The following is a 53361-nucleotide window of genomic DNA, read 5'->3' as shown; positions in this document are numbered from 1 at the left end:
TCCTTGATGGACGCAGCTTGACTCCACGTTCAATTTGTTCTTTAATTTCTGCATTAACAGAAATAAGTGAAGAAAATGAACCTGAGTCCGACCGCGCAGAAGTTCGTCCTGCACTGGGGCGAGATGGGCACGCGCTGGGGCGTGAACCGCACGGTGGCGCAGATCCACGCCCTGCTCTACCTCGCCGAGCGCCCGCTGAGCGCCGACGACATCGTCGAGACCCTGGGCGTGGCGCGCTCCAACGTCAGCAACAGCCTGAAGGAGCTGCAGAGCTGGAAGCTGGTGCGCGTGAGCCATGTGATGGGCGACCGGCGCGATCACTTCACGGCCCTGCAGGACGTCTGGGAAATCTTCCGCGTCATCCTCGAGGAGCGCAAGCGGCGCGAGATCGACCCGACCCTGAGCCTGCTGCGCGAATGCGCGATCGAAGGCTCGCAGGACAAGGAGCTCGAAGACGACACCCTGGCGCGCATGCAGGCGGTGCTCGACTTCCTCGAGCTGTTCAGCGCCACCTTCGAGGACTACCAGCGCCTGCCGCCGCAGACCCTGCAGAAGATGCTCAAGATGGGCGGCAAGGTGGCGCGCTTCCTGCCCGGCGCCAAGGAACGCCCATGAGCGCCGAACTCACCCTCTACTACGACGGCCGCTGCCCGTTCTGCGCCACCGAGATGGCGCGCCTGCAGTCCTGGAACGGCGCCGGACGCCTGGCCTTCGCCGACATCGCCGCCCCCGGCTTCGACCCCGCGCCGCTCGGCGTCGACATGGCGGCCCTGAACCGCGAATCGCACGCCCGCACGCGTGACGGCCGCCTGCTGGTGGGCATCGACAGCATCCTGGCCGCCTACACGCTGGTCGGCCGCGGGTGGCTGGTATGGCCGCTGCGCCTGCGCTGGCTGCGGCCGATCCTGTCCTGGGCCTACCGCGCCTTCGCCCGTCACCGCTACACGATGTCGCGCTGGCTCGGCTATCGCCTGCCGCCGCGCTGCGAAGACGGCGTTTGCCAATTGAAGCATCGCATTGAGGACACACCATGGAAAACGCCATGAATCAAGGCCCAATAAGAACCTGGGCGATCCGCTGGCTGCTCGCCGTCGCGGCGTTCCACGTGCTGGTCGGCGGCCTGCTGCCGTGGGTGGCGTCGAGCGCGCTGTTCGACCTCTATCACGCCGGCGTCACAAGCGCCTTCTGGCCAGTCGATCCTCCTGACCAGGCGCGCGGCATGCAGGCCTGGTGGCTGTCGCTGTTCGGGCCGACCGTGCTGTTGATGGCCTTGTGGATGATCGGCCTGATCCGCCTGGCCGACCGCCTGCGCCAGGCGCGCATCTGGCTGTGGCTGGCCGGCGGCCTGCTGCTGTGGGCGCCGCAGGACATGCTGGTGTCGCTGCGCGCCGGCTACTGGCCGCACGTCTGGATCGACCTGCTGGCGCTGGCCGCCATGCTGCCGCCCTTGTTCTGGCTCTGGCGCTACGACCGCGCCGTCGCCCTTGTCGGCGGGGAGCGCGCATGAACACCCACCTGCTGGCGCTGCAGCTGATGGCCGTGCAGGGCTGCCTCGGCGCCTTCGACACGCTGTATCACCATGAATTCGCCGAAGCCCTGCCCCAGCGCCCCGGCGCCCGGCGCGAGCTGGGCATCCATGCGCTGCGCGCCGCCATCTACGGCCTGCTGTTCGTCGGCCTGGCCGGCTGGGAGTGGCATGGCCTGTGGGCCGGGGTGCTGGCGGCGGCTTTCGCGCTCGAGATCGGGCTGACGCTGTGGGACTTCGTGGTGGAAGACCGCAGCCGCCTGCTGCCGGCCAGCGAGCGGGTCACCCACACCGTCCTGGCGATCAACGGCGGCGCCTTCATCGCCCTGCTGGCGCTGCAGCTGCCGGCATGGGCGGCCCAGCCGAGCGGATTCGCGTGGCAGCCGCAGGGCTGGCTGAGCGTGTTCCTGGCGCTGTGCGGAGCGGGCGTCGTCCTGTCCGGGCTGCGCGACCTGCTGGCCATGCGCCGCCTCGGCCGGCTCGGCGCACCTGCGCCGGCGGAGGCGGTCCGCTTCGATACCACACCGCGCACCGTGCTGGTGACCGGCGCCACCGGCTTCGTCGGCCAGCACCTGGTGCGCGCGCTACTGGCCGACGGCCATGCGGTGATCGCCCTGAGCCGCCAGCCCAGGCAGGCCGCCTGGCTGTTCGAGGGCCGGGTGCGCTGCATCGCGGCGCTCGACGAACTGGGGCCCGGCACGCCGGTCGACGTGGTGGTGAACCTGGCCGGCGCCCGCATCCTCGGCCCGCGCTGGAGCGCGCGGCGCCAGGCAGTGCTGCGCCGCAGCCGGGTCGCCCTGACCCAGGCGCTGGCCGACTGGATCGGCACGCTGGAGAGTAAACCCTTCCTGCTGCTGTCGGCGTCCGCCATCGGCTACTACGGCATCCAGCGCATCGGCGACGACACTCCCCTCGACGAAGCCGCCCCACCGCAGCCGGTGTTCATGTCGGCCCTGTGCCGCGAATGGGAAGACGCCGCCGGCGCCGCGGCGCGCCAGGGCACGCGGGTCGAGACCATGCGCTTCGGCCTGGTGCTGGGGATGGGCGGCGCGCTGCCGATGATGCTGCTGCCGGTGCTGCTGGGCCTGGGCGGTCCGCTCGGCGGCGGCCGCCAGTGGCTGTCCTGGATCCACGTGGACGACGTGGTGCGCGCCATGGCCCACCGCTGGCGGCGCGCGGCGGCCCGGCGCGATCCGCCGGTAGGCGCCAGCAACTTCACCGCGCCGGAGGCCGTCACGCAGAAGCAGTTCAGCCGCACCGCCGCGCGCGTCTGGCGCCGGCCGAGCTTCGTGCCGACGCCGGGGTGGCCGATGCGTCTCGCGATGGGAGAACAGGCCGACCTGCTGCTGGAAGGCCAGCGCGTGGCGCCCACGCGGCTGGAGCGGGAAGGCTTCGTGTTCCGCTATCCCCGCCTGGAAGCGGCGCTGCGCAGCCTGAAGTAAGCGGCTTACCGGCCCAGGATCTTGTCCAGCGCCTTGCCCCTGGCCAGTTCGTCGACCAACTTGTCGCGGTAGCGGATCTTGCGCATCAGCGGATCCTCGACCTCTTCGACCCGCACGCCGCACACCAGGCCAGTGATCAGCGCGGTATTCGGATGCATGGCCGGTGCCCCGTCGAAGAAGGCGCGGAAATCGGCCCCGGTGTCGAGCCGCGCTTGCAGGCCCGCCGCGTCCTGGCCGGTCAGCCACAGGATGATGCGGTCGACCTCATCGCGCGTCCGGCCCTTCCCCGGCGGAGCCGCGGTGAGCCGAACATCAGACCATGTCGGCGAAGCCCACGCGGTCGGTGGTGGCATGGCGGGCGTCCTCGACCCGCACCTTGTGCGAGGCGAGCAGGCCTTCCAGCGCGGCGTTCATGGTGTGGCAGCCGGGGTCGCGGCCCAGGTTCATGTGGGCGCGGATGGCGCCCACGTCGCCGCTCTCGATCATGCGCATCACGGCGCTGCTCGGGACCAGGCACTCGGTGGCCAGGTGGTAGCGGTTGCCCTCGCTCGAGGGCAGCAGGGCCTGGCACAGCACGCCGCGCAGCGCGTGCGCCAGCGCCTGGGCCTGGGCTTCGGAGTTGCCCAGCAGGCGCAGCATCTTCTGCAACCCCAGCTCGGTCGAGCGCGCGTGCAGGGTCGCGAACACCAGCGGCCCGGATTCGGCCAGGGCCAGCGCTTCCTGCGCCGTCTCGGCGTCGCGGATCTCGCCGATCACGATCACGTCCGGGCGCTCGCGCAGCGCGTCCAGGGCGCCCAGGTAGTAGCTCTCCACGTCCGCATCCTCGCCCACCTCGCGCTGGGTGATGATGCACTTGCGCTGCGGGATCAGGGTCTCGACCGGGTCTTCGATGGTGATGATGTGGCCCGAGCGCTGCTTGTTGATCTCGTCGATCATCGAGGCGATCGTGGTCGACTTGCCCTGGCAGGTGTCGCCGATGATCAGGACCAGGCCGCTGGAGAGGCGCGCGAATTCCTGCTCGTCCGGCCACAGGCCGAGCTCGGACAGCGCGATCGGCTCCTTCGGGAAGCGCCGGATCACGCAGCCCAGGCGCTTCTTGCCCTGGAAGCTGAAGCAGTTGGCGCGGATGCGCGCCGTGTGCAGGTCGATCGAACGGTCGAAGGCGCGCACCGCGATGCGCTCGTTCCAGTTCGGTTCGATCACGTCGAAGAATTCTTCCAGCTCTTCGCGCGTGATCGGCGAATCCGTCACCGCCACCAGGCCCTTGGGCTGGCGCAGCATCAGCGGGCTGTTCTGGTGAATGATGATGTCCGAGAACACCAGACGCGAATTCAGCAGGTGCAGGATCTGTTCGACCAGGGTCCCGAACACCGGATGGTCTTCGTTCTCGATATACGACAGGGTGGGAATCTGCGAGGACTGGTGGTATTCCATCTGGCCGGCACATGAATAATGATTAATCAGTGCCGGTCATTATAGAACCATGCCTACCCGAAAGATTGCAAAAGTGAAAGAAAATTGTTTAGCGTGTAAATGCCGCAACGATGCGCTCGCCGAACAATGTGATCGCGACGCCGATCGCCACCACGAAAGCCCCTGCCACCCGCACACCGGACACTTTTCTTACCGCCATATTGATCAGCCCAAAGTGGTCGATCGCCATCGAGGTGAGCAGCTGGCCGGCGATCACCAGCACGATCAGGCTTAAGAGGCCAATGCGCGGCGCCAGGAACACGGTGCCGAAGACGAAGGCGGCGCCGAGGAAGCCGCCGGCGAACTTCCAGAGCGGCTGGTTGGCCAGCGCCGCGAAGGTGGGGCCGAGGCCGCCGCGCGAGAGCGCCACGCCGCCCAGCACGATGGTGCCGCAGGCAAACGAGACAAAGGCGGCGACCACGGAATTGGCGCCGATCGAGGACGCCAGCTGGGTATTCACGGCCGCCTGGACCGACATGGCCATGCCGACGCAAAAGGCCATCAAGAGGAAAATCAGGTTCATGCGTGCTCCACCCGGCACCATGCCGGGTCAAAAAGCGCACGATTCTAGTGCAAATGGCGCGTTCGGGATAGGGACGCACGCCCGCTTGTCCGGTTGACGCGCATTCCAGGGCGCGCTGTGCGCAATCCGTCGCATCGGGCCGGCGGTTTGCGCGGCGTTCATCTAGGATGAGCCAATCGACAATCACCACACCTTCCGGAGACCGCCATGACGACACCTTCCCGCCTTAACCTGCGCACCCTGATGCTCCCGGCCGCGCTGGCCGCCGCCCTCGCCTGCGCCGCAGCGCCCAGCGTGGCCGGCAACTGGTCCTGGGGCGGCGAGCGGGTCGAGGGCAGCGGCGTGATCAAGCGCCAGGCGCGCCAGGTCGGGCGCTTCGACGGCCTGGCGCTGGAATTGCCGGGCAAGCTCGAACTGCGCATGGGCGACAGCGAAGGCGTCACCATCGAGACCGACGACAATGTGCTGCCGCTGGTCGAGACTGTGGTTGAGAACGGCATGCTGAAGATCCGCCCGTCCAAACGCAACCTGAACCTGCGCACCAGGAACCTGCGGATCGTCGTCAATGCGCGCAACATTGAACGCTTGGCGCTGGGCGGATCGGGCTCGATCGTGGCCGACGCGCTACGCGCGCCGCGCCTGGACATCGACCTGGGCGGCTCCGGCGACATCGATGTGCGCGCAATCGAGAGCGGCGCGCTGACGGTGAGCCTGGGCGGCAGCGGCAACTTCAAGGCCGGCGGCGGCAAGACCCGCAAGCTGTCGGTCGCGATCGGCGGCTCGGGCACCGTCGACATGGGCAACCTGCAGTCGGACAGCGCCAGCATCAGCGTCGCGGGCTCGGGCGACGCCACCGTGTGGGCAAGGGATGCATTGAGCGTGACGATCGCCGGCTCGGGCGACGTCAAGTATTACGGTGACCCGCGCGTGAGCAAGTCGACGGTGGGCTCGGGCGAGGCGCGCCGGATCGCGGCGGCGCCGCGTTGATCAATGGCCGGAATGGGCGCTGTAGGACAGCGGCCGCACCGGCGCCGCCACCTTCACATCCTGCTTCTTGCCCGCCGCATCCTGCACGGTGAGGGTGATGGCGACATTCTCGCCTTCCTTCACCTGGCGCTTCAGGTCGAACAGCATCACGTGGTAGCCGCCGCTGGCCAGGTTCACCGGCTTGCCCGCTGGCAGGTCGATGCCGTCGACCCGGCGCATGCGCATGGTCTGGCCATCCATCGCCATCTCGTGCAGCTCGGCGCGGCCGGCCACGTCGGCCTGCACGCCGACCAGGCGCGCGGGCGCCGCCGACTGCACGCGCATGAAGGCGCCGGTCGCCTTCTGGGCCGGCACGGTGGCGCGCACCCAGGGGTCGGACACGCTCACCTGGGCGGACACGGAGGCGGACAGCAGGCTGGCGAAGGCAAAGGTGAAGGCGAAAAACTGACGTTTCATGGCGCGTGTCAAGAATGAAGTGAACGGAAAATTATAGCCTCAAGGCCCGCCGCGCAGGTATTCGCGCTCGACCAGCACGGTGTCGACGCCGTCGGTCAGCCACACCTGCCCGTCCTGGATCGTGCACTGCAGCTGCATATTGCGCTTGGCCATGCGCTCGAGCTGGACGCTGGCCTCGTTCGGGATGTTCACCACCGAGACATTCTTCGCCCGGTCGATGCCCTTGGCCAGGCCCTTGAACCAGATGTCGCTGGTGGCGCTGTAGCTGTACACGATCACCTGTTCCGAGCGGCCGGCGGCTTTCAACAGGCGCTTCTCGTCGGGCTGGCCGACCTCGATCCAGAGCTGGATCGCGCCGGTCAGGTCCTTCAGCCACATGGCCGGCTCCTCGACGTCGAACAGGTCCTTGGTGAAAGACAGCGCCTCGTGGGCGTGCAGGGCGAAGGCCAGCACGCGGATCATCACGCGCTCGTCGGTCTCGGACGGGTGGCGCGCGATGGTGAGGCTGTGGTCGCCGTAGTAGTTGCGGTCCATGTCGGCGATCGACAGGTCGGCTTTGTAGATGGTTGCTTTGAGCGCCATGGTGCGAAATCGGTGGAAGGAATAGCCCGCTATTGTCGCACGCGCCGCGCCGGCTTGTTGCGGAAACGGTATAGTCACGTTGCCAACACCATTCCGGAGACCCAGCCATGACCAATGCATTCCCGCCCAACCAGCAATTCCGCCTCGCCGCCCGCCCCACCGGCATGCCGCGCCGGGAAGACTGGGATTTCCACGAAGAGGCGGTCGGCGAAGCCCCGGAAGGCGGGATCGTCGTCAAGGTGCTCTACCTGTCGCTCGATCCGGCCATGCGCGGCTGGATGAACGAAGGCAAATCCTACATCCGCCCGGTGGCGATCGGCGAAGTCATGCGCGCCGGCGGCCTGGGTGTCGTGGTGGCCTCGAAGTCGCCGCGCTTCGCCGTGGGCGACCACGTGGCCGGCGGCACCGGCGTGCAGCGCTACTGGGCCGGCCAGGCCGACGACAAGACCGCCGCCTTCGTGAAGATCGACCCGCAGGCCGCGCCCCTGACGGCCTGGCTGAACACCCTCGGCATGCCCGGCATGACCGCCTTTTTCGGGCTGCGCGAAGTCGGCCAGCCGAAGGCCGGCGAGACCGTGGTGGTCTCGGGCGCGGCCGGCGCGGTCGGCATGACGGTGGGCCAGGTGGCGAAGAAGATGGGTTGCCGGGTGGTCGGGATCGCGGGCGGCGCGGACAAATGCCGCTTCGTGGTCGAGGAACTCGGCTTCGACGCCTGCATCGACTACAAGGCCGGTTCCGTGCATGCGGGCTTGAAGGAACATTGCCCGCAGGGCGTGGACGTCTACTTCGACAACGTCGGCGGCGAGATCCTCGACGCGGTCCTCACCCGCATCAACATGAAGGCGCGCATCGTGATCTGCGGCGCGATCTCGCAGTACAACGCCACCGACAAGGTGAAGGGCCCGGCCAACTACCTGGCGCTGCTGGTGAACCGTGCGCGCATGGAAGGCATGGTCGTGTTCGACTACGCGCCGCGCTATGCCGAGGGCGTGGCGCAGCTGGCGCAGTGGATGCGCGAAGGCAGCGTCAGGAGCGTCGAATACGTGACCGAGGGCTTCGAGCGCTTCCCGGACGCGCTGCTGATGCTCTTCGAGGGCAAGAACCTCGGCAAACTGGTGCTGAAGGTGGCCGAGGCCTGATCCGCGCTGACAAGGTGGCGCGCATGTGATGTGCGCCACCTCCCCTTCTTCTTGCGGGAACTTCCTCTCGTGCCAAGGGTCTACGGGGTTTCGGCGCATGCGCGCGCCGCTCCCGACGCTTCACGAGGTGACCATGGCTTTTCCTTCGTCCTCCAGCAATCCTGCCGCCGCGTGCCGGCGCTAGCGGGAGGCGCCATGCACCGCTTCCACGATGCCGGCATGCCGCTGCCGGCCGAGGTCCCGGGCGGCATCCTGGCCCTGCTGCGCGCCGAACACGCGCACGTGCGCGCCCTGTTCCACAGCTTCGCCATGCTCGACCCGGAAGAAGAGGCCGAGCGCGAGCGCCTGGTCGACGAGCTGTGCCAGGAACTGCTGCTGCACGCCACGCTCGAGGAAGAACTGTTCTATCCGGCGCTGCGCGAATCGGCCGGCGACGCCCTGCTCGACGACGCTGCCCTCGAACACGACAGCGCGCGCGAACTCATCCTCCAGCTCGAGTCCCTGTTCCCGGGCGACGATTATTTCGACGCCACGGTCGCGGTGCTGGCCGAGGAAGTGGCGCACCACGTGGCGCGCGAAGAGACCCTGCTGTTTCCGCTGCTGGTGCGCGCCGGCGCCGACCAAGCCCTGCTCGGCGAACGCCTGCGCGCGCGCCGCCTGCAGCTGGAAGCCGACCTGGCGGCGCCGCCGGCCGGCATCGACGGTCTGGAGCCGCGCGGCCTGCTGCGCGACGCGGTACGCGGCCTGCGCGAACGGCGTACGCGCCCACGCTAGGTTCCGAACCATGCGAACGGAACTAACCTTCCTTGCCTGCCTCTAAACGGCACGAGCGCATCCATAGGGCGCTCGCGGGTTCCCACATCGATCAGGGCAGACAAGGAGAACGACATGGCGACAAGCAAAGAGAGCGGCAAGGGCGCGGGCAGCCAGGCGGGCAACGGGTCCGGCAGCGCGCAGAAGAGCGGCGGCCAGGCGCCGGCCAAGCGCGGTTTCGCGGCGATGGACCAGAACCAGCAGCGCGAGATCGCCAGCAAGGGCGGCCAGGCGGCGCACCAGAAGGGCACGGCGCACGAATTCGATTCCGAGGAAGCGCGCCGCGCCGGCCAGAAAGGCGGCGAGGCCGTGAGCCGCAACCGCGCCCACATGGCCGACATCGGGCGCAAGGGCGGCGAGAGCCGGCAATCGGCGCAGCGCGCCGCCGCGGCGGCGAAGAATGCCGGTAACCGGCAGGGAGAAAAGGAGAGCTGACACGCGCTCCAAATGGCGCGTTCTTCGTAGGGTGAGCGGTCCTCCGCCCATCCTATAACTGCCGTTCACTTTACTCATGGGGCCGTGCTACAGTATCGGCCCCATGCACAAACTCCCCTACCTCAGCGGCTACCCCGACACCCTGCGCACCCAGGTCATGCAACTGGTCGACGCCGGCCGCCTCGGCGAGGTGCTGCTGCAGCGCTATCCCGACGCCCACGGCATCCGCACCGACCGCGCCCTGTACGACTATGTGCAGGACCTCAAGGGCGACTACCTGCGCCAGGCCGCGCCGGTGTCGAAGGTCGCCTACGACAGCAAGATCCACGTGGTGCAGCACGCCCTCGGCCTGCACACGGCGATATCGCGGGTCCAGGGCAGCAAGCTCAAGGCCAAGCACGAGATCCGCGTCGCCAGCGTGTTCCGCGACGGCCCCCTGCCCTTCCTGCGCATGATTGCCGTGCACGAGCTGGCCCACCTCAAGGAAAAAGAGCACGACAAGGCCTTCTACAAGCTGTGCTGCTGGATGGAGCCGGAGTACCACCAGCTCGAGTTCGACCTGCGCCTCTACCTCACCTGGCTCGACCTGGGCGGACGGCGGCTGTGGGCGGGCGACGAGAGCGCGGCGGGTCGCGTTGCCATCTCACAACAATGATTGTCAGATCGATATCCGAGGCATTCAAAATCTCGACTTTGTTAATTGCCTTAGGTAAAGTTTGAAACAGTGCGCCACGACGCACATCCAGACTCCTTCGGCCGCCAGGCCATGATTTCGACGATGACGTACCCGACCTCCCGTTCCGGCAGCGCGCTGCCGGCCTCCCTGATTTGCGCTGTCCTTGCCGGCCTGCTCGCCGCGACCAACGCGTGCGCGGCCGACACGGCCGATGCCGCGGGCCCGAGCTGGAAATTCTCCGGCTTCGGCACCCTCGGCGCCGTGCACGCCGACACCCGCGAGGCCGACTACACCTCGACCGTGATGCACGCCACCGGCGCCGGGCGCAGCGCGCCCTGGAGCGTGGAAGTCGACAGCCGCCTCGGGGCCCAGCTCGACGTCGCGCGCGGTCCCTGGTCGGCCGTGCTGCAAGTGGTCAGCGAACAGGACCTGGAAGGCGGCTACGCGCCGCGCGTCGAATGGGCCAACGTCAAGTACCAGGCCACGCCGGACCTGGTGATCCGCCTCGGCCGCATCGCGCTGCCGGTGTTCCTGGCGGCCGACTACCGCAAGGTCGGCTACACCCTGCCCTGGGTGCGCACGCCGGTCGAGGTCTACGGCAGCCTGCCGATCTCCAGCAGCGACGGCGTCGACGCCACCTGGCGCTGGAGCGGCGGCGCGCTGCGCCACGCGACCCAGGTGTTCTGGGGCCATACCGACACCCACCTGTACGAGGACCGCCGCCTGCATGCGCGCGGCATCGTCGGCCTGTCGCACAGCATCGAGGGCGGCGCCCTGAGCCTGCGCCTGTCGGCCCTCACCGCCCACCTCACCACCGGCGTCGGCGCCGACCTGTTCCAGGCCTTGCGCGCCTTCGGCCCCCAGGGCCGGGCGCTGGCGGCGCGCTATGCGATCGAGGACAAGCGCGTCAGCATGGCCAGCATCGGCGCCAGCTACGACCCGGGCGCCTGGTTCCTGAACGCCGAGATCGGCCGCGCCAATACCGATTCGCTGCTGGGCCGCACCACCGCGATGTACGTCGGCGGCGGCGTGCGCCGGGGCAGCCTGACGCCCTACGCCGGCTACGCCAGGGTGCGCGCCCACGGCGCCACCAGCGACCCCGGCCTGCAGCTGGCCGCGCTGCCCGCGGGCGCCAGGAGCGCCGCGGCCGCGGTCAACCTCGCCCTCAACACCTACCTGGCGACGATCCCGCAGCAATCCACCGCCAGCGCCGGCCTGCGCTGGGACGTGCTGGACAACGTCGCCCTCAAGGCCCAGTACGACCGGGTGGTCCCAGGCGCCGGCTCGCGCGGCAGCCTGATCAACCCGAGCCGCGACTTCCGCCCGGGGCACGGCATCCACGTGACCAGCCTCGCGCTGGACTTCGTGTTCTGAGGCGGCGCATGATGGATCGCATCCGCCTCCTGCACCGCACTTGCGCCCTGCTGCTGGCGCTGGCCGCCGCCGACGCCAGCGCCGAGCTGGTGGTGATCGTGTCGGCGCGCAGCCAGGCCCCGGCCCTGAATGGCGACCAGGTAGCCGCGATCTTCCTCGGCCAGTCGGGACGCTTTCCCGGCGGGCTGGAGGCGGTGGCGCTCGACCAGCGCCTCGGCTCGCCCGAGCGCGACGGCTTCTACCAGCAGGTGACCGGCAAGACCCCGGCCCTGCTCAAGGCGCACTGGTCGAAGATGGTGTTCACCGGCCGCGGCCAGCCGCCGCGCGAAGCGCCCGACAGCGCCAGCGTGCGCCGCATGGTGGCCGAGAACCCGTCGATGATCGGCTATATCGACCGCGCCGCGCTGGACGCCAGCGTGCGTCCGGTGCTGGTGCTGCGCTGACATGGGCCGCTTCTCGCTCCGGATGCGCGCCGTACGCGCCCCTCGGGTCGACGGCCGCCGCGCCGCCCTGGTGCGCCTGCTCGGGCGCGCCCTCGAGACCCACGTCGCGCTGCCGCTGTTCGCCCTGCTGCTGGTGGCGGCGCTGTGGGCCGGGACCCTGCACATGGTGCGCCAGGAGGAATCAGCGGCGCGCGCGGCGGCGGTCGAGGCCACGCGCGAACTGGTCGACACCTATGAAGCGCAGATGGCGCGCAGCCTGAGCGGCATCGACCAGACCCTGCGCGTGCTGCAGTACGCGGTCGAGATGAACGGACCCGGCGCGGCGCTCGGCGCCATGAGCGCCAAGGGCCTGCTGCCGCCGAGCGTGGTGTTCCGGGTCGCGATCATCGGCGCCGACGGGCGCGTGCTGGCCGCCAACCCCGCCGTGCGGCGCGGCAGCGACGTCTCGCATGCGCCCTGGTTCGCGGTGCACCGCGAGCGCGTCTCGCACATGCCCTTCGTGAGCGAGACCATCGGCCGGCGCGAGCCGCACGTGGTGTTCTCGCGCCGCATCGACGACGCCGCCGGCCGCTTCGCCGGCGTGGCCAGCGTGGCGGTCGACCCGGCCTTCTTCACCAGTTCCTACGAACGCTCGCGCCAGGGCGAGCGCGGCCTGCTCGGCGTGGCCGGCGAGGATGGCGTGGTGCGCGCCGTGCGCATCGGCGACGCCGTCTCCTGGGGCCAGCGCATCGCGCCGGATGCCATCGACGGGGTGGCGCTGGGCCGCGACGGGATCGACGGCGAAGTGCGCTACACCAGCGCCCGCGCCCTGAACGGCTTCCCGCTGGTGGCCGTGGTCGGCCTGTCCGAGGCCGAGCAGATGGCCGTTTTTGCCCAGGGGCGCCGCGCCTGGCTGCTCGGGGCCGGCGCCGGCACCGCGCTCCTGGTGCTGGTGGTGTCGCTGGTGAGCGCCTGGTCCTGGCAGCTGGCCAAGGCGAAGAAGCGCGAGCGCCGCGCGCAGGAGACCTACGCCGCCGCCTCCGAAGCCAGCCCCGACGCCTTCTTCGTGCTGCGCACCGTGCGCGCGCCGAACGGCGCGCTGCTCGACTTCCTGATCGAGACCACCAACGGCCGCGCCGAGCAGCTCACCGGTCTGCCGAAGGCCGCGATGGAGGGCAGGCGCATGTCGGTGCTGCTGCCGGCGTATCTTGGCGCCGCCATCTTCGACGACCTGGCGGCGGTGGCCGGCGACGGCGTGGCGCGCGAAGCCGAATGGCTGGCGCACCTGGCGCCCGCGGCCGGGCGCTGGCTGCAGCGCCAGGTGGTGCCGGTCGAGGGCGGCGTGGTGACGATCGTGCGCGACATCACCGAGCGCAAGCTCGCCGAGCAGCGCATCCGCCACCTGGCCCACCACGACGAACTCACCGGCCTGCCGAACCGCAGCCTGCTGCGCGACCGCCTCGGCCAGGCCATCCGCGAGGCCGAGCGCAAGGGCGGCAGCGTGGGCCTGGCCTTCATCGACCTGGACGGCTTCAAGCTGGTCAACGATGGCCTCGGCCACAACGCCGGCGACGAACTGCTGAAGGTGGTGGGCGAGCGCATGGCGCAGTGCCTGCGCCGCAGCGACACCCTGGCGCGCTTCGGCGGCGACGAATTCGTGATCCTGCTGCCGGATTCCTCTAGCGACCCGCTGGCGCTCACGCCGCTGCTGGAAAAGGTGCGCCAGGCGGTCACCGAGCCGGTCGACGTCGAGGGCCAGGAAGTCCAGGTCAGCTGCAGCATGGGCGTGGTACTCTATCCGCGTGACGGCCTGGATGCCAATACCCTCATGATGAACGCCGATGCGGCGATGTACCGCGCCAAGGAAAACAAGAACAGTTTCCAGTTCTATGCGAGCGAGATGAACGCCAGCATGGAGGAAAAGCTGGTGCTGCTGGAGGGTATGCGCAGTGCATTGGACGCGTGTAATGGCGGGCCCTGCGCGGGCGCCTGCCAGTTCCAGCTGCTGTACCAGCCCAAGGTCGACCTGAGGAGCGGCCGCCTGTTCGGGGTCGAGGCCCTGATCCGCTGGAACCATCCCGAGCACGGCCAGATCTCGCCGCTGCGCTTCATCGGCCTGGCCGAGGAGAGCGGCCTGATCGTCCCGCTGGGCGACTGGGTGCTGCGCACCGCCTGCGCCCAGGTCGAGGCCTGGCGCGCCGCCGGGCTGCCCGAGCTGGCGGTGTCGGTCAACGTCTCGGCCCGCCAGTTCGAGGAAAAGCGCCTGGTCGAACGCATCGCCGGCGCCCTGCGCGACAGCGGCCTGGCGCCGCGCCAGCTGGAGGTCGAGGTCACCGAGAGCGCGATCATGCGCGACCTCGGACGCGCGGTCGAAAAGATGCGCGAGATCGAGGCGATGGGCGTGGCGCTGTCGATCGACGACTTCGGCACCGGCTACTCGAGCCTGTCGGCGCTGAAGTCCTTCCCGATCAGCCGCCTGAAGATCGACAAGAGCTTCGTGGCCGACCTCGCCCACTGCGGCGACGACCAGGCGATCGCGATGGCCGTGATCTCGCTCGGCCACAAGCTCGGCCTGCGCGTGATCGCCGAAGGCGTCGAGACCGAGGAGCAGCGCGCCTTTTTGCGCGCCAACGATTGCGACGAGATGCAGGGCTATCTGTACAGCCGTCCGGTGCCGCCGGAACGCATCGCCGAACTACTGGCCGGGCAAGCGCAATCCGCTGCCGGGGCCGCCGCCATGGAGACTGCATGAAGCGATTGCGCCGCCTCGTCGAACTGGTCTGCGGGGTCGATCCCGGCCTGCGCCGCATGCTGCACTACTGGGCCGCCACCTGCCTGCTGTACGTGGCCTGCATCGTCCAGATCCTGGTCCAGATCGACCACGGCTTCAGCGACCCGGCGGTGGCGCATCCCCTGATCCGCTACGGCTGCGCGGTCGCCGCCGGCTTCTACCTCCTGATCCGCTTCAGCGCCCGCATCGGCCTCAAGCCCGACCAGCTGGCCGTGTCCCAGGCGCTGTTCTCGCTGGTGTGCACCATGTTCCTGTACGCGATCTCGGGCCCGCTGCGCGGCGCCACCCTGGTGATGACGGTGGTGGTGATCGCCTTCTGCATGTTCGCCGCGCGCCCGCGCCAGACCCTGATGCTGTCGCTCACGGCGCTGGCCGGCATGGGCGCCACCATGTGGTACCTGGCCGCCTCGGACCCGGCGCGCTTCCCGCCGGCGCAGGAGGCGCAGAGCTTCGGCTACCTGGCCGCCGCCCTGCTCTCCACGGCGCTCCTGAGCGGCGAGATGCACAAGCTGCGCTCGCGCCTGAAGCACCAGCGGCGCGAACTGTCCGACGCCCTCGACACCATCCGCGTGCTGGCCACGGTCGACGAACTGACCTCGCTGGTGAACCGGCGCCGCATGCACGAGGTGCTGGCGGCCGAGGAACGGCGCCAGCCGTCCACGCGCGGCACCTGCATCGCCCTGCTCGACATGGATTTCTTCAAGCAGGTCAACGACCAGTGCGGCCACGCCGCCGGCGACAGCGTGCTGCGCTGCTTCTCGCAGGCGGCGCGCGCCTGCCTGCGCGGCGAGGACGTGCTGGCGCGCTGGGGCGGCGAGGAATTCCTGCTGCTGTTGCCGGACGCCTCGCTGGACGACGCGCGCGGCGTGCTGGAACGGATGCTGGACGGCGTGCACGCGATGCCGGTGCCGGGCGTCGAGGACCGCCGCATCAGCTTCTCGGCGGGCCTGGCCACGCGCCAGCCGGGCGAGCCCTTCGCCGACGCCATCCACCGCGCCGACAAGGCGCTGTACCGGGCCAAGGAAGAAGGACGCGACCGCATCGTGTCGGCCTGAACGCGCGCGCCCGCATCGGCCGCGTTTTGCTAGCATCGCAGGCCATGACGAAAGACATTCTCCTGGTCGACGACCTGCTGCTCGACGTGATGCTGACCCGGCGCGCGCTCGACGATTGCACCATCCCGCACCGGATCGTGGTCGCCTGCGACGGCGAGGAAGCGTGGCAGCTGGCCGGCGCACAGCGCTTCGACCTGATCCTGCTCGACCTCAAGATGCCGCGCGTGGATGGCTTTGAACTGCTCGGCAGACTGCGCGAGCACGCCGGCAGGCGGGTGCCGGCGATCGTCCTGTCAGGGTCGAACCTGGCGGCCGACCGCAGCCGCGCCGATGCGCTGGGCGCGATCGAGTACGTGCACAAGGCGCTCGATTACACGGAATTCAGGGACGGGCTGAAGGCCGCGCTGGGGCGGCACGGCTTCTGCTAGGCTGCGTGCAGGCTGCGGATCAGGGCGTGCGCGTCCGATTCCACGCGCATCAGGCCCAGGTGCTCGGGCCGCACGAAGCCTTCCGCGCTCTGGTGGCGCACGAACTCCACCAGCTTGTCCCAGAAGCCGTTCGGGTTGTACAGGCCGATCGGCTTGGCATGGATCCCGAGCTGGGCCCAGGTCACCATCTCGAACAGCTCTTCCAGCGTGCCCATCCCGCCCGGCATGGCGATGAAGCCTTCCGACAGCTCGGCCATCATGGCCTTGCGCTCGTGCATGTCCTTCACCACGAACAGGCGCGTCAGGCCCGCGTGGCCGACCTCGCGCTCCACCAGCGCCTTGGGGATGACGCCGGTGGCTTCGCCGCCCAGGCGCAGCACCTCGTCGGCGATCACGCCCATCAGGCCGACCTTGCCGCCGCCGTAGACCAGGCCGATATTGTGTTCGACCAGGCTCGCCGCCAGCAGGCGCGCGGCATCGGTATAGAGAGGATTGACGCCGTGCGAGGCGCCGCAGTAGACGGCCAGGGTTTTCATGGGATCGGGTTCGTTACAGGAATTCGGCGCCGGGGCGGGCCTCGGCGGACAGCTTCTTGAGGTATTCCTCGGACAGCTTCTCGAACAGCAGGCGGGTGTCGCCGCGCAGGTAGGGCCCGAGCATCGACAGCACCTGGTAGCAGCCGCGCGCGAGCGCGTCGGCGATCGCCTGCTGCTCGCTGTACTTGCGCGGGTTGCGCACGTATTCGTAGGACAGCCAGTAGGTCGCCACCACCACCATATTCGTCGCCATGGCGCCGATCTGCTGGTCGGACGCTTCCAATGAACCTTCGCTGCGCAGGTCTTCGCACAGCTGGCGCGCGACCTTGATCTTGTGGGCCAGGATGGCCTTGAAGTGCAGCTCGAGCTTGCGGTTGCGCGACAGCAGGTCGTTGAGGTCGCGGTAGAAGAAGCGGTAGCGCCAGATCAGTTCGAACATCAGGTGCAGGTAGAGCCAGACGTCTTCCATGTTCGAGCGGCGTCCGGCCGGCACCGTCAGGATGCGCTCGATCTCGGTCTCGAAGCCGGCGAAGATCGAGTTGACGATGTCGTCCTTGTTGCGGAAGTGATAGTACAGGTTGCCGGGCGAGATATTCATCTCCTCGGCGATGACGGTCGTCGTGATGTTCGGCTCGCCGAACTCGTTGAACAGCCTGAGCGAGAGCTCGAGGATGCGTTCGCGGGTCCGGCGTGGAGCTTTTTGTTGCATGAAGGGCGCTGTTTATGGTTCCAGCCGCGAGGATAACACCAAATGGTGCCAAACAGGCATTGCCGGCAAGGGCTGCTCAAGCGCCTTCGCCGCCCTCCGGCCCGGATGGGGACTTGGCGGCGCGGCGCTTGCGCGGTGCGGAGGCCGGCGGCAGGCGCCCGGCCAGATCAAGCAGCATGCGTTCGAGTTCGTCGACGCGGCGGCGCAGGGCCTCGACTTCGCTGGCGGCCGGCACGCCGATGGTGGCCAGGGCGCGCGCCACGCGGTCCTCGAAGACCTGCTCCAGCTTGCCCCAGGAGCCGCCGGTGCGGCGGTTCTCGCGCGCGACCGCGCGGCTGGCCTTGCGGCCGACGATGTCGGCGGCTTCCTCGACTTCGCGCGCCCGCTTTTGCAGCGCGCTGCCGTCGCGCACCAGGCGCGTGAAGGCGCTGCCGCCCTCTTCCTGCGCCTTGGCGAAGGCGCCCAGGCCGGCCTGCCAGATTTGCCGGGCCGAGTCGCGCACCGCGCGCGCGAGCGCCTCGTCGTCGTCCGGGTCGGGGAGTTTCTTGCTCATGATGGGTCCTGATGGTCGATGAAGACCATTTTAGGGACGCGCGCTAGAAGCGGGCTTCTAAAGGGAGCGCAGGGCCGCGGCGATGTGTTCGCGCAGGCTTTTTGCGGACAGGGGCTTGGCGTAGTGGGCGTGGGCGACGCCGCTGTGCACGGCGGCTTCGACGCCGGCCAGGTCCTGCTGGCCGGTCAGCATCAGGCGCACGGTGTGCGGATACAGGGCGGCGGCGCGGGACAGCATCTCGGCGCCGCTCATGCCGGGCATCGACTGATCGCATACGATGACCTGGACGGCTTCGCGCGCCAGCAAGGCCAGGCCTTCCTCGCCGGAGGCGGCGCTCAGCACGCGCCAGGGTTCGCCGGCCAGCATTTCGCCCAGGACCGCCAGCATGAAGGGATCGTCGTCGACCAGCAGCACGGCCGGCTGCGCGGCCGGCGGGGCGTCGGCCGGGACCAGGAAGGCTTCCAGCTCGGCCACGAAGCTCTCGGGCTCGATCGGCTTGCTGATGTAGCCGTCGAAGCCGGCCGCCAGCACCTTCTCGCGGTCGCCCGCCATCGCCAGCGCGGTGACGGCCAGCACCGGCACGCCGGCCAGCTGCGGCTCGGCCTTGAGGCTGGCGAGCACCTCGAAGCCGTTCATGCCGGGCAGGTTGACGTCGCAGGCGACGAGATCAGGCCGCTCGGCGCGGGCGGCCGCGACGCCGCGTGCGCCGTCGGGGGCGCTGACGGGCGTGTGGCCATAGGCGCTGAGCAGGAACGCCATCAGCTCGACGTTGGCGGGGTTGTCTTCGATGATCAGGATGCGGGCCAAGACGGCGCTCCGGTTGCGGCGTTGGACCTACTGTACCACGCCCCGCGTCAATACACGCGTTCGCGCCGGGCCTGTGCGATCTCGTCCATCACCACGTCCAGCACGCGCGCATTGCGGCCCAGCGCCACGTGGCCAATGCCGCCGAAAGCGCGGTTGCGCGCACCCGGCAATTCGCTCGAGGTCTGCGGGGCGATGATGTTGTCGTGGTGGCTGTAGAGCGAGGTGACGAGGGCGCGCGCCTGCGCTTCTTCGCCTTGCGCCAGCTCGCGCAGCCAGGCGCATTCGGGCGGCTCGTCCTTGAAGGCCCGCCGCATTTGGGCCGCGTTCAGGCCGAGGCCGAAGGCGGCCAGGCAGGTGCCGTGGTGCGGCGTGCCGAGTGTGATCACGCGCGCTACCCTGGCGGTGCCGTGGGCGCGCATCCAGGCGCGCGCGACCAGGCCGCCCATGCTGTGCGCGACGATCACGACCTGCCCGGCGCCGGTCGCGGCGCACAGCCGGTCGACCGCCGCCTGCACGCGCGGCGCATAGCCGTCGATGTCGCCCATCAGCGGCTCGAGGTCGATGGCGGCGTGGCTGATGCCGGCCGCGTCCAGGCGCGGCGTCAGGTGCGACCAGTAGCCGCTGTTGCAGCCGTAGCCGTGCAGGAGCAGCGCCGGCGGCGCACTCGACCCGTCATTGCTGGCGTGGACGCGCATGCAGGGCCGCGCGCGCGGCATGGTCCAGGACGACTGCAGCATGCTGGCCGCGAACTCCTCGAAGAACATGCGCAGGCTCGCCAGCGGGCGCACCCGGAAGGCGTGCGGCGTCGGGCTGGCGTAGCGCACGCTCATCACGAAGTTGTTGGCGTTGATGAGCAGGCGCACCAGCAGCACGCTGCCCAGGCCCGCCAGCAAACCTTGCCAGCGGCTGGCGCCCAGGATGTTCACGGCGGCGAGGCCGATGGCGAGAGCCGCGAGCGCCTGGATGACGAGGATCAGGCGCAGCAGCTGGCGCGAACTCAGGGTGCTCATGCGTGGCCTTTCAGGGCGGTGGCCAGGCCGCTCGCCAGCTTCGCGGCGAGGCCATAGATCGACAGCTGCGGGTTGGCGCCGATCGAGGTCGGGAACAGAGAACCGTCGTGCACCGAGACGTTGACGAGGCCCCGGTAGCGGCCGTCGGGCGCCGTCACGCCGAGCTTCTCGCTGCCCGACATCGCGCAGCCGCCCATCACGTGGGCCGAGGCCACGCGCGTCAGCTGCAGGCCCTGGGGCAGCGCGGCGATCGCGGTCTTCGCTTCATGCCATGAGCGATAGCGACCGGCCATCTCGTGCGCGGGCAGCACTTCCCTGGCGCCGGCCGCGAACTGGATCTCGGCCATGGTGAGCAGGGCGCGGCGTGCGCCGTCCCACAGGTAGTCGCTCAGAGGATAGTCGAGTTCCGGACTGCCGTCGCCGCGCAGGCGCACGGTGCCGCCGGGCGCCCCGTCGTGAAAGCCGTCGCGCAGCAGGGCCAGCATGCCTTGCAGATGCGGGAATTCGCGCATCATCTGCGCGTGCTGTGCGCCGAAGCCGTTCATGGTGGTGGCCAGCAGCAGCGGATGCAGCGGCGGGGCTTCGAGCTTGTAGCCGATCGGGCCGGCGAGCGGGCCACCCAGGAAGTGGTCCGAATAGACGGTCTGCGGCGCGCCCTGCCAGGCCTCGACCCGCTGCGGGAAGAAGGCGGCCGAGATCACGGTCGGGTGCAGGAAGGTGCGCTTGCCGAGCAGGCCGCTGGGGTCGGGCGCTTTCGAACGCAGCAGCAGCGCGGGCGAGTTGATGGCGCCGCCGGCGACCACGTAATGGCGGGCGCGCAGGCGCAGGGTGCGGCCCGTCGTGTGGACGCCGGCCGCATCCAGCGCGCGGCATTCGAGCGTATCGGCGCGTTCGCCCTGGAAGACGAAGCGCTCGGCGCGAACGCGCGTCAGCAGGGTCGCGCCGCGTGCCAGTGCGGCGGGAATCGTCGTCACCAGCATCGACTGCTTGGCATTGGTCGGGCAGCCCATGCCGCAGTAGCCGAGGTTCCAGCAGCCGTTGACGTTGCGGCGGATGAGGCCAGTCGGGATGCCGAGTTTCTGCGCGCCGCGGCGCAGCACGTCGTTGTTCTCGTTCGGCGCTCCGGGCCAGTCGGCGATGTGCAGGCGTTCTTCCATCAGCGCGAACCAGGGCGCCAGTGCTTCCGGCGTCGCATCCGGCAGCGCGTAGTGGCGGCGCCACCAGTCCAGCGTCGTGGATGGGGTGCGGAAGCTCGAGGTCCAGTTGACCGTGGTCGAGCCGCCCACGGTGCGGCCCTGCAGGATGTTGATGCCCTTGTCCGCGGTCTTGCGCGCGGCTGATTCCTGGTACAGCGCGGGGTAGGCATCGGCTTCGCGCATCTTGAAGTCGCTCGAGGTCTTCAAGGCGCCCTCTTCCACGATGATGGCGGACAGGCCGGCCTTGGCGAGGATCTCGGCGGTGACGCCGCCGCCGGCGCCGCTGCCGACGATGACGACGTCGGCCTCCAGGGCGAGGTCGCCGGCCAGGGCCGACGCATCGATCACCTTCCAGCCCTGGTCCAGGCCCGCGCGGATCGGATCGGGGACGATGCTCACGACAGCTCCTTCATCGGGCCGGGATAGCCGATCGCCGCCCAGCTGCTCTCCTGCGCATACCAGGCGCCCAGCACCAGGTCGTGCAGCGCGTGATAGGCGCTGCGCAGCAGGCCGAGACGGTGCAGGCGCCAGTCCTGCAGGAAGGCGCTGACCTCCTCGATGCGCGCGCCTTCCCAGCCGCCGGAGACGCCGGTCAGCAGGCGCCGCGCAGGCGCCAGCGCCAACAGGCCGAACAGGTCCTGCACTTCTTTTTGGGTGGCGGGCGGCAGGCCGAGGATGGCCGCACGCACGGCGTCGATGGTGGGCTCCAGCGCCGCGCCGGGCGGCAAGGCGCCGAGCAGGATGGCGGGCGCGATCGCCTGCAGGGCGGCGCCCGCCTCGCCGTCCAGGGTGAAGCGGTGCGGCGCGGCGTCCTGACGCAGGCGATACAGCGCCCCACCCGCGGCCAATGCCAGCGCGCCGATGCCGCCCGCTTTCAGGAAGGTCCTGCGTGATGTGCCCATGGCTGTCTCTGGTGTTTTCTCCTGATTAGTGTACGCCAGGCGCGGACCGGGACGAAGGCCGGAACTAGAAGCATTCCTCGGGCAGGAGCGCGGCAGTTCCGGCTGCCGTGCATGCCGGCCTGCCGTATTCGGCTACAGTGCAGCCGGACGGCGATACGATCTTCTTTCAACCTGGGAGGCTCACGATGAATGGCATGGCGGGCGCCTGGATCCAGTTTCTCACTTGCATGGCGGTAATCGGCTACGCCGGCGGCAAGCTCGCGCGCTACGGCGACATCATCGGCGCCAAGACCGGGTGGTCGGGCAACCTGGCCGGCCTGCTGCTGCTGTCGACCGTCACTTCGCTGCCCGAGCTGGCCACCGGGATCAGCGCCGCGGGGTTCGCAGGCAAGCCGGATCTGGCCGCCGGCGACGTGTTCGGGAGCTGCGTCTTCAACCTGCTGATCCTGGCCTTCCTCGATGCCTTGCGCCGCAAGGAACCCCTGTATGGCAGCGTCAGCCAGAATCACATCCTGTCGGCCGCGTTCGGCGTCGGCCTGCTGGCGCTGGCCGGCGCCGCACTCGTGCTGGGCAAGCGCCTGGACGGGGTCGCATTCTGGCAGGTCGGCATCGTCTCTCCCCTGCTGGTCGTCCTCTACGTACTGTCGATGCGCGCCATCGATCTCCAGGAAAGACGCCATGGAGACGAAGAAAAGGACCAGGCCGGCGAGGGCGATGTCGCCATGTCGCGCGCCATTCTGATATACGCGATTGCCGCGGCGGTGGTGGTGGCGGCCGGCGGCTACCTGCCCTTCGTCGCGACCCGGCTTGCGGAGCTGATGGGCTGGGAAAGCTCCTTCGTCGGCACCCTGTTCGTCGCGGCCGCCACGTCCATGCCCGAACTGTCGGTTGCGATGACCGCCCTGCGCATCGGCCGGGTCGACATGGCCCTCGGCAGCATCCTGGGCAGTAATATGTTCAATATGGTGATGCTCGCAGTGGATGACGTGGCCTATCGCCAGGGTCCCCTGCTGTCGGCGGTTTCGCCGGTGCACGCGGTCAGCGTGTTCGTCGCACTGGCGATGTCCGGCCTCGTGATCGGCGCGCTGGTGACGCGCACCCGGACACGCGTGCTGGGCACGATGAGCTGGTACAGCATCGGCGCACTCGTGCTGTTCGGCCTCAACAGCTACCCCCAGCACCGCTTCGGCGCCGGATAGCCGCGCGGCTCACTTCCCGGACACGCCTTCGATGATCGCGCGTGCGATGCCGCGCAGGATGTTGACCTCTTCCGTTTCCAGCCCCGTGCGGGAAAACAGGCGCTTCAGGCGCGGCATCAGCTTCTTCGGATTGTTCGCATTCAGGAAGCCGACCGCCACCAGCGCCTCTTCCAGGTGGGCGTACATGCCGTCGATCTGGGTCACGCTCGCCGCGTCGCCATGAAAACCGACGCCGCGCTCGTCCACCGTGTCGCCGGCCGCCGCCATGCGCGCTTCATACGCCAGCACCTGGGCCGCCTGCGATAGGTTCAGCGACGAATAATCCGGATTGGCCGGAATATTGATCAGGACGTTGCAGCCCTCGACGATCTCGTTCGGCAGCCCGACCCGCTCGTTGCCGAGGATGAGCGCCGGCCGCAGCTCGCCCCGCCCCGCCACGTGGACGCTGAAGGCGCGCGGCGTCCATACGGGCGGCGAGAATTCGCGCAGCCGGGCCGAGACGGCGGCCGCGAAATTGCAGCCCTCGAGCGCTTCCTGGATAGTGCCGACGATGCGCGCATTCTGCAGCACGTCGCCCGCGCCGCTGGCAAAGGCCACCGCTTCCGCATCGTGCAAAGGGTCGGCGCAGCGCGGCGCGACCAGCACCAGGTCGCTGAATCCCATTGTCTTCATGGCGCGCGCCACCGAGCCGACATTGCCGGCGCGGCTGGTCTCGACCAGCACAAAACGCAGCCTTTTGAAGAGAGATGTGTTGATTTCGGTCTGGTTCATTTAAAATAGCGCCATCGCGCGGTGCGAGCGCTTGGAATCCTGGATTGACAAGTCCGGGATTTTAACGGGTTCGGCACCGCTTTGCTCTTTGTCATTCTCTATTCAGCAGACCGTTCACGGCGCATCGAAGCGCGGTGGGCGTTCGCGTTTTTTCCACGGAAAGCTCATGCACCCAATGCTCAACACGGCCATCAAGGCCGCCCGCCGCGCCGCCACCGTCATCAACCGCGCGTCCTTCGATCTCGATCGCATCACCATTTCTGAAAAAAATCATAACGATTTCGTCACCGACATCGACCAGGCGGCCGAGGCGGCCATCGTGGAAACCCTGCTGAAGGCCTACCCGGACCACGCCATCCTGGCGGAGGAATCGGGCGCGTCGAAGAACCTGAATGACGAGAGCGAAAACGTGTGGATCATCGACCCGATCGACGGCACCACCAACTTCCTGCACGGCTACCCCAACTTCTGCATCTCGATCGCCCTGCAACAGAAAGGCGTGATCACCAACGCCCTGGTCTACGACCCGGTGCGCAACGACCTGTTCACTGCCACCAAGGGCGCCGGCGCCTACCTGAACGACAAGCGCATCCGCGTGCGCAACCACGACCGCATCGGCAAGGCCCTGCTGGGCTCGGGCCACGGCCCGGACCCGCGCGCGCTGGCCGAATACCTGCGCATGTACGAAGTGATGGCCTCGCGCTGCCACGGCGTGCGCAGCGGCGGCTCGGCCGCGCTGGAACTGGCCAACGTGGCCGCCGGCCGCATCGACGGCTTCTTCGAGAAGGGCCTGAAGGTGTGGGATATCGCCGCGGGCGCCCTGCTGGTCACGGAAGCGGGCGGCATCGTCGGCGAATTCAACGGCGAATCCGAGTACCTGCACAAGGGCGACGTGATCGCCGCCGGCCCGAAGGTGTTCGGCGCCATGGTCCCGCTGCTGTCGGCTTTTGCCTAATCGCGTAGAATAGCGACCGTGCTACCGGGCGTGTCCGAACACGCCCGTTGTACCGGCTGGAAAGTCCCGGTCAGAAACTTTCCATAGAGAAACAAACTCCTCTATAATCCCGGCTGGCCTGCCCGCATTGTTCGATGCGGGCGGCGGCGTCCGGCGTTCCCGCGGTTGTCTCGCGTCCCGCCTGCAATGACTAATCCGGTTTCCCCAGACTGGCGCCAGGTGGCGGCGGTCGACTTTTGATAAAGAATTTATGTCATTTTCTACTCTCGGTTTGTCCGACGCGATCGTCCGCGCGGTGACTGAACAAGGCTATACTTCGCCGACCCCGATCCAGGCCCAGGCTATTCCCGCGGTGCTGAATGGCGGCGACCTGCTGGCCGGCGCCCAGACCGGCACCGGCAAGACCGCCGGCTTCACCCTGCCGATCCTTCAGTTGCTGTCGAACGACAAGGTCGGCACGGCATTGAAGAACAAGACCGCGCCGCGCGCCATCCGCGCCCTGGTCCTGACCCCGACCCGCGAACTCGCGGCACAGGTCGAGGAAAGCGTGCGCGTATACGGCAAGTATACGAACCTGAATTCGGCCGTCATCTTCGGCGGCGTCGGCATCAACCCGCAGATCAAGCTCCTGAAGCAAGGCGTCGACATCCTGGTCGCCACGCCAGGCCGCCTGCTGGACCACGCCGGCCAGCGCACCGTCGACCTGTCGAATATCGAAATCCTGATCCTGGACGAAGCCGACCGCATGCTGGACATGGGCTTCATCCACGACATCAAGAAGGTGCTGGCGCTGCTGCCGCCGAAGCGCCAGAACCTGCTGTTCTCGGCCACCTTCTCGGACGAGATCAAGGCCCTGGCCGACCGCCTGCTGAACAACCCGCAATCGATCGAAGTCGCGCGCCGCAACTCGACCGTGGAAGTGATCGCGCAAAAGATCCACCCGGTCGACCGCGACAAGAAGCACCCGATGCTGTCGCACCTGATCAAGGAAAACGACTGGCACCAGGTGCTGGTGTTCACCCGCACCAAGCACGGCGCCAACAAGCTGGTCGAGCAGCTGGGCAAGGACGGCATCGGCGCGATGGCGATCCACGGCAACAAGAGCCAGTCGGCGCGCACCAAGGCGCTGTCCGAATTCAAGGACGGCAGCCTGCAGGTGCTGGTCGCGACCGACATCGCGGCGCGCGGCATCGACATCGACCAGCTGCCGCACGTGGTCAACTATGACCTGCCGAACGTGCCGGAAGATTACGTGCACCGCATCGGCCGTACCGGCCGCGCCGGCGCCACCGGCGAAGCGGTGTCGCTGGTCTGCGTCGACGAGCATCAGATGCTGAAGGACATCGAGCGCCTGATCAAGCAGACCCTGCCGCGTCACGTGATCCCGGGCTTCGAGCCGGACCTGAACGCCAAGGCGCAACCGATCCAGCTGCGCAGCGGCGCGCCGGGCCACGCCAACCGTGGCGGCCGTCCTGGCGGCAACCGTGGCGGCAACAGCCAGCCGCGCAGTGCAGGCGCCGGTGCGGGCGGCGGCCGTCCGGCCGGCGGCAACGGCGGGCGTCCCGCGAATGCGAACGGCGGCAACCGCAACGGCAATGGCGGCGGTGGCCGCGGCCCGCGCCCTGCCTCGCGTCCGGGCAACCGCGACTCGTAAGCGTTAGCCAGGCCTTCTCGAAAAACCAGTGCCCGACGACATTGTCCGGCACTGGTTTCTTTTCGCCCAAAAGTGATACTTGAGCACTCAAACACTTGCTAAGTTTCGATGAACGGCCTATATTTGAGTAATCAACTATTTCTCAAGTATGGAGGCCCGCCATGAGCGACCTGAACGACACCACCCCCGACGCTCCCCTCGACAGCCCGACCAGCGAATTTTGCCTGCGCATGGCGCGCGCCTGGGCGGCCCTGTCGCGCCGGCTCGACAACGCCCTCGGCGGCCACCACGGCATCAGCTTCGCCGACTACCAGCTGCTGCTGAACCTGCAGCGCGCGCCGGGCGGACGCCTGCGCCGGGTCGACCTGGCCGAGAAGCTCGGTCTCACCGCTTCCGGCGTGACCCGCTCGCTGTTGCCGCTGGAAAAGATCGGCCTGGTGGCGCGCCAGAGCGATCCGCGCGACGCCCGGGTCGGCTACGCCATCATCACGCCCGCCGGCAGCGAGCTGGTTACGAATGCCGGCGTCGTGGTCCACAACGTCAGCCGCAATCTGCTGGGGGCGCCTTCCCGCGAGCAGATGCAGGCCACCTCGAACCTGCTGGCCCAGCTCGCCGGCGGGCAGTGAACCCATGAACGGCAAACAGGCGCTGCGGCGCGACCCGAATTTCACCTGGCTGATGAGCGGCGGCGTCATCTCCGCCCTGGGCGACCAATTCACCATGATCGCCCTGCCCTGGCTGGTGCTGCAGCTCACCGGCGACCCCTTGGCGCTGGGCGCGATGGTGGCGGCGATGGGCGTGCCGCGCGCCATCCTGATCCTGTTCGGCGGCGCCCTGGTCGACCGCTATTCGCCGAAAAGCGTGCTGATGCTGACCAAGTACGTCAACACGGCGCTGCTCGGCATCCTGGCGCTGCTGGTGCTGCTCCAGGCCGCCACCCTGCCGCTGGTCGCGGCGCTCGGCATCGGCCTGTCGATCGCCTCGGCCTTCAGCATCCCGGCCGGGACCTCGATGCTGCCGCACGCGGTCGCGCCGCAGCACCTGGCGCCCGCCAATGCGGCCATGATGGCGATGCGCCAGCTCACCATGCTGGGCGGACCGCTGCTGGCCGGCCTGCTGTTCGCGCTGGCCGGCGACGGCAGCCATGGGCAAGGCGATGCGCGCGGCCTCGGGATCGCCTTCGCGATCGACTGCCTCACCTATCTCGTCTCGGCCTGGACACTGGCGAAAGTCAGGCCGCTGGCCCGGCCGGCTCCAGAGGCAAGGAAACAGGAATCGGTGTGGCGCGCGGTCGGCGCCGGCCTGGCCACCGTCTGGCACGACCGCACCCTGCGCACCGCCTTCTTCTACTGGGGCCTGTGCGCCTGCGTGGTCGGCGGCCTGATGCAGGTGGCGCTGCCCCTGCTCGCCAGCGAACGCTTGCACGGCGCCTCGGCGCTGGCGATCCTGATGGCGGCCCACGGCGGCGGCATCCTGGCCGGGATGGCCCTGTCCGGCGTGCTGGGCAAGCGGCGCCTGGTCAACCTCGGCATCACCCTGCTGGTGGTGGACGGCTTGTCGGGCCTGCTCCTGATCCCGATGGGGCTGGTCACGCAGAGCTGGCAGGGCGTGCTGCTGATCGCGGCGATCGGCGTGCTCGGCGGTTTCATCCAGGTCGCCGTGTTCACCTGGATCCAGCAGCGCGTGCCGCAAGCCATGCTGGGCCGCATGATGGGCATCTTCATGTTCGTCTTCATGGGCCTGGCGCCGATCGCGGCGGCCGGCGCCGGCTGGCTCGCCAGCATGATGAGCCTGGACGCCCTGTTCGCCGGCGCCGGCATCTTCCTGGCCGCGGCGGCGCTGCTGGCCTGGCTGTTCACGCCGATGTCGACGCTGGCGGATGCGGTCTTGCCGGCCGCGGCGCCGGCGCGCACGGAGGCGGATGCGGCGTGAAGTGTGGCAAGATCGGTTACGATCGCAGGGTTACCCCCGACCCTGTACGCAATGCCGAAATTCGCCGCCAACCTGAGCCTGCTCTTCACCGAGCTCGACTTCCTCGACCGCTTCGCTGCCGCGCGCGCCGCCGGCTTCGATGCGGTCGAGTTCCTCTTCCCCTACGCCTTCGAGCCGCGCCAGATCGCGGCACGATTGCAGCGCTACGGGCTGGAACTTGCCCTGTTCAACTTCCCCTCCGGCGACTGGGCCGCGGGTGAGCGTGGCATCGCCTGCGACCCGCGCCGCGTCGACGAGTTCCGCGAAGGCGTCCAGCTTGCCATCGACTACGCGCTGGAGCTGGGCGTGCCGCGCCTGCACTGCCTGGCCGGCCGCCGTCCACCCCGGGTCGGCGTCGAGCGCGCCCACGCGACCTATGTCGACAACCTGCGCCACGCCGCCGGCGAATGCCGCGCCCACGGGCTCGCCGTGCTGATCGAGCCGATCAACGACCGCGACATCCCCGGCTATTTCCTGACCGGCACGCGCCAGGCGGCCGCCATCATCGACGAATGCGGCGCCGACAACCTGTTCCTGCAGTACGACATCTACCACATGCAGCGCATGGAGGGCGAGCTGGCCGGGACCATCCACCAGTACCTGCCGCTGATCCGCCATATCCAGCTGGCCGACGTGCCGGGACGGCATCAGCCGGGCACGGGCGAGATCAATTTCCCCTATCTGTTCCGGCTGCTGGACGAACTCGGCTACGGGGGTTGGGTCGGCTGCGAGTACGTGCCCCAAGGCGCCACCGTCGATTCCTTCGCCTGGCTGAAGAAGGCGCAAGAAGCCATGCACGGCGCGTAGACAGCACATGGCCGTTCGGGCAACATCGACGCTTCACCCAACCGAGGAGCTGCGATGATCCAGGGCTTGCGCACCGTCATTTACCCCGTCACTAACCTGGGCGAGGCCGCCGCCTGGTACGAACGCGTGCTCGAGCGCGCGCACTATTTCAGCGAAGCTTTCTATGTCGGCTTCGAGGTCGGCGGCTTCGAACTCGGCCTGATCCCGGACGGCCAGCCCGGCGCCAGCGGCGCCACCGCCTACTGGGGCGTGCCGGATGCGTCCGCCGAGCTGGCGCGCCTGCTGGAATTGGGCGCGCAAGCCGACCAGCCGGTCGAGGACGTCGGTGGCGGCATCCGCGTCGCCACGGTGCGCGACCCCGACGGCAATGTTTTCGGCGTGATCGAGAATCCCCACTTCGACCGCAGCAAAGTGGCCTGACGTCAGCGACGACACTTTACCCTCGCTGCATTGCTCTCTTGCCTTTTTTACAAATGTTGCTGGATATAATTTCGTCCGGCTGTAACCATTTGTGAAAGGCAGGTATGGACGAGGGCAAGCTTTCTTCCGAAGACAATAACGGTTCGGACGGCGGACGGCGCAAGCGGTCCTGGCTGCGCATCCCGCTCTACATGCTGGCGGGGATCGGGGTGTTCGCCGTCGCGATCACCATCTACGCGGCATTCCAGCGCCAGGCCCGGACCGAGGCGGAGCCGGACAGCGTCGCGCGCATCACGATCGACGAAGCGGGGACCATCGAGGACGTGATGACCCAGACCTACGGCAAATATTCCGAGTCGAAACGTGGCTGGCTGTACGTGGGTCCCGACGAGCGCACCTATGTGATGAAGGTGATCCAGCAGAACAAGCTGCCCGGCGGGCCCGAGGGCGAGGAAATGTATTTCATGGCCAGCGGCGCGGCCGTCGACGGTAGCGAGGTCGCGCGGCTCGGCGCCTTCCACGTGCGTCCGAATCCCAAGGAACCCGGTGCGCTGGTGGCGATCACCGTGACGAACCTGCATGGCGGCTCGTCCGCGGTGCGGCCCGAAGACGTGCAGTTCCTGGCCCTGAGCGACAAGCTGTGGGGCTGGCTGCTGAAAGTGAAGGATGGCCGCGATCCCAAGGAAGGCCTGGTCAGCGTGAGCCATGTGCTGCTGGCGCCGCACGGCGAGGAAATCGTCAAGCTGGCCGAGTTCCCCCATTCGCGTATCGCCACGATGGAAGAGGATCTCTGCGCGCGTGGACGTGAGACGCACGAGGCGTTCCGTCAGGAGGCAGCGCAGGCGTCAAACGAAGAAGCGGCCGAAGCAAGTAGCGGCGAACAGGACGAGATGGAGCCGGAAGAAACCGAGCCGGAAATGTTCGACCTGTGCCAGGAACGCCGCTATGCCTACAAGCTGGGCGGCGCGAAAGGCGGCATTCCGGCGCCGATCACCGTCTCCGTCAGCGGCACGCTCGACGGCAAGAAGGTCGAGGACAAGACCTGGAAGCTGGTGTTCGATACCAAGGCGTTCCGTTACAACGTGCCGGACGAACTGGACGAGTAATTGACTACCAGCAAAACTTCGAGGACCGGAGTTTGAAACAATGGGACCTTTCGGGCCGGAACGACGGCCAGGAGGGAAGCCATGCTGCGACACCTTGCCCGTTGTCTGTTCCCGCGCCTGATGCTGGTCGGCGCCCTGCTGCTCTCGGCCTGCGCCACCACCACCGGCACCGGCCAGGTCAGCCTGCAGGAAGTGCGCGAATTCGCCGACGCCTCCGCGCGCCTTGGCGGCTATGCCGAACTGGCGCGCCGCTACCGCGACACCTACGAACGAGAGCAGCCTTATCTGTCGCCGGCGGCCGACAAGCTGGCGAAGGAAAACGACGCCAAGCGCCGCGCCGTGTTCGAGGACTTCGTCGCGATCCAGAAGACCCTGGTGCTGTATATGCAGACCCTGAGCCTGCTGGCCGGCGACAGCCGCTACGACCTGTCGACCCGGATCGATGACCTGGGCAATGGCCTGAAGGCGAATACGGAATCCGGCCTGCAGCAGCGCCACATCGCGGCCTATACCGGCATGACGCGCTTGCTCACGCGGGTGATCGCATCAGGCTACCAGAACCGCAGCGTCGAGACCATGGTGCGCGACGGCGACGCCGACGTGCAGGTGCTGCTGGACGCCATGATCCAGCTCACCCGCCTCTACTACAAGACCAACGAGAATGAAAAGAAGACGATCCTCGGCATTTTCGACGTCGAGATCCCGTTTTCGACCCGCAATTCCGACCGCATGCTGGTGACCCTGGCCAAGGTGCACTACCTGAACAAGGCCACCGAATACAAGCTCATCGACCGCCGCTACGAGCTGGCCCTGCAGGGCCTGACCAAGGTGGCGCTGGGGCACCAGAAGATGCGCGAGAACCTCGGCAAGCTGTCCGGCGATGAAATCCGCCGCCTGCTGGGCAACTACGGCCGCGACCTGCGCCTCATCCGCGACGGGTTGTCCGGCGAATGACAGGAGAGCACATGGCCAGCACCGACACCCCCAGCCCGAACAGCCCCGCTCCCGCAGCCGGCGACGGCGGCCTGGCGACGCCCGAGCAGATCGCCGAACTGGCCGACCAGCTGTCGAAGTGCGCCGACCAGATCCACGAGCGCGTGATGCGCGACATCCGGGCCTACGCCGGCCAGCCGGTGCCGGAAAAGGTCCAGGCCAGCGCGCGCGCCCTGTTCGAGGACGAAGTCCTGCTGCGCCAGCGCGCCAACAGCCTGTACGCCGACGCCGCCACCTTCATCATCAAGGCGCTCGGCAAGCCGCAGGCGCAACTGGTCCAGCTGACCGCGGATGCAGCGGAGAAGATCCGCCGCATCGGCGTCATCGGCGAAGTCACGGGGCTGGTGGCCGGCCTGATCGGCCTGGCCGGCGCGGCCGCCAGCGGCCAGGCCGTGCCGGTGCTGGTGGCGCTGGATAAAGTGCGCAAGCAGGTGAAGGCGATCGAGGCGCTGGCGCCGAAACCAACTACGAAGTCACCGGACGCCAGCCCGTCGTAGAGGATGCGAAAAAACGGCTATGGCAAGGCGCCGAGTCGAAGACAGTACACTCGTACGGCGAGACGAGACAACGCAGCCATAGACGAATTTTTCACACCCTCTACGAATTACGAGATCAACTGTGGCCGGCTGGCCGGATCGAAATCCGCCCAGTCGCCGTCGACGATATTTCCTTCGGCCCGTTCGATGTGGCGCGCGCCGAGCTGGCGTAGTACGTCGACCGCCTTGTCCTGCGCGCCGTCATCGCCTTCGAAGGCCACCGCCACCAGCATGCCGGCTTCGCGCGGCGGCACCCGGTTTTCGCTGCTGCCCTCTTCCGCCTCGCCGCGGTCCTTCATCTTGGAAAAACTGAACAGCGAGCCGACGTGGCCGCCGACCAGGCCGCCGACGACCGGGCCCAGCGGTCCGGTGACGGGCGCCGTGGCCGCGCCGATGGCGGCGCCGACCGCGCCGCCGGTGGCGACGCCCTGCACCACGCCTTCCGGCGTTTCCTTGGCGCCCGGCGACTGGATGTGGTCGCCGCCGATCGGGGTCTGGTCGTGCTGGCCCGGCTGGGACAGATAAAAACCGCTGATCCGGTCGGCGTCGAAGCCCGCGTCGGCAAGTGCGCGGCGGGCGCGTTCGACGTCTTCCTGAAGCTGGAAACGCCCTGCAATAATCGTGGACATGTCGATTCCTCCTGGAACGTGGTTAGCTCAACGATACGCCGCCGTAAGGACAGCCTCTGTACGCAGCCGCACGCAGTCCAGCACCCTTGGATCTCAGCGCCACTGGCCGTAATGCACCTGTCCATCGTCCGGCTCCGCGGCCATCGCCGGCTCCGGCAGCCAGGCGCGCGGATCGAGCCGAAAATACTTGAGGAATTCCTCATACAGGTCCGGGTGGCGCCAGGCCATCGCATGCGGCTGCTCGAAGAAGCTTTCGGTAGCGACCGCGAAGAACTCGGCCGGGCTGCTCGCACCGTAGTGGTCGAGCACGCCGTGCTGGCCCCACATGGCGTCGCGCCGCAGGTTCGCATAATTGCGCGACAGGACTTCCGACCAGCTGCGGTAGCGCTCGGTGCTGCCGAGGTAGGGCGCGCCATTCGTGCTGCCCGACTCGCTGTCGAGCTGGTGGGCGAATTCGTGCAGGACCACGTTGTGGCTGGCCTGGCCATCGTCATGCCACGCGTCCGGCCCGCCGCGCCGCACGTGGTCCCAGGACAGGATCACGCGGCCGTCGCCCCAGGATTCGCCCAGCAAGTCCTGGCGCTGTTCGGTGACCACGCCGGCGGCGTCGATCTCGCGCCGCGGCACCAGGAAGGCGCCAGGATAGACCAGCACCGCGTGCAGGCTCGGGTAAAGGTTCGCCGGCACCCGGTCGCCGGCGCGTCCCAGCACCAGCAGGCAGGCCTGGGCGGCGATGGTGACCTGCATCTCCTCGGTGATCTCGATCCCCGCGCAGCCGACAAAATTTTTCTCGTGCAGGAATTGCTGGACCAGGCGCTGCAGCCTTTGCCGCGCCGTCCCGTCCATGCCCGCATACTGCAGCACATTGCGCTCGAGGATGGCGAGCTGCGCGGGCGACAGCGGGCGCGCCAGTGCGCGGCGCAGGCGCCACTTCGGCAGCAGCCAGGCCGCCAGCAGACCGGCCCCGATCAGGCCGACGACAAGTCCTTCCATCAACGCTCCCGCTGCGCCACCCAGGCGACGGTCTCGTCGGCCCCGCCGATCAGCGTGCCGCCGACGAACACCTGGGGCCAGGTCAGGTGGCCGCTGATGCCACGCAGGACGCTGGTCGTGATGTTCTGGTCTTCCGAGATATCGGTAAATACGATGTCATTCTCGCGCAGCGCGGCCTTGGCGCGCGCACAATGCGGGCAGCCGGGCCGCGAGAACATGACGACCGGCTCGGGAATCTTCGCATTCGGGTTGATATGTCTCAGCATCGTATCGGCGTCGGAGACCTCGAACGGGTCGCCTTCCTTGTCCGGCTCGATGAAGATTTTGTCGATCACGCCGTCTTTCACCAACATCGAGTAGCGCCAGGAACGGCGTCCGAAACCGAGGTCGCGCTTGTCGACCAGCATGCCCATGCCTTCGGTGAAGTCGCCGTTGCCGTCCGGGATCACGGTAATGTTGGCCGCGCCCTGCCCCGCCGCCCACTGGTTCATGACGAAGGCGTCGTTCACGGAAATGCAGACGATGTCGTCGACGCCGTTCGCGCGCATCACCGGCGCCAGCTCGTTATAGCGCGGCAGGTGGGTCGAGGAACAGGTCGGCGTGAAGGCGCCGGGCAGCGAGAACACCACCACGGTCTTGCCTTTAAATAGCTCGTCGCTGCTGAGGTCCTGCCACTGGTCGTGGGGCCGCGCCTTGAAGGTGACGCGCGGGACGGGCTTGCCCTGGAGTGACTCGGGGGTGGGGAGTGTCGTGGTCGTTGGCATCTGGCTTCCTTTCCTCATGGGCGGCTCGGCCGCATTGGGAGGCAGGTAGGGATGCTCGACGGGATTTCAACGCGCGGGCATCAAATATTGTTGAAGTGAAAATTTGCACGCTGTGCGGTGCAGCAAAAAACAAAGCCGCGCACATGGCGCGGCATGAAGGACGACAGCGATCGTCCGGCCGGCAGCCGCGGGTCTCAGGCGCGGCTGGCCGGTGCGCCCTCCCGGGCGCCCTACTTGGCGGTCTGGCTCGGGGCCGGGCCGAACAGTGCGGCGACCAGCGGATCGCGGGCGACCGGGCTGCGGTTCACGCGGATGGCATAGTGGGTGTCGTCCGCCAGGATGTGGAAGTGGCGGCCGCTGCCGGCCATGTTCTGCTCGCGCAGGCCCGGACGCTCCTTGCGCGGGGCGGCGCCTTCGCGCTTCGGCTGGCAGATCGCGGCCAGGAAGGCTTTCACGCGCTCCTGGTCCGGGCAGATCTGGTAGACGGCCTTGCCCAGGTAGGTGGCGGTGCCTTCGATGTAACGCGCCAGTTCGATGACGCCGGCTTCGCGCAGGTCGCGGATGTATTTGCGCGCGCCCGACGGCGAGAACTTCAGGAACCAGGCGATTTCGTCGGCCAGCATTTCGTGGGTCGACAGTTCGTTGATCAGTTTCTGCATGTTTTCGATCCGGCGCTGCGTGGCCGAAGTCGAGCGGACACGCTCGATGGGCGCCAGGGAAATCGGCGCGCGTTCGGTCGGTTGCGGCGGGACGCGTTCGATCAGCGCGGAGTTGCTGGAAGTGTGCACTGCGCCAAGGTCGCCTTGCACCGCGTTGTGATGGGTCGTTGCATGCATGTGGTGAGCTCCGTTTTATAGAGTGAGACTTGCGTGGTCCGGGTCGCTGTGTGTCTGTTCGACACCCTGACAACACCTCGGTTCCGCTTAACTAGGCTCAAGATTGCCTGCGTCAGCCCCCTTGGTCTGTGCGCCATCCAACATTCGACAAGATTCCTGTGAGCATTTCTTGATTTTTTGAAACATCTGCTTACACACGATATGTCATGCAATCGTCACAAATTTCCAAAATGGAATATGATGCTGCGCACAACGCGTCCTGTAGCATTTCTGCCACTGTTGTAAATTTGCACAGCATCTGTGGCTTGGGTGCGGTACCGCACCGAGGCTACGGAACTTGCACTGTTATCGTTCATCCAACATCAGTGTCAAGGCATGCGATGTCAACAACCCTTCACCTTATGGGAGTAACCTGTGAATAATACGAAGAAGATCGCCCTGGCTGTCGCCATCCTCTGCTCGGCCGGCACCGCCCTCGCCCAAGAAATCAACCCGTCGTGGTACATCCAGCCGAGCGTCGTGCACGCCAAGCCGGATGCCGATTTCGGCGTCAGCGACCGCGACACCGGCGGCGGCCTGAAGTTCGGCAAAGCCGTTAACCAGTACTGGGACGTCCAGGTTGGCGCGAGCCAGGTGCGCTTTGAAGAGAACGCCGCCAACTACCGCCAGACCCTGGCCGGCGTCGACGCCCTGCTGATGCTGTCGCGTGAACGTTTCCGTCCTTTCGTGCTGTTCGGCCTGGGCGTCGAGCGTGACAAGGTGGAAAACCGCCTGCGCAACGTCAGCCACAACTCGCCGTACGGCACCGTTGGCATCGGCTTCCAGGCCAGCCTGACCCCGCAATGGTCGCTGCAAGCCGACCTGCGCTCGGTGCGCGGCTTCCTGCGCCACGACGAAGAGTACGGCTTCCGCCGCTCGAACAACAAATACCTGACCGTCGGCCTGAACTACGCGTTCAACCCGCCGCCAGTCGCCGCCGCTCCGGCCCCGGCGCCTGCTCCGGTCGTGGAAGCCCCGGCTCCGGCACCGGCACCGGTCGCTCCGCCGCCGCCGCCGCCGGCACGCTTCGAAAAAGTGACCCTGGAAGCCACCAAGCTGTTCGAGTTCGACAAGGCCGACGTCATCATGCCGTCGCCGAAACTGGACGAGATCGCTTCGGCCCTGCAGGCTGACACCAGCATCACCAACGTCGACATCACCGGCTACACCGACCGCCTGGGTTCGGAAAAGTACAACCTGAAGCTGTCGGAACGCCGCGCCAACGCCGTGCGTGACTACCTGGTCAGCAAGGGCATCGACGGCAACCGCCTGAAAGCCTACGGCAAGGGCGAAGCCAACCCGCTGGTCCAGTGCAACGAGAAGAACCGTGCCGCACTGATCGCCTGCCTGGAACCGAACCGCCGCGTCGAAGTCGAGCAGATCACCATCGAAAAGCGCGTGCAGTAATCGCGCCAGGATGCCGGGACCAGCCATGCCCCTCACGGCCTGGCTGAACCGCGGCATCACCGCTGGACAATAGGGGGGCTTCGGCTCCCCTTTTTAATTGGAGGATTGGATATGGCTCTTAAAAAATGGCTACCGTATTCGCGCGAACTGGTGCGCGTCATGCGCTGCGCCGTCACGGAATGGCTCGAGCACCGCGCCTCCAGCAAGGGCGCGGCGCTGGCCTTCTACACCCTGTTCTCGATGGCGCCGATCCTGGTGCTGGTGATCGCCATCGCCGGCTTCTTCTACGGACCGGAAGCGGCGCAGGGGCAATTGATCAACGAATTGCGCGGCCTGGTCGGCAAACAGGGGGCGGAAACCATCCAGGCGATCCTGGCCGGCGCCCGCAACAAGGAAGACGGCCTGTTCGCCACCATCGTCGCCGGCGTGCTGCTGCTGGTCGGCGCCACCACCGTGTTTTCGGAGCTCAAGGACAGCCTGGACGAGATCTGGGACGTGCCGCAACCGAAGAACGCCGGCGTCTGGAGCATGGTGCGCACCCGCCTGCTCTCCTTCGGCCTGATCCTGGTGCTGGGTTTCCTGCTGATGGTCTCGCTGGTGGTCAGCGCCGCGCTGGCCGTGGTCGAGAACTTCATCGGCGGCATGTGGAAGGAAGCGGCCGTCATCATGGGCTGGGTGGCGTCAGGCATCAGCTTCCTGGTGATCGCCGTCCTGTTCGGCACGATCTACAAGCTGCTGCCCCGCATCCACCTCTCCTGGCACGACGTCACCATCGGCGCGCTCGGGACCGCGGCCATGTTCACGCTGGGTAAGTTCGGCATCGGCCTCTACATCGGCAACAGCGGCGCCGCCGACAGCTTCGGCGCGGCCGGTTCGCTGATCGCGCTGCTGCTGTGGGTGTATTACTCGGCCCAGATCTTCTTCCTCGGCGCCGAGTTCGCGCGCCAGTACGCGCTCAAGCTGGGCAGCCTGAAGCACAAGCCGGCGCATGAGACGGGGGACAAGAAGAAGGATGAACCGGTGCAGACCGGGACGTGGAAAGGCGGCAAGGCGGTGTAATTCAGATGGACGGCTTGTGAATTGGTCCACTGGACCAATTCACTCCGCGCGTTCACACCGTGCTGGAATACACGCGACGCGTGGATGTACAGGGGAGTCGAACGCGCGGACGGGAAACCCGTCTACCCTACTCACTCTCCGAGCAGCTCGGCCAGGACTTCCATTCCTTCGACCCGCTCCGACACCACCTTCAGCACCATCACCACCGGCACCCCCAGCAGCAATCCCCACATCCCCCACAGCCAGCCCCAGAACAGCAGGCTGACGAACACCGCCGCCGGATTCATCTTGGCGATCCGCCCCGTCATCCAGGTGGTGACCACCATCCCGACCAGGGTAGCGATGCCGAGCGAGGAGCCGGCCACCAGGATCACCATGCGCAGCGATTCGAACTGGAAGAAGGCCACCGCGCCGGTCGCGATGGTGATCAGGAGCGGCCCGAAATACGGCACCACGTGGGCAACCCCGGCAAAGGCGGCCCAGGCGCCGGCGTTCTCCAGGCCGATGGCGCGCAGCGCCGCCCAAGTGAGCAGGGCCAGCAGCACATTGGTCACCAGCAGCATGAACATATAGGCCTGGATCGCATTGTTCATGTCATCCAGGATGTGCACCGTGACTTTCTTGCGGGTCAGCGACGGCCCGGTCAGCTTGACCAGCTTGCGCTTGAAGGTGTCGCCCGCGAGCAGCAGAAAGAACACCAGGAACACCACCATGGTCGCCTGCGACAGGAAGGTCGCCAGGCCGACCGAGCCGGCCAGCACCCAGTCCATCACGCGGATATTCGACCCGGCCGCGACCGGCGCCGGCGGCACGCTCTGGGTGCGCTTCTGGATCGCCTTGCGCTCGCTGCCGCCGGTGGCGTTGGATGCGGCGCGTTCGATTTCGGCGGCCGCCGCCTGCACTTGCTGGATGGTCGAGCGCTCGCCGCTGTTGCTGGTCAGGATGCGGGTGACCTTGTGCGTCAGCGCCGGCAGCTCGTCGAGGATATTGAAGAATTCGCCCTGCAGCCGGTAGAAGGTGCCGCCCATGGCGCCCAGGATGATGGCCGTGACCAGGGTGGCGCCGATGACACGCTTGACGTGCCAGCGTTCGAGCCAGCGCACGACTGGGTTCAGGGTGTAGGCGATGAAGATGCCGAGCAGGAGCGGCACGAAGAATTTCTGCGCCCACTGGAGGGCGAACACGCAGGCGATGGTGGCCAGGATGCCGAGCGACAGCCCGCGCGCGTTCACATGGACCGGCAGGCGCAAGGCGCCTGCATGCAGCGTCAGCTCGTCGCCGTGCGGCGCGGGTCCGGAGCCGGGTCCGGAGGCAGGCTCGGAGGCGGCGCCCGGCCCGCTGGGGGCCGGCGCCGCCGGGGCGGCATTGTCAGGGAATTGCGCAGGCTGCGCCGGTTCAGGTGGTACAAGCTGCATAGCAAAACGCCTTGACAAGGAGCCGGGCCGCCCCGGCTTTGAGCAGAGACCTCGATCTTATCGAGGCGCCTGCATTATTTCACGCGGATGTCGTTCTTGACCGAGGTCACGCCTTTCACGCCGCGTGCGATCTGCACGGCTTTCTGGGCGTCGCCGGCTTCAGCAACGAAGCCCGACAGCTGCACGTCGCCCTTGTAGGTTTCGACGTTGATCTCGGTTGCCTTGACGGTCGGGTCGGCGGCGAAGGCGGCTTTCACCTTGGTGGTGATGACTGCGTCGTCGACGTACTCGCCGGTCGATTTGGCGGTCGGACCCGATGCGCAGCCAACGGTGGTGATGGCGACGGCAGCAGCGAAGGTGGCGGTGATGAGGCGTTGTGCGATTTTCATGATGAGCTCCTTGGTTAACACTACAAATAAACGAACTGCTTGAACAAGCCCATGCGGGCGGGGTGGGCGGTACCGGCACGCCGGCCCGCAAAACGTAAAAACTTATTTACCGAACTGCGTCTTGGCGGTGCTCACGCACTGGTCCTTGACGGCGCCGGCGTAGGCGTCGCATTTCTCGATCGCGACGCGGTACTGCGCGGCCAATTTGTCTTCGCGCGCATCGAGGCGCGCCTCGATGCTCTTGCGGTCGGCCTTGGCGTCGGCCTGGGCCGCCACCAGGGTCGCCTTGGCCTGCTCCAGGCAGACGTCGCGGTCGTTGCCGGTGACGGCGGCGCAGCGCACCTTGTCGCGGTCAAAATTCGCCGCGGCGATGCGCATGCGGGCCTGGGTATAGGCCGACAGCGTGTTCTTGTAGGCGGCCTCGGCTTCTTCCTCGACACGCACCCGCGCCGCCTTGGCTTCGGCAACGCACAGGTCGTGCGGATTGCCGGCGATCAGGTCGCAGCGCGCCCTGGCCGCCTTGTAGTTCGTTTCGGCCGTGGCGCGGGCCTGCTGGTAAGCCGTCTTGGCGTCGGGCACGGCCTGGGCGCGTGCCGCACCTGCCCAGGCGAGCGCGGCGCCGATCAGCAGGAAGGCATGGCTGGTTTTCATTTGTTGTTCTCCATTTGTCAACACGCTGATGACGTTTTACGCTGAGTCGCGCCGGCTTTCTGTTCGGTGCCGAACACATGAGCATTTGCACAACATTTCCGTTTCGATTCAGTCAAATAAATGGCGAAATAACGAGAAGCCAGGACGGTTAGGAAACGCACAGACCTCTATGTTGGGCAGGCCTACAGTGGAGCCATACTTTTGTCAGGAGAACAACATGAACGCCACCCGTACCTTCGCAGCTGCCGTGCTGGCAACCTCCGCCCTGATCACCGGTTGCGCGAGCACCTCTTCCCAGCCGTACAACAACGGCTACAACAGCGGTTATAACAATGTGTCGATGGGCTATGGCACCATCGAGTCGATCCAGGTCGTGCAGGGCGAGAACCGCACCAGCGGCGCCGGCGCGATCGTCGGCGGCCTGGTTGGCGCACTGGCCGGCAGCCAGGTCGGCAGCGGCGGCGGCCGTACCGCGGCCACTGTCGCCGGCGGCGTGGCCGGCGCGGCGATCGGCAACAATGTCGAACGCAACCGCGGTGCCAACGGCGCCGAGGTGTATCAGGTCAATGTGCGCATGGATAACGGCGAATACCGCACCGTGAACCAGGACAGCGTCTACGACCTGCGCGTGGGCAACCGCGTGCGCATCGTCGACGGCCGCGTCTACCGCTACTGATCGATCAGGCCCGGGACGCGCACGCTTCCCGGGCGCGGTCGATGGCCCCGGCCGGCGTCCTGCCGGCCGGGCGTGTTGCCGCATCCGGCCCGTCGGCGCCGGACCCGCCTTTCCACTCCAGGAGAACACCATGTCCCACCTGAGCATCCTCCTGCGCGGCGCCTGTGCCTGCCTGCTTGGCGCCACCCTGTCCGTCCATGCGCAGACCCAGACATCCACCAGCAGCGACGCCCTGGTCGATCCGGTCGCGGCGCGCCAGCAGGCGAAGGAAATCGCCCAGGGCGATCCGGCGCGCTGGTACCGCGAGGACACGACGCGCCAGGCCCAGCTGCGCACCCTGCAAAAGGAAGCGGGCGCGGCGCTGCAGGAAGCGCGTAATGCGTGCAAGAAGGCGGCGGGCGCCGAGCGCAAGGGCTGCGAGCAGGAAGCGCGCGCGACCTACCAGCGGGATCTGGCCCAAGCCAAGGCGCAGGTGCAGACGCCCTGAGTCGTTTCCGGCGCTGTTGCGTGCAACGGCGCAATGGATGCATGTCGTAGGGTGTGCGGCTGCACCCGATAATGCGCTTCATCGGCGGCAGTGGGGCCGCACGCGCGTTCAACTCCGCTTCGAACCGATGCGCCATCTGCTCTTGCCCTGAAATCCGATCTCTCGGCGCTGAGGGGAGTTGACCGCGTGGGCGGCGCAGGGGCAGCTTGTCATTCATCGACCACGGTGGAGCCGCCCACCCTACGAGTTCGCCACCTCACGCGGACTGCGTGTGCGCTCCACAAACGGACGAAAAAAAACGGCGCCGAATCAGAGATTGCGACGCCGCTCAAGCCCCACCATATTCTTCAGCCACGCGGATTCTTTTGCTTCACTACGTTCCGCGACCGGGTATTACTCCCCTGCCTGCGCCGAACGGCGCTTGTGCACGTACCAGCCCACCACACCGAGCAGGATGGCGGCGGCGCCGGCCTGCTTGCCGAGGCGGCGCTGGCGGATGAAGTTGAATGCCGTCATCCCGTATGGCGCCAGCGTCGCGACACTGATGCCGGTCGGGCGCAGCAGCGCATCCGCGCGCGTGCGCAGCGCCAGCGTGGCGTGGTCCAGTGCGCCATGCAGGATGACATCCGGGCGTGCGCCGTAGCGGATCTCTTCCTTGGCCTGGGCCACGTTGTGGCGGAAATACTGCCCTTCGCGCAGCAGTTCCTGCTTGCGGATAGTCGGATCGATACTGTGCTTGTGTCCGGCCAAACCTGTCGTGCCGTCTTGATTGTGCATGTTTCCCCTCCTCCGTGTCGCCGCTTAGAGCAGCATGTCGCGATCGTTCTTGAGTTCCTTCATCGTGGCCGGGAGACCGAGTTTGTCCTGCTTGATCAGCGCGAGGCCCTTGGCCACCAGCACGCCGGCAATGACGAGGAACACGAGGAACATGATGAGCAGGATCTTCCAGCCCATTTCATCCCAGGCCAGCGCGACGATGGTCGCGGTGCCGTAGGCGATGGCGAACCAGACCGCCAGGATGGCGATGCCGAAGCAGGCCACCAGTTCGATGACGTGGTTGCGCACCTCGGACAGCTCGAGCGCGGCCAGTTCGACGCGCGAGACGAGCAGCCCGAACAGGCTCTTCATGAGGGTGGAGATCCCGCCCACGAGGCCGGGGTTGTGCACGACGGTTTCGTTTTGTTCCATGGCGGTCCTCGGTAATGCTTATTGCTTGCGGCCGAACAGCACGCCGAGGGCGATGCCGATGCCGGCGGCGATCGCCAGCGTACGATAAGGGTTGTCACGCACATAGACATCGGCGTCGTGCGCCAGTTCCTTGCCGCGCTCGAGGGCCTGGTCCTGGTAGCGGCCGGCCTTGCCCAGCGCGCGGTCCAGCAGTTCCATGCCGCGGCTGCGCAGTTCGTCGGCCTTCTCGCCCGTCAGCCCGGTGGCCGCGCTCAGCATCGTCTGGGCGTCGCGCACCAGCGCTTTCAGGTCCGAATGGGCGTCCGCGGCGTGGCTGTCGAGTTCGTAGGCGTGGGCTTTGGCTTTCAGGTTGCTGCGGGTGGTGTCAAGCATGGTGTACTCCAATCGGTTGATGTTGTTGATGATGTCTTCTGGCCCGTGAGGGCCCCGGATTTCTTGCCGGCGCTTCGGCCGGGCGTGCTTGAAGCGCACCCGGCCCGATCGCTCAGCGCGCCGCGGTGCGTGGCGGGATCTGCGCGCCCTCGTTGGACAGCACGATCTCGACACGGCGGTTGAGCTGGCGGTTCGACGCCGTATCGTTCGAGGCGACCGGGAACGCTTCGCCATAGGCCTTCATGGCGATGCGGTCGCGCGGCACACCCATCGAGCTCAGCGCCGAGGCCACGGCTTCGGCACGGCGCTGCGACAGTTCCTGGTTGTACGAGGAGCTGCCGGTGCTGTCCGTAAACCCTTCGACCAGCACGGTGCGGTTCGGGTTCTGCGTCATCACCTCGGCGAGTTTGCGCAAGCTCGACATTCCGTTCGGTGTCAGGGCCGCCTGGTTGGTAGCGAACAGCACGTCGCCGATCGTCACGACGTAGCCGCGCTCGGTCTTGACCGCCTGCAGCTCGACCAGCAGGGCTTCCAGCACCGCGGCGCGCTGGGCCAGGGCGGCGTTCTGCTCCTGGGCGGCGGCGGCCTGCTGCTGGGCCGCCTGGGCCTGGGCCTGGGCCTGCTGGGCGGCGGCCTGGGCGGCCTCGGCTTCGCGCTTGGCGCGGTCGGCTTCGGCGGTGCGCGCTTCCAGGCGCACCTGGTCGCGTTCGCGCGAGGCGTTGGCGATGTCGGCTTCCGCGCCCTTCGCCTTCGCCACCTCCATCGCGGTGGCGATGCGCTGCTTGGCGACGTAGGCCAGGCGGTCGACGTCGTTCAGGCTTTCGCGGCGTGCGGCCGCGGCATTGGCCTGGTCGAGCGCTTCGCTGGCCTGGCGGAATTCGTTCGGCGCGTACTGCGACACTTGCGGGTTGTTATTGGCGGCGACGAAATCGGCGCGCGCCTGGTCCAGGGTCGGGGTGGTGACGGGGGCGGTGGCGCAGGCCGTGGCCAGCACGGCGGCGGCCAGCAGCGACATCGTGGAACGGGTTTTCATGTCCTTGTCCTTTTCTTGGTCTTGGGTGGACGCCGCGCGGCGGCAAAAAACCTGGCGCGGCGGGCGGAACCGTCTTGCTTACTGGCGGGTGGTCGAGGTCGCGGTGGCGGCGGCCGGCGACGGCGCGGCATTCGCGCGGTCGACTTCCTCGCGCAGCACGCGCAGGTCTTCGTTCAGCTGGTTCGAGGCGGCGGTGGCCTTGGTCGAGACGGCCTTGCTCTGGGCCAGCTTGGCGTCGGCCTGGGCCTGGATCGCCAGTTCGCGCGCCAGCTTGTAGTCGCGCGCGGCCAGGGCCTGGTTGGCGCGCATCATCTTGTCGCGTGCCGCATTGATCTCTTCCGGCGCCAGCTCGGCGGCGCCGGCCGACACCGCGTTCTCGACGGCGTTGCGGGACACGGCCACGTCGGCGGTGGCCGGGGCTTTCTGCGGGCTGGTGCAGCCTGCCAGCAGCAGCACGGCGGCGGCAAGCGCGCCGGCAGCGAAACGGGTCATGGCTTGTTGTTGTTGGTCCATTGCGGATCCTCCGGTTGAACAGTTTCGATATGAACTGTATTGAAGAAATGTCCTACGTAACGTTATAAACCTGTTATCGCCTGCTCTCGGTTCGCTGCCGCACATTGACGGCCGATGCGGCCCTGCTCAACAGGTGGGGGTTAGGCAGCGCACATAGATCGGGACGGCCTTTGCGCTAAGCTGGTTTCGACTATGACAACAGGAAGACCGCCATGGCTGACACCCACACCCCGGCGGCGCAAGGCCGGCATCCCGCGCGCCGCAACAAGAAAATATTGCTGAGCATCCTCGGCATCATGGTCGCGATTCCCATCATCGCGATCATCGTCATCCTCACCTTCGACTGGAACCGCGCCCGTCCCTGGATCAACGCCAAGGTCAGCGAGGCCATCGACCGCCCCTTCGCCATCCGCGGCAACCTGGACGTCGAGTGGCAGCGTCCCGCCAGGACGATGGCGCCGTCCGAGCGCACCTGGCGCGACCACATTCCCTGGCCGCACCTGATCGCCAACGACACCCACGTCGGCAACCCGGCCGGCATGCCGGTCCAGGATGCGGGCGTGGCGCGCCAGTTCTCGTTCTCGCTGAACCCCTTCGCCCTGCTCTCGCGCACCATCAACATCCCGCTGCTGCGCTTCGACGGCCCGCGCGTGGACCTGCTGCGCACCGATGCGACCCACTACAACTGGGCCTTCAAGCGCAAGGAGGAAAAGTCGCGCTGGACCCTCGACCTGGAACGCGTGGTGCTGACCGACGGCGTCATCCACATCAAGGATGCGGTAACGAAAGCCGACGTGACGGCGCGCGTGCGCACGCTGGACAAGGACCCGCGCTACGGCATCGGCTGGACCCTGGACGGGACGTATAACGGCGCGAAAGTCGAGGGCGGCGGCAAGGCCGGCGCCGTGCTGTCGCTGAAGGACCAGGGAACGCCCTTCCCGGTGCAGGCCGACATGCGTTCGGGTAAGACCCGGATCGCGGTCGAGGGCACCGTCACCCGCCCCGCCAAGCTGGCCGCGATCGACCTGAAGCTCGAGCTGGCCGCGCCCAGCATGGACCAGCTGTACTACTTCACCGGCGTGGTGCTGCCGACCACCGGGCCGTTCTCGACCTCGGGCCGGCTGATCGGCAACCTGGGCGAGGAGCGCAGCCGCTGGGTCTACGACGGCTTCAAGGGTAAAGTGGGCTCGTCAGACATCGCGGGCCGCCTCGAGTACGTGACCGGCGAGCCGCGTCCGAAGCTGTCCGGCAACGTCCACTCGAAGACCCTGGTGTTCGCCGACTTGGCCCCGCTGATCGGCGCCGACTCCAACGCGGCGAAGAAGGAGCGCAACGCCGACGTGGTGCAGCCGAGCGGCAAGGTGCTGCCGGTCGAGGAATTCAAGACCGAACGCTGGACCAAGCTCGACGCCGACGTGCGCTTTTCGGCCGACAACATCATCCGCGATACCGCCTTCCCGATCAGCAAGCTGTCGACCCACTTGACCATGGACAATGCGGTGCTCAACCTTCAGCCGCTCGAGTTCGCGATGGCGGGCGGCACGGTGCGCTCCAACATCCGCCTCGACGGCCGCGGCCGCGAAGGACCGAAGGCGATCAAGGCGCAGGCCAAGGTCGCGGCGCGCGGCATCGAGATCAAGAAGCTGTTCCCGAAGATCGAGGAATTGCAGGCGACGGTCGGCAGCATCGCCGGCGACGCCAACCTGACCGCCCAGGGCAACTCGGTGGCCAGCCTGCTGGCCGGCTCCAACGGCGAACTCAAGACCCTGATCAACCAGGGCCAGATCAGCAAGTACCTGCTGGAGCTCGCCGGCCTGAACGTCGGCAACGTCATCGTCACCAAGCTGTTCGGCGACAAACAGGTCAAGCTCAATTGCATGGCGACCGATTTCGAGGTCACCAACGGCATCGCGCGCACCCGCTACTTCGTGGTCGACACCGAGGAAGCGCTGATCGAGGTGGCCGGCGCGATCAACCTGGCCGGCGAGCAGATGGACCTGCGCATCGATCCGAAGACCAAGGCGCTGCGCCTGTTCACCCTGCGCTCGCCTCTCTACGTGCGCGGTTCCTTCAGCAAGCCGGACGTGTCGGTGGACAAGGGCGTACTCGCCATGAAGGCCGGGAGCGCCATCGCCCTGGCCGCGGCGGCCCCGGTCGCCGCCCTGATCCCGCTGGTGAACACCGGCCCGGGCGAGGACAGCGATTGCGGCCGCCTGCTGGCCCAGTCGCGGCAGAAGCCGCAGGCGCCGCCGCCGGGCAAGGTCAAGCGCGGCTGATGCGGAAAATGCACGCACTGTGAGTTGTCGAACAGACCAGACTTTAGTGCGCATTTAACCTGAGTACATGGAATCGAAAAAAAGCGTCACGACATGAAGCATCTTCGCTGCACCCCCGCCCTGCTGGCGCCCTTGCTGGCGTTCCTGCTGGGCGGACAATTGGGAGGATGCGCCATGTCGGGGCGTGCCGGGCCGGTGGCGGAAGTCGTCGACGACGCCACCATCACCGCCGGTGTCAGGGCCGCCATCGATGGCGACCAGTCCCTGACAGTGTCGGACCTCGGTGTCGATACCAGGCAGGGCGTAGTACAGCTGAGCGGATTCGTCGGCTCGGCGGATAGTGTGGCGGCCGCGGCATCGGTTGCCCGGACCGTAAAAGGCGTCAGGTCCGTCAGAAATGACCTGCGCTTGAAATGAACCCACCGTTAAGGAGATCCACCATGAAAACCATCAAACAACTGGTCGTGACCGCAACCATCGCAAGCGCAGCCCTGGGCCTGGTCGGCTGCTCGGGCATGTCGCAGCAAGACAAGAACACCGCCATCGGCGCGGGCGCCGGCGCGGTCGTCGGCGGCGTCCTGACCGGCGGCAGCGCTGTCGGCACCGTGGGTGGCGCAGCTGTCGGCGGCGTCATCGGCAACCAGGTCAACAAGACCAACTAATATCGGACAAGGCGCTTCGGCGTCTCACCGACCGCAGGCCCGGCATTGCCGGGCCTTTCCTTTCTGGTGTCCGGTCAGCGTGCCCTGCGCTGGAATTTGAACGGACATGCCACTCACCTCGCCATATACGCGACGCGCCGCAATTGCCGCATTCCTGATGGCTGTGTTCGCGTTAGTTATGTATTTACGGTCGCCTTCACTGAACTTGTCGTACCGCAGCACATAGCCACTGCGCTGGTGTACGCAACGCTTGCGCATCCAGTAATCGCTGCCACCCCGAATAATTCGCCAGGTAGCGGCTGGCCACGCCCTTGAAGCGCACCAGCCAGTTCTTGAAGCGGCTGTGCCAGCCATTCACGTTCTGGATGTGGATCGCACCGCGTGCGCGCCAGCCCGCCCGCACGTTGATGGATTCGTGCATGATTCCGGCGTCAAGGGCAAACCGGACATAGGCCGCAGCGCCATCGCTGATGAGCAGCCCGTCGCTGGGCAGCACCGGCTGCAGGTAGGTGCGCAGTTGCGCAGCGGTCACGGGACCGCGTCCGGTATGAAAGTCCAGCGTCGTGCCGATGCGGTCACGCGCCACCAGCAGGCAATCGTGCTCGCGGTTGATGCCGCGCCGCAGGGCCGTGCCGCCACGCTGCCGCGGCGGGCGCGTCAAGGTGCGCGAACCCTTCTGCGATTCCAGTCTGTAGGTTTCGTCGGCCTCCACGATTCCCGTCAGTGCGGCGGGCCGGTGCCTGGCGGCGCCCGGCGCGAATCGGTGGCGCCAGCGAAAACTCGTCGTGCGATGCACGCCGGTCGCGAGCGCCGCGTCGCGTACGGTGCATGATTCCAGCAAACACTTGATATATGGCAGCCAGCACTCGCGCTTGCGCAGCCGGGCCAGCGGCGTGCCGGTCAGCGCATTGAAGGAGCGGCGACAACCCAGGCAGCGATAACGCTGCAGGCCGCTGGCGAAGCCGGAGCGGTGCAAACGCGCGCAAGCACAATGTGGACAGGGCCGGCCTGCCGCGGCCGCTTCGATGAGCGCCAGGCACTCGGCCGGGTCGCGGATGTTGTCGAGCCAGTCGCACAGCCGAGACAGATCAGCGCTGGACAATGGCGCGGCGGTCAGAAAAGCAAACAATTCGTCGAAGCGCAGGCCTTGCATCGTCACTCCAGATGAGTTAACTCGACGATGCGTAAGACTTCGACAACGCGATTTGGTTCACCCAACGATCGCGAACACAGCCTTCCTGATCGCGGTCTCCGGCGCCATCTTGTTCGCATCATTCAACGCTGAGACAAGCGACGCGAACGATGAAATCGATCCCGCCCGCGCCCATGGCGTCGCCCGCTACCTGAACAAGTACGGATTCGGCATCGAGATCGACGAAAGCGTGGAACGGGAATCAACGAAGCGCTGTCCAGCAAGGGAAACTTTTTCCGCGACGACGGGCGTCGCCTGATCATCCTGCTGCCGCGATCCGCGAAGGTGGTGCTGGCCTACCGGGACTAAGAACCTATCCCAGCAGGGAACCGGTCGTTGCTGACGCGCCTGGCATGCGGGGGCTGCGTTGCTCGTCCTTGCATGGCTCGCCATGCGGCGTCCTCGCGCCTTGCCCGCGCTTGCCAGTCATCGCCATCAACTTCCCTCTCCCTACTGGGATAGGTTCTAAACCGTCTGGACGTGCGCCCCGTGCAGCGGCATCGCCCCCGCTTCGCGCACGATCTCGTAGCAGGTGCAGGATGCGGCCGCGAGGCCTTCGGGATCGAGGATTTCGATATTCCCGCGGCTGTAGTCGATCAGGCCCTGCTGCTGCAATGCGCTGGCGGCCTTGGTCACGCCGACCCGGCGCACGCCAAGCGCATGCGCCAGGAACTCATGGGTCAGGTGGAACTTGTCCGACTGCAGGCGGTCGCGCGTGACCAGCAGCGAGCGCGCCAGGCGCGCTTCCAGCACGTGGAAGCGGCTGCAGACGGCGATCTGGATCGCCTGGGCCAGCAGGGTGTCGGTGTAGCGGTACAGCACGCGCTGCAGCGCCTGGTTGCGCGCCACCTCGGCCTGGAAATCCTCGCTCGCCATGCGGCTGGCGGTGCCGGCGCGCTGCACGATGGCGCGCACCTGGGCGGTGTCATGGCCCAGGGCCACGGTGGCGCCGACCATGCCTTCGCGCCCGACCAGCCCGACCTCGAGCGTCATGCGACCTTCGGCCACGCCCATCAGCGAGATCAGGCAATCGTGGGGAAAATAGATGTGGCGCAGCGGGTCGCCGGCCTCGCACAGGACGTCGCCGACGGCGACCTGCACCGGTTCGAGCAGCGGCAAGACCTGGGCCAGGTCCTGCGGCGGCAGCGCACCCAGCAGCAGGTTGCTGTTGTGCTCGGCGATCGGCGGCGGTACGGCAAAGTTCATCGTGTTCTCGCAATGGGACTGTGGCATACGAGGGGGGCGCCGTCGGATACATTTGTAAACAATTTCATTCAGCGTAACCGTGCCGGTGCGCGCTGGTATGTACGGTGACGCACGGAACACCTTGTTGTTCCTGAGGACAATCCTTTCATGCTTCAGGCAATCCGGACGGCGCCCCTCGACCCTGCGCCGCGGACCCGACAGAATCGACAGAAAGGAAGCGCCATGAACACCACCTCCACCCCGCCCACCCGGGCGCGCCTGCATCCCCTGATGATCCTGGCGGCGCTCGCGGTCGTCCTGTTCTGCATGGTCGGCACCGCCGCTATCCTCGGCTGGATCCCGACCTCGACCGGCGGCACCGCCGAGCGCCAGCTGAGCGAGGCCGACCGCCTGGCCCTGGCCGCCACCCTGCCCCAGGGCGGCGTGCAGCCCGCTCCCGGCGTCGTCACCGCCGCGCCCGGCCAGCAGCTGGCGCCGGGCTACGTCGAGCCGGTGACGGCCCAGGCGCCGGCGGTCCCGGCCCAGGCCTATGCGCCGGCCTACCCGGCCGCGGCGGCGACGGTTGCCGCGGCGCCGGTCCGTGAAGAACCGGTGCAGAAAGCCGCCAAGAAAGACGTGCAGGTGGCCGCCGCCGACAGCGGCCGCAACTGGTGCTCGAACTGCGGCAACGTCGAGTCGGTGCGCGAGATCAAGCAGCGCGCCCAGGGCAGCGGCCTGGGCGCCGCCGGCGGCGCCGTGATCGGCGGCCTGCTGGGCAACCAGATCGGCGGCGGCAGCGGCCGCACCATCGCCACGGCGGCGGGCGCGATCGGCGGCGCGGTGGTCGGCAACCAGGTCGAAGGCAATATGAAAGCCACGGTCAGCTACGAGATCCGGGTGCGCCTCGACGACGGCACCCTGCGCACCTTCCGCCAGAGCAGCGCGCCGGCATGGCGCAGCGGCGACCGCGTGCGCATCGTCAAGGGCAAGCTGCGCTCGGTCGCCTGATACAACAGCTTCGCATCGTCAGGCCGGGATACCGCAAGGATCCCGGCTTTTATTTCTTCTGGGTATTTTTCTTGAATGCAATGTGCGGCAGCGCACGGACCAATGGATGAGCTAACCCGACAATGGATTCGCGCTGCAGAGCGCGTGCGATTCACAACAACACCATTCGAGGGGGAACGCATCATGAACAGCATGGCATGGATCGGAATTATCGTCTGGGGTCTGGTGGTGGCGGCCTTCGGCCTGCTGTCGGCCCATCCTCCGGGCGAAGCGGCGAGCACCGGCCTGCAGGCGCAGGACGTGGTGTTCCTGGTGGCGGGCGGCCTGCTCACCTGCCTGATCGGCGTCACGGGCCTGCTCGGCTTCATGGGCTGGATCCCGGGCGTCAAGAAGGATGGCATCAAGGCCTGAAGAAAGTTGCGCATACGTACGCCATCGTACAGAGGCCGGCCTTATGGATGGGCATACTGGAATCACGACGCAAACGATGCGTATTTCCAGTGAGGTGAATCATGTTATATACAATCGCTGTCATCCTGATCGTCCTGTGGCTGCTCGGCCTGGTGACTTCGTACACCATCGGCGGCTTCATCCACATCCTGCTGGTCGTCGCCGTGATCATGGTCCTGGTGCGCCTGATCAGCGGACGAGGCATATAGGCTTGTAAGCCTTTGCAGTACCTCGTACCATCCGATCCGTTTCGCAGTCGTGCCTACATTGCGAGGTGCGATTCCGAAACGGATTTTTCGTTATAAGGAGAATATTATGTACACGAAATTGACCAAGACCGCAGCCGCCATGGCCCTCGTCGCCTTCACCGCCACCGGTTGCGCCGACATGAGCCCGACCCAGCGCGGCACCGCGCAAGGCGCGGGCATTGGCGCCGCCCTCGGCGGCGTGATCGGCGCATCCACCAGCGGCGGCGGCAGCGGCCGCGCGACCCGCGGCGCGGTGATCGGCGGCGCGCTCGGTGCCGTCGCCGGCAATATCTGGTCCAAGCGCATGGAAGCGCAGAAGCAGGCCATGGAACAGGCCACGCAAGGCACCGGCGTGCAGGTGAGCCAGACCTCGGACAACCGCCTGAAACTCGAGATCCCGAGCGACATCTCGTTCGACACTGGCCGCTCCGACATCAAGGGCAATTTCCAGCCGGTGCTGAACCGCTTCGCCCAGACGCTGAACGAAAATCCGGCCACCACCGTGACCATCATCGGCCACACCGACAACACCGGCACCGATGCGATCAACCAGCCGCTGTCGGTCGACCGCGCCTCGCGCACCCGCGACTACCTGGCCGGCCGCGGTGTCAACGCCAACCGCATCACCATCGAAGGCCGCGGTTCGCGCGAACCGATCGCCTCGAACGCGGACGCCAACAGCCGCGCCCGCAACCGCCGCGTCGAGATCTACGTGGCCGAGCAGGGCCAGGGCTGATCGCCTTTCCTTCTTGGCAAACGCCCGGCCGCGCGCCGGGCGTTTTTCATTGTTTCCGCCACGGAGTCACCATGCAAGACGATCCGATCCGCGTCATCGATGAACAGCTGCTGTCGGACGACCATGCGCCGCTGAAGAAAGTCACCTTCGAACAGCGCCGCAGCGACGGTGCCTGGCAGAGACAGGAGCGCGAGGTGTATGCCAACGCGGGCGGCGCGGCGGTGCTGCTTTTCGACCGTGCACGCCGCACCGTGCTGCTGACGCGCCAGTTCCGCATGGGGGCGCATTTGGCGGGGCAGGATGGCTTCGTGATCGAAGCGCCGGCCGGGATGCTGGACGGTACGGGGCCGGAACAGCGCGTGCGCGCGGAATCGTGCGAGGAAACCGGGTATCGCGCGAAACAGGTGCGCAAGGTGCTGGCGTTCATGCCGAATCCGTCGGCGCTGACGGAGATCGTGCATTGTTTTCTCGGGGAGTACGAGCGGGGCGACAAGGTGGCCGCAGGCGGGGGCAAGGCCGAGGAAGGCGAGGATATCGAGGTGCTGGAGATCGATGCCGGCGAGGCTTTCGCCATGGCGCGCGATGGGCGGATCGTGGATGCGAAGACGATCATCCTGCTCCAGCGCTTGCAGCAGGAAATGTAGAGGGTGTGAAAAAACGGCTATGGCAAGGCGCCGAGTCGAAGACAGTACACCCGTACGGCGAGACGACGCAACGCAGCCATAGACGAATTTTTCACACACTCGTAGGGTGGGCGATCCTGTTTGGCACAGGGACATGGGTAACACATGTCTAGAGACATAGGTTACACACGTCAGCCCATTTTACCGTGCAATGCGCAGGTCGATTTCGCCGACTTGCCGATTGCAGAAAACCACGCTCAGAAGCCCGTCGTTGTCCGTCTGGC

64 protein-coding genes are annotated in these 53361 nt (G+C 67.3%); 37 read left to right on the top strand and 27 right to left on the bottom strand.

Translation table 11 applies throughout. The annotated features are described in order from the left end of the window. Positions 1 to 75 precede the first annotated feature (75 nt). From LQ564_RS07275 to LQ564_RS07260, 4 genes are read left to right on the top strand one after another with little or no spacing between them, the layout of a single operon-like run. Entirely contained in the window at positions 76 to 615 is a 540-nt protein-coding gene (locus LQ564_RS07275) for a GbsR/MarR family transcriptional regulator (protein ID WP_231057450.1), read from the top strand. Next, positions 612 to 1046 carry a thiol-disulfide oxidoreductase DCC family protein gene (locus tag LQ564_RS07270; RefSeq protein WP_231057449.1) on the top strand — a complete coding sequence of 145 codons (435 nt, stop codon included), beginning with the start codon at positions 612 to 614 and terminating at the stop codon, positions 1044 to 1046. The genes LQ564_RS07275 and LQ564_RS07270 overlap by 4 nt, the downstream gene beginning before the upstream one ends. Further along, positions 1043 to 1507 carry a cell division protein gene (locus tag LQ564_RS07265; RefSeq protein ID WP_231057448.1) on the top strand — a complete coding sequence of 155 codons (465 nt, stop codon included), beginning with the start codon at positions 1043 to 1045 and terminating at the stop codon, positions 1505 to 1507. Before LQ564_RS07270 ends, LQ564_RS07265 begins: the two co-directional genes overlap by 4 nt. Next, positions 1504 to 2967 carry a TIGR01777 family oxidoreductase gene (locus LQ564_RS07260; RefSeq protein WP_231057447.1) on the top strand — a complete coding sequence of 488 codons (1464 nt, stop codon included), beginning with the start codon at positions 1504 to 1506 and terminating at the stop codon, positions 2965 to 2967. The genes LQ564_RS07265 and LQ564_RS07260 overlap by 4 nt, the downstream gene beginning before the upstream one ends. A gap of 5 nt (positions 2968 to 2972) precedes the next feature. On the opposite strand, the gene LQ564_RS07255 is transcribed toward LQ564_RS07260, so the two are convergent. The 3 genes from LQ564_RS07255 to LQ564_RS07245 form a co-directional block, all read right to left on the bottom strand. Next, on the bottom strand, positions 2973 to 3320 hold the full coding sequence (locus LQ564_RS07255) for a DUF2200 domain-containing protein (RefSeq protein ID WP_231057446.1): 348 nt from the start codon (positions 3318 to 3320) through the stop codon (positions 2973 to 2975). Then, positions 3280 to 4401 carry a type IV pilus twitching motility protein PilT gene (locus tag LQ564_RS07250; RefSeq protein ID WP_231057445.1) on the bottom strand — a complete coding sequence of 374 codons (1122 nt, stop codon included), beginning with the start codon at positions 4399 to 4401 and terminating at the stop codon, positions 3280 to 3282. Before LQ564_RS07250 ends, LQ564_RS07255 begins: the two co-directional genes overlap by 41 nt. An 88-nt stretch (positions 4402 to 4489) precedes the next feature. Beyond that, positions 4490 to 4963, bottom strand: coding sequence for a DMT family transporter (locus LQ564_RS07245; protein WP_231057444.1), 474 nt, complete (start codon positions 4961 to 4963; stop codon positions 4490 to 4492). Positions 4964 to 5170: 207 nt separating this feature from the next. Here LQ564_RS07245 and LQ564_RS07240 point away from each other — a divergent pair, with 207 nt between their 5' ends. After that, positions 5171 to 5950, top strand: a complete 780-nt coding sequence (locus tag LQ564_RS07240) for a head GIN domain-containing protein (protein WP_231057443.1) — start codon at positions 5171 to 5173, stop codon at positions 5948 to 5950. On the opposite strand, the gene LQ564_RS07235 is transcribed toward LQ564_RS07240, so the two are convergent. Both LQ564_RS07235 and LQ564_RS07230 read right to left on the bottom strand, forming a co-directional pair. Next, positions 5951 to 6406 carry a copper chaperone PCu(A)C gene (locus LQ564_RS07235; protein ID WP_231057442.1) on the bottom strand — a complete coding sequence of 152 codons (456 nt, stop codon included), beginning with the start codon at positions 6404 to 6406 and terminating at the stop codon, positions 5951 to 5953. 39 nt (positions 6407 to 6445) lie between these two features. Beyond that, positions 6446 to 6988 carry a YaeQ family protein gene (locus LQ564_RS07230; RefSeq protein WP_231057441.1) on the bottom strand — a complete coding sequence of 181 codons (543 nt, stop codon included), beginning with the start codon at positions 6986 to 6988 and terminating at the stop codon, positions 6446 to 6448. Between the two features lie 107 nt (positions 6989 to 7095). Here LQ564_RS07230 and LQ564_RS07225 point away from each other — a divergent pair, with 107 nt between their 5' ends. The 9 genes from LQ564_RS07225 (at position 7096) to LQ564_RS07185 (ending at position 16121) form a co-directional block, all read left to right on the top strand. Then, positions 7096 to 8127 carry an NADP-dependent oxidoreductase gene (locus tag LQ564_RS07225; protein ID WP_231057440.1) on the top strand — a complete coding sequence of 344 codons (1032 nt, stop codon included), beginning with the start codon at positions 7096 to 7098 and terminating at the stop codon, positions 8125 to 8127. 195 nt (positions 8128 to 8322) lie between these two features. Next, the gene (locus LQ564_RS07220; protein WP_231057439.1) at positions 8323 to 8901 is read left to right on the top strand and encodes a hemerythrin domain-containing protein; all 579 of its coding nucleotides are present in this window, start codon (positions 8323 to 8325) and stop codon (positions 8899 to 8901) included. A 114-nt stretch (positions 8902 to 9015) separates the two neighbouring features. Then, positions 9016 to 9375: a KGG domain-containing protein gene (locus tag LQ564_RS07215; RefSeq protein WP_231057438.1), complete on the top strand. Its 360-nt coding sequence runs from the start codon at positions 9016 to 9018 to the stop codon at positions 9373 to 9375. A gap of 103 nt (positions 9376 to 9478) precedes the next feature. Further along, complete coding sequence (locus LQ564_RS07210) at positions 9479 to 10030, top strand: M48 family metallopeptidase (RefSeq protein WP_231057437.1); 552 nt, start codon at positions 9479 to 9481, stop codon at positions 10028 to 10030. Between the two features lie 123 nt (positions 10031 to 10153). Continuing rightward, a complete protein-coding gene (locus LQ564_RS07205) occupies positions 10154 to 11425 on the top strand; it encodes a hypothetical protein (protein WP_231057436.1) in 1272 nt (423 codons plus the stop codon). Between the two features lie 8 nt (positions 11426 to 11433). Continuing rightward, positions 11434 to 11868, top strand: coding sequence for a phosphate ABC transporter substrate-binding protein (locus tag LQ564_RS07200; protein ID WP_231057435.1), 435 nt, complete (start codon positions 11434 to 11436; stop codon positions 11866 to 11868). A 1-nt stretch (position 11869) separates the two neighbouring features. Next, entirely contained in the window at positions 11870 to 14599 is a 2730-nt protein-coding gene (locus tag LQ564_RS07195) for a bifunctional diguanylate cyclase/phosphodiesterase (RefSeq protein WP_231057434.1), read from the top strand. After that, complete coding sequence (locus LQ564_RS07190) at positions 14596 to 15693, top strand: GGDEF domain-containing protein (RefSeq protein WP_231057433.1); 1098 nt, start codon at positions 14596 to 14598, stop codon at positions 15691 to 15693. The genes LQ564_RS07195 and LQ564_RS07190 overlap by 4 nt, the downstream gene beginning before the upstream one ends. A 44-nt stretch (positions 15694 to 15737) precedes the next feature. Further along, a complete protein-coding gene (locus tag LQ564_RS07185) occupies positions 15738 to 16121 on the top strand; it encodes a response regulator (RefSeq protein ID WP_231057432.1) in 384 nt (127 codons plus the stop codon). Here the strand turns inward: LQ564_RS07185 and LQ564_RS07180 are convergent. The 7 genes from LQ564_RS07180 to LQ564_RS07150 form a co-directional block, all read right to left on the bottom strand. Continuing rightward, entirely contained in the window at positions 16118 to 16657 is a 540-nt protein-coding gene (locus LQ564_RS07180) for an LOG family protein (RefSeq protein WP_231057431.1), read from the bottom strand. The two genes, LQ564_RS07185 and LQ564_RS07180, sit on opposite strands and share 4 nt — an antisense overlap. A 13-nt stretch (positions 16658 to 16670) precedes the next feature. Further along, a complete protein-coding gene (locus tag LQ564_RS07175) occupies positions 16671 to 17366 on the bottom strand; it encodes a TetR/AcrR family transcriptional regulator (protein ID WP_231057430.1) in 696 nt (231 codons plus the stop codon). Positions 17367 to 17442: 76 nt separating this feature from the next. Then, positions 17443 to 17919, bottom strand: a complete 477-nt coding sequence (locus LQ564_RS07170) for a phasin family protein (RefSeq protein WP_231057429.1) — start codon at positions 17917 to 17919, stop codon at positions 17443 to 17445. A 57-nt stretch (positions 17920 to 17976) separates the two neighbouring features. After that, complete coding sequence (locus tag LQ564_RS07165; RefSeq protein WP_231057428.1) at positions 17977 to 18726, bottom strand: response regulator; 750 nt, start codon at positions 18724 to 18726, stop codon at positions 17977 to 17979. 47 nt (positions 18727 to 18773) lie between these two features. Beyond that, positions 18774 to 19736 (bottom strand): alpha/beta hydrolase, encoded by a 963-nt coding sequence (locus LQ564_RS07160; RefSeq protein ID WP_231057427.1) that lies wholly within the window; start codon positions 19734 to 19736, stop codon positions 18774 to 18776. Further along, the gene (locus LQ564_RS07155) at positions 19733 to 21331 is read right to left on the bottom strand and encodes a GMC family oxidoreductase (protein ID WP_231057426.1); all 1599 of its coding nucleotides are present in this window, start codon (positions 21329 to 21331) and stop codon (positions 19733 to 19735) included. The genes LQ564_RS07160 and LQ564_RS07155 overlap by 4 nt, the downstream gene beginning before the upstream one ends. Continuing rightward, the gene (locus LQ564_RS07150; RefSeq protein ID WP_231057425.1) at positions 21328 to 21834 is read right to left on the bottom strand and encodes a twin-arginine translocation signal domain-containing protein; all 507 of its coding nucleotides are present in this window, start codon (positions 21832 to 21834) and stop codon (positions 21328 to 21330) included. Before LQ564_RS07150 ends, LQ564_RS07155 begins: the two co-directional genes overlap by 4 nt. A gap of 185 nt (positions 21835 to 22019) precedes the next feature. Here LQ564_RS07150 and LQ564_RS07145 point away from each other — a divergent pair, with 185 nt between their 5' ends. After that, positions 22020 to 23033 carry a sodium:calcium antiporter gene (locus LQ564_RS07145; RefSeq protein WP_231057424.1) on the top strand — a complete coding sequence of 338 codons (1014 nt, stop codon included), beginning with the start codon at positions 22020 to 22022 and terminating at the stop codon, positions 23031 to 23033. Positions 23034 to 23042: 9 nt separating this feature from the next. Here LQ564_RS07145 and LQ564_RS07140 read toward each other — a convergent pair whose 3' ends face one another. Next, complete coding sequence (locus LQ564_RS07140) at positions 23043 to 23804, bottom strand: RNA methyltransferase (protein ID WP_231057423.1); 762 nt, start codon at positions 23802 to 23804, stop codon at positions 23043 to 23045. A 175-nt stretch (positions 23805 to 23979) separates the two neighbouring features. Here LQ564_RS07140 and LQ564_RS07135 point away from each other — a divergent pair, with 175 nt between their 5' ends. The 9 genes from LQ564_RS07135 (at position 23980) to LQ564_RS07095 (ending at position 32207) form a co-directional block, all read left to right on the top strand. Beyond that, a complete protein-coding gene (locus LQ564_RS07135; RefSeq protein WP_231058119.1) occupies positions 23980 to 24759 on the top strand; it encodes an inositol monophosphatase family protein in 780 nt (259 codons plus the stop codon). A gap of 250 nt (positions 24760 to 25009) precedes the next feature. Continuing rightward, positions 25010 to 26413, top strand: a complete 1404-nt coding sequence (locus tag LQ564_RS07130) for a DEAD/DEAH box helicase (RefSeq protein WP_231057422.1) — start codon at positions 25010 to 25012, stop codon at positions 26411 to 26413. Between the two features lie 161 nt (positions 26414 to 26574). Then, a complete protein-coding gene (locus LQ564_RS07125) occupies positions 26575 to 27039 on the top strand; it encodes a MarR family winged helix-turn-helix transcriptional regulator (RefSeq protein ID WP_231057421.1) in 465 nt (154 codons plus the stop codon). A 4-nt stretch (positions 27040 to 27043) separates the two neighbouring features. Next, positions 27044 to 28345: an MFS transporter gene (locus LQ564_RS07120; protein WP_231057420.1), complete on the top strand. Its 1302-nt coding sequence runs from the start codon at positions 27044 to 27046 to the stop codon at positions 28343 to 28345. A 51-nt stretch (positions 28346 to 28396) separates the two neighbouring features. Further along, entirely contained in the window at positions 28397 to 29191 is a 795-nt protein-coding gene (gene hyi / locus LQ564_RS07115) for a hydroxypyruvate isomerase (RefSeq protein WP_231057419.1), read from the top strand. 54 nt (positions 29192 to 29245) lie between these two features. Next, complete coding sequence (locus LQ564_RS07110) at positions 29246 to 29611, top strand: VOC family protein (protein WP_231057418.1); 366 nt, start codon at positions 29246 to 29248, stop codon at positions 29609 to 29611. A 104-nt stretch (positions 29612 to 29715) separates the two neighbouring features. Next, positions 29716 to 30717 (top strand): hypothetical protein, encoded by a 1002-nt coding sequence (locus LQ564_RS07105; protein ID WP_231057417.1) that lies wholly within the window; start codon positions 29716 to 29718, stop codon positions 30715 to 30717. Between the two features lie 81 nt (positions 30718 to 30798). After that, on the top strand, positions 30799 to 31671 hold the full coding sequence (locus LQ564_RS07100; protein WP_231057416.1) for a hypothetical protein: 873 nt from the start codon (positions 30799 to 30801) through the stop codon (positions 31669 to 31671). 11 nt (positions 31672 to 31682) lie between these two features. Continuing rightward, positions 31683 to 32207: a hypothetical protein gene (locus tag LQ564_RS07095; RefSeq protein ID WP_231057415.1), complete on the top strand. Its 525-nt coding sequence runs from the start codon at positions 31683 to 31685 to the stop codon at positions 32205 to 32207. Between the two features lie 107 nt (positions 32208 to 32314). On the opposite strand, the gene LQ564_RS07090 is transcribed toward LQ564_RS07095, so the two are convergent. From LQ564_RS07090 to LQ564_RS07075, 4 genes are all read right to left on the bottom strand, one after another. Further along, the gene (locus LQ564_RS07090) at positions 32315 to 32875 is read right to left on the bottom strand and encodes a hypothetical protein (RefSeq protein ID WP_231057414.1); all 561 of its coding nucleotides are present in this window, start codon (positions 32873 to 32875) and stop codon (positions 32315 to 32317) included. Between the two features lie 93 nt (positions 32876 to 32968). Next, a complete protein-coding gene (locus LQ564_RS07085) occupies positions 32969 to 33868 on the bottom strand; it encodes a M90 family metallopeptidase (RefSeq protein ID WP_231057413.1) in 900 nt (299 codons plus the stop codon). After that, positions 33868 to 34632: a glutathione peroxidase gene (locus LQ564_RS07080; protein ID WP_231057412.1), complete on the bottom strand. Its 765-nt coding sequence runs from the start codon at positions 34630 to 34632 to the stop codon at positions 33868 to 33870. The genes LQ564_RS07085 and LQ564_RS07080 overlap by 1 nt, the downstream gene beginning before the upstream one ends. A 230-nt stretch (positions 34633 to 34862) precedes the next feature. Then, entirely contained in the window at positions 34863 to 35468 is a 606-nt protein-coding gene (locus tag LQ564_RS07075) for a winged helix-turn-helix domain-containing protein (RefSeq protein WP_231057411.1), read from the bottom strand. 414 nt (positions 35469 to 35882) lie between these two features. Between LQ564_RS07075 and LQ564_RS07070 the strand changes: the two genes are divergently transcribed. Together LQ564_RS07070 and LQ564_RS07065 are read left to right on the top strand one after the other, a co-directional pair. Further along, positions 35883 to 36914, top strand: coding sequence for an OmpA family protein (locus tag LQ564_RS07070; protein ID WP_231057410.1), 1032 nt, complete (start codon positions 35883 to 35885; stop codon positions 36912 to 36914). Between the two features lie 111 nt (positions 36915 to 37025). Continuing rightward, positions 37026 to 37973 carry a YihY/virulence factor BrkB family protein gene (locus tag LQ564_RS07065; RefSeq protein WP_231057409.1) on the top strand — a complete coding sequence of 316 codons (948 nt, stop codon included), beginning with the start codon at positions 37026 to 37028 and terminating at the stop codon, positions 37971 to 37973. Between the two features lie 131 nt (positions 37974 to 38104). Here LQ564_RS07065 and LQ564_RS07060 read toward each other — a convergent pair whose 3' ends face one another. From LQ564_RS07060 to LQ564_RS07050, 3 genes are all read right to left on the bottom strand, one after another. Next, positions 38105 to 39388 carry an AI-2E family transporter gene (locus tag LQ564_RS07060; protein ID WP_231057408.1) on the bottom strand — a complete coding sequence of 428 codons (1284 nt, stop codon included), beginning with the start codon at positions 39386 to 39388 and terminating at the stop codon, positions 38105 to 38107. 74 nt (positions 39389 to 39462) lie between these two features. Next, positions 39463 to 39777, bottom strand: a complete 315-nt coding sequence (locus tag LQ564_RS07055; RefSeq protein ID WP_231057407.1) for a BON domain-containing protein — start codon at positions 39775 to 39777, stop codon at positions 39463 to 39465. Between the two features lie 102 nt (positions 39778 to 39879). After that, positions 39880 to 40428 (bottom strand): hypothetical protein, encoded by a 549-nt coding sequence (locus LQ564_RS07050; RefSeq protein WP_231057406.1) that lies wholly within the window; start codon positions 40426 to 40428, stop codon positions 39880 to 39882. 217 nt (positions 40429 to 40645) lie between these two features. Here LQ564_RS07050 and LQ564_RS07045 point away from each other — a divergent pair, with 217 nt between their 5' ends. Then, the gene (locus LQ564_RS07045) at positions 40646 to 41104 is read left to right on the top strand and encodes an outer membrane lipoprotein (protein WP_231057405.1); all 459 of its coding nucleotides are present in this window, start codon (positions 40646 to 40648) and stop codon (positions 41102 to 41104) included. A 130-nt stretch (positions 41105 to 41234) separates the two neighbouring features. Continuing rightward, positions 41235 to 41591 carry a hypothetical protein gene (locus LQ564_RS07040; RefSeq protein WP_231057404.1) on the top strand — a complete coding sequence of 119 codons (357 nt, stop codon included), beginning with the start codon at positions 41235 to 41237 and terminating at the stop codon, positions 41589 to 41591. A 393-nt stretch (positions 41592 to 41984) separates the two neighbouring features. On the opposite strand, the gene LQ564_RS07035 is transcribed toward LQ564_RS07040, so the two are convergent. The 5 genes from LQ564_RS07035 to LQ564_RS07015 form a co-directional block, all read right to left on the bottom strand. Continuing rightward, a complete protein-coding gene (locus tag LQ564_RS07035) occupies positions 41985 to 42368 on the bottom strand; it encodes a hypothetical protein (protein ID WP_231057403.1) in 384 nt (127 codons plus the stop codon). Positions 42369 to 42392: 24 nt separating this feature from the next. Further along, complete coding sequence (locus tag LQ564_RS07030) at positions 42393 to 42779, bottom strand: phage holin family protein (protein WP_231057402.1); 387 nt, start codon at positions 42777 to 42779, stop codon at positions 42393 to 42395. A gap of 18 nt (positions 42780 to 42797) precedes the next feature. Then, the gene (locus tag LQ564_RS07025) at positions 42798 to 43151 is read right to left on the bottom strand and encodes an ElaB/YgaM/YqjD family protein (protein WP_231057401.1); all 354 of its coding nucleotides are present in this window, start codon (positions 43149 to 43151) and stop codon (positions 42798 to 42800) included. 112 nt (positions 43152 to 43263) lie between these two features. Next, on the bottom strand, positions 43264 to 44184 hold the full coding sequence (locus tag LQ564_RS07020; RefSeq protein WP_231057400.1) for an OmpA family protein: 921 nt from the start codon (positions 44182 to 44184) through the stop codon (positions 43264 to 43266). A gap of 78 nt (positions 44185 to 44262) precedes the next feature. Then, positions 44263 to 44697 (bottom strand): DUF4398 domain-containing protein, encoded by a 435-nt coding sequence (locus LQ564_RS07015; protein WP_231057399.1) that lies wholly within the window; start codon positions 44695 to 44697, stop codon positions 44263 to 44265. 212 nt (positions 44698 to 44909) lie between these two features. Here LQ564_RS07015 and LQ564_RS07010 point away from each other — a divergent pair, with 212 nt between their 5' ends. From LQ564_RS07010 to LQ564_RS07000, 3 genes are all read left to right on the top strand, one after another. Further along, positions 44910 to 46973 carry an AsmA family protein gene (locus LQ564_RS07010; RefSeq protein ID WP_231057398.1) on the top strand — a complete coding sequence of 688 codons (2064 nt, stop codon included), beginning with the start codon at positions 44910 to 44912 and terminating at the stop codon, positions 46971 to 46973. A gap of 93 nt (positions 46974 to 47066) precedes the next feature. Then, positions 47067 to 47390: a BON domain-containing protein gene (locus tag LQ564_RS07005; protein WP_231057397.1), complete on the top strand. Its 324-nt coding sequence runs from the start codon at positions 47067 to 47069 to the stop codon at positions 47388 to 47390. Positions 47391 to 47413: 23 nt separating this feature from the next. Beyond that, a complete protein-coding gene (locus tag LQ564_RS07000; protein WP_231057396.1) occupies positions 47414 to 47635 on the top strand; it encodes a YMGG-like glycine zipper-containing protein in 222 nt (73 codons plus the stop codon). A 196-nt stretch (positions 47636 to 47831) separates the two neighbouring features. Here LQ564_RS07000 and LQ564_RS06995 read toward each other — a convergent pair whose 3' ends face one another. Next, the gene (locus LQ564_RS06995) at positions 47832 to 48788 is read right to left on the bottom strand and encodes an IS1595 family transposase (RefSeq protein WP_231057395.1); all 957 of its coding nucleotides are present in this window, start codon (positions 48786 to 48788) and stop codon (positions 47832 to 47834) included. A 109-nt stretch (positions 48789 to 48897) separates the two neighbouring features. Between LQ564_RS06995 and LQ564_RS06990 the strand changes: the two genes are divergently transcribed. Further along, a complete protein-coding gene (locus LQ564_RS06990) occupies positions 48898 to 49086 on the top strand; it encodes a hypothetical protein (protein WP_231057394.1) in 189 nt (62 codons plus the stop codon). Between the two features lie 206 nt (positions 49087 to 49292). Here LQ564_RS06990 and LQ564_RS06985 read toward each other — a convergent pair whose 3' ends face one another. After that, complete coding sequence (locus LQ564_RS06985) at positions 49293 to 50033, bottom strand: Crp/Fnr family transcriptional regulator (protein WP_231057393.1); 741 nt, start codon at positions 50031 to 50033, stop codon at positions 49293 to 49295. A 222-nt stretch (positions 50034 to 50255) separates the two neighbouring features. On the opposite strand from LQ564_RS06985, the gene LQ564_RS06980 reads away from it, so the two are divergent. The 5 genes from LQ564_RS06980 to LQ564_RS06960 all read left to right on the top strand — a co-directional run bounded on the left by LQ564_RS06980 (position 50256) and on the right by LQ564_RS06960 (position 53098). Next, positions 50256 to 51020, top strand: coding sequence for a glycine zipper 2TM domain-containing protein (locus LQ564_RS06980; RefSeq protein WP_231057392.1), 765 nt, complete (start codon positions 50256 to 50258; stop codon positions 51018 to 51020). Positions 51021 to 51203: 183 nt separating this feature from the next. After that, entirely contained in the window at positions 51204 to 51431 is a 228-nt protein-coding gene (locus LQ564_RS06975) for a hypothetical protein (RefSeq protein WP_231057391.1), read from the top strand. Positions 51432 to 51532: 101 nt separating this feature from the next. Then, positions 51533 to 51679, top strand: a complete 147-nt coding sequence (locus LQ564_RS06970) for a lmo0937 family membrane protein (protein ID WP_231057390.1) — start codon at positions 51533 to 51535, stop codon at positions 51677 to 51679. A gap of 106 nt (positions 51680 to 51785) precedes the next feature. Then, the gene (locus LQ564_RS06965) at positions 51786 to 52454 is read left to right on the top strand and encodes a YiaD family glycine zipper/OmpA-like lipoprotein (RefSeq protein ID WP_231057389.1); all 669 of its coding nucleotides are present in this window, start codon (positions 51786 to 51788) and stop codon (positions 52452 to 52454) included. A 71-nt stretch (positions 52455 to 52525) separates the two neighbouring features. After that, on the top strand, positions 52526 to 53098 hold the full coding sequence (locus LQ564_RS06960) for an NUDIX domain-containing protein (RefSeq protein WP_231057388.1): 573 nt from the start codon (positions 52526 to 52528) through the stop codon (positions 53096 to 53098). Positions 53099 to 53361: the final 263 nt, after the last annotated feature.

This window comes from Massilia phyllostachyos (genome assembly GCF_021044825.1).
GTDB lineage: Bacteria > Pseudomonadota > Gammaproteobacteria > Burkholderiales > Burkholderiaceae_D > Telluria > Telluria phyllostachyos.
The sequence above is the reverse complement of the archived record's forward strand: the minus strand, read 5'-3'. Positions and strand labels throughout refer to the sequence as shown.

Coding starts and splice junctions, on each gene's coding strand:
- LQ564_RS07080 (WP_231057412.1), bottom strand. CDS start 34,632: ATGCCAACGACCACGACACTCCCCACCCCCGAGTCACTCCAGGGCAAG.
- LQ564_RS07270 (WP_231057449.1), top strand. CDS start 612: ATGAGCGCCGAACTCACCCTCTACTACGACGGCCGCTGCCCGTTCTGC.
- LQ564_RS07030 (WP_231057402.1), bottom strand. CDS start 42,779: ATGGAACAAAACGAAACCGTCGTGCACAACCCCGGCCTCGTGGGCGGG.
- LQ564_RS07060 (WP_231057408.1), bottom strand. CDS start 39,388: ATGCAGCTTGTACCACCTGAACCGGCGCAGCCTGCGCAATTCCCTGAC.
- LQ564_RS07265 (WP_231057448.1), top strand. CDS start 1,043: ATGAATCAAGGCCCAATAAGAACCTGGGCGATCCGCTGGCTGCTCGCC.
- LQ564_RS07040 (WP_231057404.1), top strand. CDS start 41,235: ATGTCCCACCTGAGCATCCTCCTGCGCGGCGCCTGTGCCTGCCTGCTT.
- LQ564_RS07010 (WP_231057398.1), top strand. CDS start 44,910: ATGGCTGACACCCACACCCCGGCGGCGCAAGGCCGGCATCCCGCGCGC.
- LQ564_RS07045 (WP_231057405.1), top strand. CDS start 40,646: ATGAACGCCACCCGTACCTTCGCAGCTGCCGTGCTGGCAACCTCCGCC.
- LQ564_RS06970 (WP_231057390.1), top strand. CDS start 51,533: ATGTTATATACAATCGCTGTCATCCTGATCGTCCTGTGGCTGCTCGGC.
- LQ564_RS07200 (WP_231057435.1), top strand. CDS start 11,434: ATGATGGATCGCATCCGCCTCCTGCACCGCACTTGCGCCCTGCTGCTG.
- LQ564_RS06965 (WP_231057389.1), top strand. CDS start 51,786: ATGTACACGAAATTGACCAAGACCGCAGCCGCCATGGCCCTCGTCGCC.
- LQ564_RS07195 (WP_231057434.1), top strand. CDS start 11,870: ATGGGCCGCTTCTCGCTCCGGATGCGCGCCGTACGCGCCCCTCGGGTC.
- LQ564_RS07215 (WP_231057438.1), top strand. CDS start 9,016: ATGGCGACAAGCAAAGAGAGCGGCAAGGGCGCGGGCAGCCAGGCGGGC.
- LQ564_RS07225 (WP_231057440.1), top strand. CDS start 7,096: ATGACCAATGCATTCCCGCCCAACCAGCAATTCCGCCTCGCCGCCCGC.
- LQ564_RS07090 (WP_231057414.1), bottom strand. CDS start 32,875: ATGTCCACGATTATTGCAGGGCGTTTCCAGCTTCAGGAAGACGTCGAA.
- LQ564_RS06975 (WP_231057391.1), top strand. CDS start 51,204: ATGAACAGCATGGCATGGATCGGAATTATCGTCTGGGGTCTGGTGGTG.
- LQ564_RS07110 (WP_231057418.1), top strand. CDS start 29,246: ATGATCCAGGGCTTGCGCACCGTCATTTACCCCGTCACTAACCTGGGC.
- LQ564_RS07120 (WP_231057420.1), top strand. CDS start 27,044: ATGAACGGCAAACAGGCGCTGCGGCGCGACCCGAATTTCACCTGGCTG.
- LQ564_RS06960 (WP_231057388.1), top strand. CDS start 52,526: ATGCAAGACGATCCGATCCGCGTCATCGATGAACAGCTGCTGTCGGAC.
- LQ564_RS07125 (WP_231057421.1), top strand. CDS start 26,575: ATGAGCGACCTGAACGACACCACCCCCGACGCTCCCCTCGACAGCCCG.
- LQ564_RS07190 (WP_231057433.1), top strand. CDS start 14,596: ATGAAGCGATTGCGCCGCCTCGTCGAACTGGTCTGCGGGGTCGATCCC.
- hyi (WP_231057419.1), top strand. CDS start 28,397: ATGCCGAAATTCGCCGCCAACCTGAGCCTGCTCTTCACCGAGCTCGAC.
- LQ564_RS07275 (WP_231057450.1), top strand. CDS start 76: ATGAACCTGAGTCCGACCGCGCAGAAGTTCGTCCTGCACTGGGGCGAG.
- LQ564_RS07020 (WP_231057400.1), bottom strand. CDS start 44,184: ATGAAAACCCGTTCCACGATGTCGCTGCTGGCCGCCGCCGTGCTGGCC.
- LQ564_RS06980 (WP_231057392.1), top strand. CDS start 50,256: ATGAACACCACCTCCACCCCGCCCACCCGGGCGCGCCTGCATCCCCTG.
- LQ564_RS07175 (WP_231057430.1), bottom strand. CDS start 17,366: ATGCAACAAAAAGCTCCACGCCGGACCCGCGAACGCATCCTCGAGCTC.
- LQ564_RS07055 (WP_231057407.1), bottom strand. CDS start 39,777: ATGAAAATCGCACAACGCCTCATCACCGCCACCTTCGCTGCTGCCGTC.
- LQ564_RS06995 (WP_231057395.1), bottom strand. CDS start 48,788: ATGCAAGGCCTGCGCTTCGACGAATTGTTTGCTTTTCTGACCGCCGCG.
- LQ564_RS07260 (WP_231057447.1), top strand. CDS start 1,504: ATGAACACCCACCTGCTGGCGCTGCAGCTGATGGCCGTGCAGGGCTGC.
- LQ564_RS07100 (WP_231057416.1), top strand. CDS start 30,799: ATGCTGCGACACCTTGCCCGTTGTCTGTTCCCGCGCCTGATGCTGGTC.
- LQ564_RS07130 (WP_231057422.1), top strand. CDS start 25,010: ATGTCATTTTCTACTCTCGGTTTGTCCGACGCGATCGTCCGCGCGGTG.
- LQ564_RS07160 (WP_231057427.1), bottom strand. CDS start 19,736: ATGAGCACCCTGAGTTCGCGCCAGCTGCTGCGCCTGATCCTCGTCATC.
- LQ564_RS07085 (WP_231057413.1), bottom strand. CDS start 33,868: ATGGAAGGACTTGTCGTCGGCCTGATCGGGGCCGGTCTGCTGGCGGCC.
- LQ564_RS07005 (WP_231057397.1), top strand. CDS start 47,067: ATGAAGCATCTTCGCTGCACCCCCGCCCTGCTGGCGCCCTTGCTGGCG.
- LQ564_RS07140 (WP_231057423.1), bottom strand. CDS start 23,804: ATGAACCAGACCGAAATCAACACATCTCTCTTCAAAAGGCTGCGTTTT.
- LQ564_RS07035 (WP_231057403.1), bottom strand. CDS start 42,368: ATGCACAATCAAGACGGCACGACAGGTTTGGCCGGACACAAGCACAGT.
- LQ564_RS07235 (WP_231057442.1), bottom strand. CDS start 6,406: ATGAAACGTCAGTTTTTCGCCTTCACCTTTGCCTTCGCCAGCCTGCTG.
- LQ564_RS07255 (WP_231057446.1), bottom strand. CDS start 3,320: ATGCCACCACCGACCGCGTGGGCTTCGCCGACATGGTCTGATGTTCGG.
- LQ564_RS07185 (WP_231057432.1), top strand. CDS start 15,738: ATGACGAAAGACATTCTCCTGGTCGACGACCTGCTGCTCGACGTGATG.
- LQ564_RS07210 (WP_231057437.1), top strand. CDS start 9,479: ATGCACAAACTCCCCTACCTCAGCGGCTACCCCGACACCCTGCGCACC.
- LQ564_RS07105 (WP_231057417.1), top strand. CDS start 29,716: ATGGACGAGGGCAAGCTTTCTTCCGAAGACAATAACGGTTCGGACGGC.
- LQ564_RS07170 (WP_231057429.1), bottom strand. CDS start 17,919: ATGAGCAAGAAACTCCCCGACCCGGACGACGACGAGGCGCTCGCGCGC.
- LQ564_RS07250 (WP_231057445.1), bottom strand. CDS start 4,401: ATGGAATACCACCAGTCCTCGCAGATTCCCACCCTGTCGTATATCGAG.
- LQ564_RS07050 (WP_231057406.1), bottom strand. CDS start 40,428: ATGAAAACCAGCCATGCCTTCCTGCTGATCGGCGCCGCGCTCGCCTGG.
- LQ564_RS07025 (WP_231057401.1), bottom strand. CDS start 43,151: ATGCTTGACACCACCCGCAGCAACCTGAAAGCCAAAGCCCACGCCTAC.
- LQ564_RS07135 (WP_231058119.1), top strand. CDS start 23,980: ATGCTCAACACGGCCATCAAGGCCGCCCGCCGCGCCGCCACCGTCATC.
- LQ564_RS07095 (WP_231057415.1), top strand. CDS start 31,683: ATGGCCAGCACCGACACCCCCAGCCCGAACAGCCCCGCTCCCGCAGCC.
- LQ564_RS07000 (WP_231057396.1), top strand. CDS start 47,414: ATGAAAACCATCAAACAACTGGTCGTGACCGCAACCATCGCAAGCGCA.
- LQ564_RS07205 (WP_231057436.1), top strand. CDS start 10,154: ATGACGTACCCGACCTCCCGTTCCGGCAGCGCGCTGCCGGCCTCCCTG.
- LQ564_RS07150 (WP_231057425.1), bottom strand. CDS start 21,834: ATGGGCACATCACGCAGGACCTTCCTGAAAGCGGGCGGCATCGGCGCG.
- LQ564_RS07015 (WP_231057399.1), bottom strand. CDS start 44,697: ATGGACCAACAACAACAAGCCATGACCCGTTTCGCTGCCGGCGCGCTT.
- LQ564_RS07220 (WP_231057439.1), top strand. CDS start 8,323: ATGCACCGCTTCCACGATGCCGGCATGCCGCTGCCGGCCGAGGTCCCG.
- LQ564_RS07240 (WP_231057443.1), top strand. CDS start 5,171: ATGACGACACCTTCCCGCCTTAACCTGCGCACCCTGATGCTCCCGGCC.
- LQ564_RS07145 (WP_231057424.1), top strand. CDS start 22,020: ATGAATGGCATGGCGGGCGCCTGGATCCAGTTTCTCACTTGCATGGCG.
- LQ564_RS07075 (WP_231057411.1), bottom strand. CDS start 35,468: ATGCATGCAACGACCCATCACAACGCGGTGCAAGGCGACCTTGGCGCA.
- LQ564_RS07230 (WP_231057441.1), bottom strand. CDS start 6,988: ATGGCGCTCAAAGCAACCATCTACAAAGCCGACCTGTCGATCGCCGAC.
- LQ564_RS07065 (WP_231057409.1), top strand. CDS start 37,026: ATGGCTCTTAAAAAATGGCTACCGTATTCGCGCGAACTGGTGCGCGTC.
- LQ564_RS07180 (WP_231057431.1), bottom strand. CDS start 16,657: ATGAAAACCCTGGCCGTCTACTGCGGCGCCTCGCACGGCGTCAATCCT.
- LQ564_RS07245 (WP_231057444.1), bottom strand. CDS start 4,963: ATGAACCTGATTTTCCTCTTGATGGCCTTTTGCGTCGGCATGGCCATG.
- LQ564_RS06985 (WP_231057393.1), bottom strand. CDS start 50,033: ATGAACTTTGCCGTACCGCCGCCGATCGCCGAGCACAACAGCAACCTG.